At 64.4% G+C, this 55,534-nt stretch carries 54 protein-coding genes and 1 tRNA gene (2 of these 55 cut by a window edge); 27 read left to right on the plus strand and 28 right to left on the minus strand.

From position 1 onward, the window contains the following. From rfbB to CK230_RS06220, 4 genes are all read right to left on the minus strand, one after another. On the minus strand, positions 1 to 404 hold the 5' portion of the coding sequence (gene rfbB / locus CK230_RS06205; RefSeq protein WP_095816276.1) for a dTDP-glucose 4,6-dehydratase. It extends 730 nt beyond the left edge of the window; only the first 404 of its 1,134 coding nucleotides appear in the window; the start codon lies at positions 402 to 404; the stop codon falls past the left edge of the window. Continuing rightward, positions 401 to 973, minus strand: coding sequence for a dTDP-4-dehydrorhamnose 3,5-epimerase (gene rfbC / locus CK230_RS06210; protein WP_095816277.1), 573 nt, complete (start codon positions 971 to 973; stop codon positions 401 to 403). Before rfbC ends, rfbB begins: the two co-directional genes overlap by 4 nt. After that, the gene (gene rfbA, locus CK230_RS06215; protein WP_095816278.1) at positions 966 to 1,856 is read right to left on the minus strand and encodes a glucose-1-phosphate thymidylyltransferase RfbA; all 891 of its coding nucleotides are present in this window, start codon (positions 1,854 to 1,856) and stop codon (positions 966 to 968) included. The genes rfbC and rfbA overlap by 8 nt, the downstream gene beginning before the upstream one ends. Positions 1,857 to 2,078: 222 nt before the next feature. Then, on the minus strand, positions 2,079 to 2,669 hold the full coding sequence (locus CK230_RS06220) for a biotin transporter BioY (protein WP_095816461.1): 591 nt from the start codon (positions 2,667 to 2,669) through the stop codon (positions 2,079 to 2,081). 217 nt (positions 2,670 to 2,886) lie between these two features. Between CK230_RS06220 and CK230_RS06225 the strand changes: the two genes are divergently transcribed. Then, a complete protein-coding gene (locus CK230_RS06225; protein WP_095816279.1) occupies positions 2,887 to 3,795 on the plus strand; it encodes an MBL fold metallo-hydrolase in 909 nt (302 codons plus the stop codon). Here the strand turns inward: CK230_RS06225 and CK230_RS06230 are convergent, their stop codons facing one another. Next, positions 3,796 to 4,581 carry a DUF1499 domain-containing protein gene (locus CK230_RS06230; RefSeq protein WP_095816280.1) on the minus strand — a complete coding sequence of 262 codons (786 nt, stop codon included), beginning with the start codon at positions 4,579 to 4,581 and terminating at the stop codon, positions 3,796 to 3,798. A gap of 81 nt (positions 4,582 to 4,662) precedes the next feature. Continuing rightward, complete coding sequence (locus tag CK230_RS06235; RefSeq protein ID WP_095816281.1) at positions 4,663 to 6,291, minus strand: fatty-acid--CoA ligase; 1,629 nt, start codon at positions 6,289 to 6,291, stop codon at positions 4,663 to 4,665. 189 nt (positions 6,292 to 6,480) lie between these two features. Here CK230_RS06235 and CK230_RS06240 point away from each other — a divergent pair, with 189 nt between their 5' ends. Both CK230_RS06240 and CK230_RS06245 read left to right on the plus strand, forming a co-directional pair. Then, positions 6,481 to 6,837 carry a hypothetical protein gene (locus tag CK230_RS06240; RefSeq protein ID WP_095816282.1) on the plus strand — a complete coding sequence of 119 codons (357 nt, stop codon included), beginning with the start codon at positions 6,481 to 6,483 and terminating at the stop codon, positions 6,835 to 6,837. A 197-nt stretch (positions 6,838 to 7,034) separates the two neighbouring features. Next, complete coding sequence (locus CK230_RS06245) at positions 7,035 to 7,424, plus strand: DUF427 domain-containing protein (RefSeq protein WP_095816283.1); 390 nt, start codon at positions 7,035 to 7,037, stop codon at positions 7,422 to 7,424. A gap of 30 nt (positions 7,425 to 7,454) precedes the next feature. Here the strand turns inward: CK230_RS06245 and CK230_RS06250 are convergent, their stop codons facing one another. The 4 genes from CK230_RS06250 to ppdK all read right to left on the minus strand — a co-directional run bounded on the left by CK230_RS06250 (position 7,455) and on the right by ppdK (position 13,579). Then, positions 7,455 to 8,198: a polysaccharide deacetylase family protein gene (locus CK230_RS06250; protein ID WP_095816462.1), complete on the minus strand. Its 744-nt coding sequence runs from the start codon at positions 8,196 to 8,198 to the stop codon at positions 7,455 to 7,457. A 136-nt stretch (positions 8,199 to 8,334) separates the two neighbouring features. Further along, positions 8,335 to 9,438 carry a glycosyltransferase family 9 protein gene (locus CK230_RS06255; protein ID WP_095816284.1) on the minus strand — a complete coding sequence of 368 codons (1,104 nt, stop codon included), beginning with the start codon at positions 9,436 to 9,438 and terminating at the stop codon, positions 8,335 to 8,337. 214 nt (positions 9,439 to 9,652) lie between these two features. Then, positions 9,653 to 10,756: a glycosyltransferase family 9 protein gene (locus CK230_RS06260; protein ID WP_095816285.1), complete on the minus strand. Its 1,104-nt coding sequence runs from the start codon at positions 10,754 to 10,756 to the stop codon at positions 9,653 to 9,655. 138 nt (positions 10,757 to 10,894) lie between these two features. Beyond that, on the minus strand, positions 10,895 to 13,579 hold the full coding sequence (ppdK, locus tag CK230_RS06265) for a pyruvate, phosphate dikinase (protein WP_095816286.1): 2,685 nt from the start codon (positions 13,577 to 13,579) through the stop codon (positions 10,895 to 10,897). Between the two features lie 216 nt (positions 13,580 to 13,795). On the opposite strand from ppdK, the gene CK230_RS06275 reads away from it, so the two are divergent. The 8 genes from CK230_RS06275 (at position 13,796) to CK230_RS06305 (ending at position 22,234) form a co-directional block, all read left to right on the plus strand. After that, positions 13,796 to 14,140 (plus strand): VOC family protein, encoded by a 345-nt coding sequence (locus CK230_RS06275; protein ID WP_095816288.1) that lies wholly within the window; start codon positions 13,796 to 13,798, stop codon positions 14,138 to 14,140. Between the two features lie 95 nt (positions 14,141 to 14,235). After that, the gene (locus tag CK230_RS06280) at positions 14,236 to 15,660 is read left to right on the plus strand and encodes a phosphomannomutase (RefSeq protein WP_095816289.1); all 1,425 of its coding nucleotides are present in this window, start codon (positions 14,236 to 14,238) and stop codon (positions 15,658 to 15,660) included. Between the two features lie 94 nt (positions 15,661 to 15,754). Further along, positions 15,755 to 16,738, plus strand: a complete 984-nt coding sequence (gene gmd, locus CK230_RS06285; protein ID WP_095816290.1) for a GDP-mannose 4,6-dehydratase — start codon at positions 15,755 to 15,757, stop codon at positions 16,736 to 16,738. Positions 16,739 to 16,815: 77 nt separating this feature from the next. Further along, positions 16,816 to 17,790 carry a GDP-mannose 4,6-dehydratase gene (locus CK230_RS06290; protein WP_095816291.1) on the plus strand — a complete coding sequence of 325 codons (975 nt, stop codon included), beginning with the start codon at positions 16,816 to 16,818 and terminating at the stop codon, positions 17,788 to 17,790. Positions 17,791 to 18,013: 223 nt separating this feature from the next. Next, positions 18,014 to 18,088, plus strand: a tRNA-Gln gene (locus tag CK230_RS06295). Between the two features lie 195 nt (positions 18,089 to 18,283). Continuing rightward, positions 18,284 to 20,074 carry a DUF1963 domain-containing protein gene (locus tag CK230_RS06300; RefSeq protein ID WP_095816292.1) on the plus strand — a complete coding sequence of 597 codons (1,791 nt, stop codon included), beginning with the start codon at positions 18,284 to 18,286 and terminating at the stop codon, positions 20,072 to 20,074. 65 nt (positions 20,075 to 20,139) lie between these two features. Further along, positions 20,140 to 20,400, plus strand: a complete 261-nt coding sequence (locus CK230_RS32355; protein ID WP_141245999.1) for a hypothetical protein — start codon at positions 20,140 to 20,142, stop codon at positions 20,398 to 20,400. A 121-nt stretch (positions 20,401 to 20,521) separates the two neighbouring features. Then, the gene (locus tag CK230_RS06305) at positions 20,522 to 22,234 is read left to right on the plus strand and encodes an HAD family hydrolase (protein WP_095816293.1); all 1,713 of its coding nucleotides are present in this window, start codon (positions 20,522 to 20,524) and stop codon (positions 22,232 to 22,234) included. 30 nt (positions 22,235 to 22,264) lie between these two features. Here CK230_RS06305 and smc read toward each other — a convergent pair whose 3' ends face one another. From smc to CK230_RS06320, 3 genes are all read right to left on the minus strand, one after another. After that, on the minus strand, positions 22,265 to 25,726 hold the full coding sequence (gene smc, locus CK230_RS06310; RefSeq protein ID WP_095816294.1) for a chromosome segregation protein SMC: 3,462 nt from the start codon (positions 25,724 to 25,726) through the stop codon (positions 22,265 to 22,267). A 63-nt stretch (positions 25,727 to 25,789) separates the two neighbouring features. Further along, positions 25,790 to 26,536 (minus strand): DsbA family protein, encoded by a 747-nt coding sequence (locus CK230_RS06315; protein ID WP_095816295.1) that lies wholly within the window; start codon positions 26,534 to 26,536, stop codon positions 25,790 to 25,792. A gap of 154 nt (positions 26,537 to 26,690) precedes the next feature. After that, the gene (locus CK230_RS06320) at positions 26,691 to 27,200 is read right to left on the minus strand and encodes a DUF721 domain-containing protein (protein ID WP_095816296.1); all 510 of its coding nucleotides are present in this window, start codon (positions 27,198 to 27,200) and stop codon (positions 26,691 to 26,693) included. Positions 27,201 to 27,232: 32 nt separating this feature from the next. On the opposite strand from CK230_RS06320, the gene mutY reads away from it, so the two are divergent. Continuing rightward, positions 27,233 to 28,402 carry an A/G-specific adenine glycosylase gene (gene mutY, locus CK230_RS06325; RefSeq protein WP_095816297.1) on the plus strand — a complete coding sequence of 390 codons (1,170 nt, stop codon included), beginning with the start codon at positions 27,233 to 27,235 and terminating at the stop codon, positions 28,400 to 28,402. Then, the gene (locus CK230_RS06330; RefSeq protein WP_095816298.1) at positions 28,399 to 29,010 is read left to right on the plus strand and encodes an HAD family phosphatase; all 612 of its coding nucleotides are present in this window, start codon (positions 28,399 to 28,401) and stop codon (positions 29,008 to 29,010) included. Before mutY ends, CK230_RS06330 begins: the two co-directional genes overlap by 4 nt. A gap of 56 nt (positions 29,011 to 29,066) precedes the next feature. On the opposite strand, the gene CK230_RS06335 is transcribed toward CK230_RS06330, so the two are convergent. Beyond that, the gene (locus tag CK230_RS06335; RefSeq protein WP_095816299.1) at positions 29,067 to 30,200 is read right to left on the minus strand and encodes a site-specific DNA-methyltransferase; all 1,134 of its coding nucleotides are present in this window, start codon (positions 30,198 to 30,200) and stop codon (positions 29,067 to 29,069) included. A gap of 171 nt (positions 30,201 to 30,371) precedes the next feature. Between CK230_RS06335 and CK230_RS06340 the strand changes: the two genes are divergently transcribed. Further along, the gene (locus CK230_RS06340) at positions 30,372 to 31,061 is read left to right on the plus strand and encodes an HAD family phosphatase (protein WP_095816300.1); all 690 of its coding nucleotides are present in this window, start codon (positions 30,372 to 30,374) and stop codon (positions 31,059 to 31,061) included. Positions 31,062 to 31,097: 36 nt separating this feature from the next. On the opposite strand, the gene CK230_RS06345 is transcribed toward CK230_RS06340, so the two are convergent. Next, positions 31,098 to 31,844, minus strand: a complete 747-nt coding sequence (locus CK230_RS06345; protein ID WP_095816301.1) for a hypothetical protein — start codon at positions 31,842 to 31,844, stop codon at positions 31,098 to 31,100. 128 nt (positions 31,845 to 31,972) lie between these two features. On the opposite strand from CK230_RS06345, the gene thrC reads away from it, so the two are divergent. Genes thrC through CK230_RS06365 form a run of 4 tightly spaced genes read left to right on the plus strand, consistent with a single transcriptional unit; the run spans position 31,973 to position 38,181 of the window. Continuing rightward, complete coding sequence (thrC, locus tag CK230_RS06350; protein ID WP_095816463.1) at positions 31,973 to 33,370, plus strand: threonine synthase; 1,398 nt, start codon at positions 31,973 to 31,975, stop codon at positions 33,368 to 33,370. Between the two features lie 14 nt (positions 33,371 to 33,384). Further along, the gene (locus tag CK230_RS06355) at positions 33,385 to 34,677 is read left to right on the plus strand and encodes a pitrilysin family protein (protein WP_095816302.1); all 1,293 of its coding nucleotides are present in this window, start codon (positions 33,385 to 33,387) and stop codon (positions 34,675 to 34,677) included. Positions 34,678 to 34,693: 16 nt separating this feature from the next. Continuing rightward, entirely contained in the window at positions 34,694 to 35,290 is a 597-nt protein-coding gene (locus CK230_RS06360) for a GNAT family protein (RefSeq protein ID WP_095816303.1), read from the plus strand. 44 nt (positions 35,291 to 35,334) lie between these two features. Beyond that, positions 35,335 to 38,181 (plus strand): EAL domain-containing protein, encoded by a 2,847-nt coding sequence (locus tag CK230_RS06365; protein ID WP_095816304.1) that lies wholly within the window; start codon positions 35,335 to 35,337, stop codon positions 38,179 to 38,181. Positions 38,182 to 38,430: 249 nt separating this feature from the next. Here CK230_RS06365 and CK230_RS06370 read toward each other — a convergent pair whose 3' ends face one another. Further along, positions 38,431 to 39,039 (minus strand): YqgE/AlgH family protein, encoded by a 609-nt coding sequence (locus CK230_RS06370; RefSeq protein ID WP_095816305.1) that lies wholly within the window; start codon positions 39,037 to 39,039, stop codon positions 38,431 to 38,433. Positions 39,040 to 39,165: 126 nt separating this feature from the next. Here CK230_RS06370 and CK230_RS06375 point away from each other — a divergent pair, with 126 nt between their 5' ends. From CK230_RS06375 to CK230_RS06385, 3 genes are all read left to right on the plus strand, one after another. Next, positions 39,166 to 39,972: a protein-disulfide reductase DsbD domain-containing protein gene (locus CK230_RS06375; RefSeq protein ID WP_095816306.1), complete on the plus strand. Its 807-nt coding sequence runs from the start codon at positions 39,166 to 39,168 to the stop codon at positions 39,970 to 39,972. Between the two features lie 85 nt (positions 39,973 to 40,057). Further along, entirely contained in the window at positions 40,058 to 40,540 is a 483-nt protein-coding gene (locus CK230_RS06380) for a peroxiredoxin (protein WP_095816464.1), read from the plus strand. A 122-nt stretch (positions 40,541 to 40,662) separates the two neighbouring features. After that, the gene (locus tag CK230_RS06385) at positions 40,663 to 41,139 is read left to right on the plus strand and encodes a DUF2938 domain-containing protein (RefSeq protein ID WP_095816307.1); all 477 of its coding nucleotides are present in this window, start codon (positions 40,663 to 40,665) and stop codon (positions 41,137 to 41,139) included. 214 nt (positions 41,140 to 41,353) lie between these two features. On the opposite strand, the gene rnhA is transcribed toward CK230_RS06385, so the two are convergent. The 11 genes from rnhA to coxB form a co-directional block, all read right to left on the minus strand. Then, on the minus strand, positions 41,354 to 41,884 hold the full coding sequence (gene rnhA, locus CK230_RS06395) for a ribonuclease HI (RefSeq protein ID WP_095816308.1): 531 nt from the start codon (positions 41,882 to 41,884) through the stop codon (positions 41,354 to 41,356). After that, positions 41,881 to 42,843, minus strand: coding sequence for a homoserine kinase (locus tag CK230_RS06400; protein WP_095816309.1), 963 nt, complete (start codon positions 42,841 to 42,843; stop codon positions 41,881 to 41,883). Before CK230_RS06400 ends, rnhA begins: the two co-directional genes overlap by 4 nt. A gap of 6 nt (positions 42,844 to 42,849) precedes the next feature. After that, entirely contained in the window at positions 42,850 to 43,854 is a 1,005-nt protein-coding gene (ispH, locus tag CK230_RS06405) for a 4-hydroxy-3-methylbut-2-enyl diphosphate reductase (RefSeq protein ID WP_095816310.1), read from the minus strand. A gap of 76 nt (positions 43,855 to 43,930) precedes the next feature. Next, complete coding sequence (locus tag CK230_RS06410) at positions 43,931 to 44,686, minus strand: SURF1 family protein (protein ID WP_176480025.1); 756 nt, start codon at positions 44,684 to 44,686, stop codon at positions 43,931 to 43,933. After that, positions 44,683 to 45,069, minus strand: a complete 387-nt coding sequence (locus CK230_RS06415) for a DUF983 domain-containing protein (RefSeq protein WP_095816311.1) — start codon at positions 45,067 to 45,069, stop codon at positions 44,683 to 44,685. The genes CK230_RS06410 and CK230_RS06415 overlap by 4 nt, the downstream gene beginning before the upstream one ends. An 84-nt stretch (positions 45,070 to 45,153) precedes the next feature. Then, on the minus strand, positions 45,154 to 46,035 hold the full coding sequence (locus CK230_RS06420) for a cytochrome c oxidase subunit 3 (RefSeq protein ID WP_095816312.1): 882 nt from the start codon (positions 46,033 to 46,035) through the stop codon (positions 45,154 to 45,156). Between the two features lies 1 nt (position 46,036). Continuing rightward, positions 46,037 to 46,666: a cytochrome c oxidase assembly protein gene (locus CK230_RS06425; RefSeq protein ID WP_095816313.1), complete on the minus strand. Its 630-nt coding sequence runs from the start codon at positions 46,664 to 46,666 to the stop codon at positions 46,037 to 46,039. Beyond that, positions 46,666 to 46,857 (minus strand): hypothetical protein, encoded by a 192-nt coding sequence (locus CK230_RS06430; RefSeq protein ID WP_095816314.1) that lies wholly within the window; start codon positions 46,855 to 46,857, stop codon positions 46,666 to 46,668. Before CK230_RS06430 ends, CK230_RS06425 begins: the two co-directional genes overlap by 1 nt. Next, positions 46,854 to 47,798 carry a heme o synthase gene (locus tag CK230_RS06435; protein WP_095816315.1) on the minus strand — a complete coding sequence of 315 codons (945 nt, stop codon included), beginning with the start codon at positions 47,796 to 47,798 and terminating at the stop codon, positions 46,854 to 46,856. The genes CK230_RS06430 and CK230_RS06435 overlap by 4 nt, the downstream gene beginning before the upstream one ends. Positions 47,799 to 47,868: 70 nt before the next feature. After that, positions 47,869 to 49,518: a cytochrome c oxidase subunit I gene (ctaD, locus tag CK230_RS06440; protein WP_095816316.1), complete on the minus strand. Its 1,650-nt coding sequence runs from the start codon at positions 49,516 to 49,518 to the stop codon at positions 47,869 to 47,871. Positions 49,519 to 49,556: 38 nt separating this feature from the next. Beyond that, positions 49,557 to 50,441 carry a cytochrome c oxidase subunit II gene (gene coxB, locus CK230_RS06445; protein WP_095816317.1) on the minus strand — a complete coding sequence of 295 codons (885 nt, stop codon included), beginning with the start codon at positions 50,439 to 50,441 and terminating at the stop codon, positions 49,557 to 49,559. A gap of 327 nt (positions 50,442 to 50,768) precedes the next feature. On the opposite strand from coxB, the gene CK230_RS06450 reads away from it, so the two are divergent. From CK230_RS06450 to CK230_RS06475, 6 genes are all read left to right on the plus strand, one after another. Beyond that, positions 50,769 to 51,308, plus strand: a complete 540-nt coding sequence (locus CK230_RS06450; RefSeq protein WP_095816318.1) for an invasion associated locus B family protein — start codon at positions 50,769 to 50,771, stop codon at positions 51,306 to 51,308. A 72-nt stretch (positions 51,309 to 51,380) separates the two neighbouring features. Beyond that, entirely contained in the window at positions 51,381 to 51,848 is a 468-nt protein-coding gene (locus tag CK230_RS06455; protein ID WP_095816319.1) for a YbjN domain-containing protein, read from the plus strand. 99 nt (positions 51,849 to 51,947) lie between these two features. Continuing rightward, positions 51,948 to 53,360 (plus strand): metalloprotease TldD, encoded by a 1,413-nt coding sequence (gene tldD / locus CK230_RS06460; RefSeq protein ID WP_095816320.1) that lies wholly within the window; start codon positions 51,948 to 51,950, stop codon positions 53,358 to 53,360. Positions 53,361 to 53,433: 73 nt separating this feature from the next. After that, on the plus strand, positions 53,434 to 53,709 hold the full coding sequence (locus CK230_RS06465; protein WP_095816321.1) for an AbrB/MazE/SpoVT family DNA-binding domain-containing protein: 276 nt from the start codon (positions 53,434 to 53,436) through the stop codon (positions 53,707 to 53,709). After that, positions 53,696 to 54,085 carry a type II toxin-antitoxin system VapC family toxin gene (locus tag CK230_RS06470; RefSeq protein ID WP_095816322.1) on the plus strand — a complete coding sequence of 130 codons (390 nt, stop codon included), beginning with the start codon at positions 53,696 to 53,698 and terminating at the stop codon, positions 54,083 to 54,085. The genes CK230_RS06465 and CK230_RS06470 overlap by 14 nt, the downstream gene beginning before the upstream one ends. A gap of 347 nt (positions 54,086 to 54,432) precedes the next feature. Then, entirely contained in the window at positions 54,433 to 54,990 is a 558-nt protein-coding gene (locus tag CK230_RS06475) for a transglutaminase-like cysteine peptidase (protein WP_348629135.1), read from the plus strand. A 131-nt stretch (positions 54,991 to 55,121) separates the two neighbouring features. On the opposite strand, the gene CK230_RS06480 is transcribed toward CK230_RS06475, so the two are convergent. Then, on the minus strand, positions 55,122 to 55,534 hold the final stretch of the coding sequence (locus CK230_RS06480) for a caspase domain-containing protein (RefSeq protein WP_095816324.1). It continues 1,903 nt past the right edge of the window; the window shows 413 of its 2,316 coding nt (coding positions 1,904-2,316); the start codon falls outside the window, past its right edge; it ends in the stop codon at positions 55,122 to 55,124.

Raw genomic sequence — 55,534 nt, forward strand, 5'->3', positions numbered from 1 at the left:
TCGTCGGTCGAGATATGGTGGAAGCGGAAGGCGGACTTGCGCTCCTCGGACAGGCCGCGCCAGTATTCCAGCGCCGCATTGAGGATGCGGTAGGTGCCGACGATGTTGGTCTCGATGAAGGCGCCGGGGCCGTCGATCGAGCGGTCGACATGGCTTTCGGCGGCGAGGTTCATGACGATGTCGATATCGTCGCGGCGCAATATCTCCAGAACCGCGCGCTCATCGCAGATGTCGGCCTGTTCGAAACGGTAATTGTGCGCGTTCTCGATCGGCCGCAGCGACGCGAGGTTGCCGGCATAGGTGAGCTTGTCGAGATTGGTGACGCGGTAGGCCGGATTGGCGCACAGATGCCGGCATACGGCCGAGCCGATGAAGCCGGCGCCTCCGGTGACCAGGAAATTCATGCCAACCTCTCCGCGGACTCAAACACCTCCGCCATGGCCAGCGTTGGCGCCTTTTTATCCTTGTCCGAAAGCTGGAATCCGCCGGCAAGCGCCGGCCACTCGATGCCTATCGCAGGGTCGTCGAAACGGATCGACCGGTCATGCTCGGGCGAATAGGTGTCGGTCACCTTGTAGATCACCTCCGTATCCGGCACGAGCGTGACGAAGCCGTGCGCGAACCCTTTCGGCACGAGGATCTGGTTGCCCATCTGCGCCGACACCTCCAGCCCCTCCCATTTGCCGAAAGTCGGCGAGGCGCGGCGGATGTCGACCACGACATCGAACACGCTGCCCCTGACGACGCGCAGCAGCTTGGCTTGCGCGCGCGGCGGCAGCTGGTAATGCAGCCCGCGCAACACGCCAGCCGCGGCGGAATAGGAATGGTTGTCCTGCACGAAGGCGAGATGGATGCCGGCCTCGGCGAAGCGCTGGGCATTCCAGGTCTCGCTGAAGAAGCCGCGCGCGTCGCCATGCCGCTTCGGCACGATCTCCAGCACGCCGTCGAGGCCGAGCGGCCTGACCTCAAGCACCCCGCTCCTCCATCAGATCGGCCACCCGCCGGCGCAGATAGGCGGCATATTCGTTCTTGCCGAGCCGCGCGGCGCGATCCAGAACCTTGTCGGCGCTGATCCAGTGCTGCTCCAGCGCTATCTCCTCGGGGCACGCGATCTTGATGCCCTGGCGGTGCTCGATCGTGCGCACGAAGGACGATGCCTCGAGCAGGCTGTCATGCGTGCCGGTATCCAGCCAGGCATAGCCGCGGCCGAGGCGGTGGACATGCAGCTCGCCACGCTCGAGATAGACATTGTTGACCGCCGTGATCTCGAGTTCGCCGCGCGCCGAAGGGCGGATGGTCGAAGCAATGTCGACCACTTTGTTGTCATAGAAATAAAGACCGGTCACGGCCCAGTTGGACTTCGGCTTTTGCGGCTTCTCCTCTATCGTCAAAGCCCTGCCGGTGACCTTGTCGAAGGAGACCACGCCATAACGCTCGGGATCGTCGACATAGTAGGCGAAGACGGAGGCTCCGCCGTCGCGCGTCGCCGCCTCGCGGCAAAGCTGCGACAGGCCGCCGCCGAAATAGATGTTGTCGCCGAGAATCATCGACACGCTGTCCTTGCCGATGAAGTCGCGGCCGATGATAAAGGCTTCGGCGAGACCGTTGGGCTGCGGCTGCTCGGCATAGGAGAGCTCCAGGCCGAATTCGGAACCGTCGCCAAGCAAAGACTGGAAGACCGGCAAGTCGCGTGGAGTTGAAATGACCAGGATCTGGCGGATTCCCGCGAGCATCAGCACGCTCAACGGGTAATATATCATCGGCTTGTCATAGATCGGCAATATTTGCTTAGATACAGCTAATGTAAGCGGATAAAGACGTGTTCCGCTGCCGCCCGCAAGGATAATTCCTTTCAACAAGCTCTCCTTGAACTACCGCGGCCCCCGCCTCGATGCCAAGTTGCCCGTGCTTAGGTTTCGGGCACTGGCTTGTCAATCTCGGCTTTGACTGCTTGCCGACCTTACTTCACCGATTTCTATCATCGGACATGCGGTGGTTTCGAGCGAAATCCGACCGCGCCATGAAAAAGGGCCGGCGGGCGCCTGTCGCCCGCCGGCCCCTTCTTTCGTTGATCGCGATCAGCCGCGCTTGAGCAATGCCCACACGGCCGGCACGAGGCTTGCCGCCAAAGCCACCTTGATCAGGTCGCCGGCAATGAACGGCAGGACGCCGAACTGCCAGGACTTTTCCGGCCCGATGAGCATCGCCAGCCAGGCAAAGCCCACGGCCATCATGACGACCTCGGCGGTCAGCATGGCGCCGAACAGCTTGAACGGACTGCGGTCCCAGCCGCGATCCGCGGCCCAACCGGCGATCGCCGCCATGACCACGAAGCCGGCGAGATAGCCGCCCGTCGAGCCCAGCATATAGGCGATGCCGATGCCCTTTTCCGGCGTGCCCTGAAAGACCGGCAAGCCGGACGCGCCTTCGGCGAGGTAGAGAAGCAGCGTCGCGACGGCGAGGCGCAGGCCGAAGGCCGAGGCGATCAGCAGGACGGCGAGCGTCTGCAGCGAAATGTCGACCGGGCCGAGCACCACTTTGGTCTTGGCCGAAAGCGTGAGCAGCAGGGTTCCGGCAAGCGCCAGGAAGAGCTGGGTCGCGAGCCGCGCGGCGCCCCGCTCCGGCAGAGTGAGAGAAACGAGCGGACGCATCGTGGTTGCAATTGCCATGGTCTTCCTCATTCTGGCTGATTCATTGGGTGGCTGATTTGCTGGCTTTAAAGCGCGTCGCGCAGAACGGATTCAGGCGACGCGCTTTAAAAATTTGTCTTGATGCATGTCGTTCTCCCAAAACCGCTACGCACTTTTGGGCGACATGCATTGATTTTCCTATATTGGCTTCCGTATCGGGCGGCAATCATTTTGCCGCATTGCAGAGGAATCCGGCATGGCGCTTGAGTTCGATACCAGCTTCGACCCGGCCCACGGGCGGGCGGTCACGGTTGCGCCGGACGTGCTGCGCGTCACCGCCGGAAATCCGAGCCCGTTCACCTTCCACGGCACCAACAGCTATGTCGTCGGCCGCGACACGCTGGCGGTGATCGATCCGGGACCGGAAGACGACGCGCATCTCGAAACGCTGCTTACGGCGATCGCTGGCCGGCCGGTTAGCCACATCTTCGTCAGCCATACCCATCGCGACCATTCGCCCCTCGCTGCGCGCCTGAGGGAGCGCACCGGCGCGCCGACGCTTGCCGAAGGCCCGCACCGGCCGGCGCGACCCTTGCGCATCGGCGAGGTCAATCCGCTCGACGCCAGCGCCGACCTGGCCTTCGTTCCCGATGTCGCGCTGGCCGACAATGCCCTGACCGAGGGCGACGGCTGGGCAATCCGCACCGTGCTGACGCCCGGCCATACCGCCAATCATGCCGTGTTTGCCCTCGAGGGCACAGGAACCCTGTTTTCGGCCGACCATGTCATGGCCTGGTCGACTTCGATCGTCGCGCCGCCGGACGGCGCCATGGCCGACTATATGAGCTCCCTCGACAAGCTTCTGGCGCGCGACGATCGCTTGCTGCTGCCGGGCCATGGCGGGCCCGTGACCGCGCCGCAAAGGTTCATGCGCGGCCTGAAGACGCACCGCAAGATGCGTGAAAGGGCGATCCTGGAACGCATCCGCGCCGGCGACCGGACGATCAGGGAGATGGTCGCGGCGATCTATCGCGACACCGACCCCCGGCTGCACGGCGCCGCGGGCCTGTCGGTGCTCGCTCATCTCGAGGATCTGGTCGCGCGCGGCCTGATCGCCACCGAAGGCGACCCGGCGATCGACGGCTTATTCAGGCTCGCCGGCTGATCACTCGGCCGGCGCCGCGCCGACCTGGCCGGCGACTTCCTGATCGAGCTCGCCAAGGAAATCGGTGATGCGGGCAGCGTTGTCGCCGAGGTCGTAGCGGCCGTAGCGCGAGGCCGAGCGCATGTCGACGATGACCTGCTCGCCATCGTCGGTGACGCGGATGGCGACGTCGGCCGGCAGTCCCACCACGAAGCCCTTCGCCAGCGCATTGATCGTCGCCTCGCTCTGCCCATTGATGTCGGGATAAGGCGCCGTCAGCTGCCAGTCGCGGCGGTCGAGCACGGTTTCGACAGCGTCGACGACGGTTTCGAAAGGCAGATTGTAGCTGTGGCCGGTTACAAGCGGATAGGCCTCGGCCTGCAGGCTCTGTTCGCCCGGGGTCGGCGGCGACAGTTCGTTCATGTCGCTCGTCCGGTCGCTGGTGTCCAGGACCGGCGGATCGTCGAGATCGGTCGAGATGTCGCGCAGCGGCGGGTAGATCGTGGCCCAGTAGACGGCGACGCCGTAGGGCGCCAGAACCAGCAGCGCCAGCAGCGCGCCGACGCTGAGATCGCGGCCGCCGCGATCGCCGAAACTCCAGACCCTCGACAGCCCAAGACCAGCCAGGAACAGGGCGAGCGCCGCCAGCAGCGCGACGACCGCAAGCACCCACAGGAATGGCGGCGTCTCGACAAATCCGAGCCGGTAACCGGCAACGGCGGTGAGCAAAAGGACAAGGGAAAATGCCCCGATCCGCCGCGACCAGCCGGCCGCCCTCGACGTCTGCCGTTCAGGAATAGATGCCATTCTTTGCCGTATCGTCCCAACCCGGGCCGAGAGTTACCGGTTTTTGGCGTCGGCTTGAAGCCGAAAGATCGAACATTTTCGTCAATCCGTCGGCAGGCGATAATCCTTGAACTGGTCGCGCAGGCTGGTCTTCTGAATCTTGCCCGTGGCGGTGTGCGGAATTTCGCCGACGAAGGCGACGTCGTCGGGCATCCACCATTTCGCCACCTTGCCGCTCATGAAGGTAAGGATGTCGCCCTTGCTCGGCTCCCGGCCGGGCTTGCGAACGACAACGAGCAAGGGCCGCTCGCCCCATTTGGAATGCGGGATGCCGATCGCCGCCGCCTCCGCCACGTCCGGGTGGCTGACGGCGAGATTCTCCAGGTCGATGGTCGATATCCATTCGCCGCCGGACTTGATGACATCCTTGGCCCGGTCGGTGATCTGCATATAGCCGCTGGCGTCGATATGGGCGACATCGCCGGTGTCGAACCAGCCATCGGCATCGAACTGCTCGCCGCCGACGCCGCCATAATAGGCGCGAGCCACCGCCGGGCCACGCACTTTGAGATGTCCGAAGGTCTTGCCGTCCCAAGGCAGCGCGTTGTCGTCGTCGTCGGTCACTTTCATCTCGACGCCGAAGGGCGGAAAACCCTGCTTGCCCTGGACATCGAGCCGAGCCTCGCCGGTCAGCGTCTCATATTGCGGCTTCAGCGTGCAGAGCGTGCCGAGCGGCGACATCTCAGTCATGCCCCAGGCATGCACCACCTGCAAATCGTAATTGTCCTGGAACTTGGCGGTGATGGCGCGCGGACAGGACGAACCGCCGATGACCACCTTCTTCAGATGAGGCAGCTTCTTGCCGGTCTCCTCCAGATATTGCATCAACATCATCCAGACGGTCGGCACGGCGGCGCTGAACGTCACCTTTTCCGTGTCGAGCAGTTCGTAGATCGAAGCGCCATCCATCTTGCAGCCGGGCATCACCAGCTTGGCGCCGATCATCGGTCCGCTCTGGCCGAGCCCCCAGGCATTGGCGTGAAACATCGGCACGACAGGCAGGATCACATCCCGGCTGGATAGGCCCATGGCGTCGGGCATGGCGGCGATCATGGCGTGAAGGACGTTGGAGCGGTGGCTGTAAAGCACGCCTTTCGGGTCGCCCGTCGTGCCCGAAGTGTAGCACATGCCGGCGGCGGTATTCTCGTCGAAGGTTTTCCAGGCGAAGTCGCCATCGGCCTCGGCCAGCCATTCCTCATAGGCGACGGCATTCGCCAGCGAGGTTTGCGGCATATGCGCCCGGTCGGTCAGCACGATCACCCGCCGCAGCGACCGGACCGCGCCGGCGATCTTTTCCAGGAGCGGCACGAAGGTCAGATCGACGAAGATCGCCTTATCCTCGGCATTGTTCATGATCCAGGCGATCTGCTCTGGAAACAGCCTCGGGTTCAGCGTGTGGTAGATCGCGCCGATGCCCATGATGCCGTACCAGGCCTCGATATGGCGGGCGGTGTTCCAGGCAAGGGTCGCGATGCGATCGCCGAGCCTGAAGCCGTCACGCTCCAGCCGCTGCGCCACCTTGAGCGACCGGTGATGGATTTCGGCGAAGGTCGTGCGCACGATCGGGCCTTCGATCGAACGCGACACGACCTCGCGGCTGCCGTGCTGGCGTTCGGCATGGTCGATCAGCTTATGGCAAAGCAGCGGCCATTCCTGCATCAATCCGAGCATCTATTCCTCCCCTTTGCGCATTCGCGTCGTTTGTTCCGCACATTGTGGAAGGAACCGGCGGATTGTCCAGCCGCCATAAGTCGAAGCCGGTGGATGGATCGAAGAACCAGGAAAACCGCCATAATCCGGCCATCCTCGGCGTTAAGTTCGTTAACGGGCTGGGTGAGATTGGCGAATGGAGTGGTTCGCATGGACGCGCAGCTCGACGAAAAAACCCTCGAAAGCACGCTTGCCGAAAGTCTGGACGATCTGACGCCGGACATCAAAACCGTTTCGGAAGATGAATTTGCCGAAGTCGTCGGCGGCGCGCTTGAAGCCGTCGGCGGAACGCTGCTGTTCAAGATGCGCGTTGAAAACGGCGAGAACGGCGAGCATGTCGCCGCCGCCTGCATCGGCGATGCGGGTAACCGCCAGTTCCTGCTGCTGACGCTGCCGACCAGCGGCGGCGCGCTCAAGGTCGAAACCGCGGCAAGAAGCACCAATCCGGTGGCCGGCATTGCCGCCGCCTATGCCGGCCTCATGGACGCCTTCAAGACAGCCGCCTGACGGCTGGAAAAGGGAAGTTCAATGAATGGTGATGACGCAGCGCGTGGCGAGCGCTTGCGCGACGCGCTTGGCCGACACATCTAAGTCTTCCCGAGAACGTTTCGCGGAAACGACGAAACGCTCTCTCTTTGTTTTGACGCAATTCCGGACGGAAAACCGCTTCGCACTTTTCCTGCAATTGCTCCAGGAGACCATTCATGGACAAGCTCGCCAACCCGGCCCCCGGCTTCCAGCGCAATCCCGACAAGGTGATCACGGTCGAGCCCTATCGCGGCAGCGTCACCGTGCGCGCCGGCGATACCGTCATCGCCAGATCCACCCGGGCCAAGGTGCTTTCGGAGCCGCCTTATCCGGCCGCCTTCTACATCCCATTCGACGACATCGATTTCAGCAAGCTCTCCGGCACTGAGCACTCAACGCATTGCCCGTACAAGGGCGATGCCAGCTACTGGAGCGTCCAGGCGGCCGGCGAAGCCGGCACGAACGCCATGTGGGCTTACGAGCAGCCGTTCGACGAGATGACCGAGATCCGCAATCACGCCGCGTTCTACACGAGCAAAGTGACGGTCGAAGCCGAACCAGGCTGAGTTTTATTGGCCGCTGGAGGTGGCCACCGATCACTCGGTGGTGCCGTCGTTGCCTATATCGTCGGCATCGTCGAGGCGCACGAAGGTCATGCCTTTCTGCTTCAAGGCCAACAGCCCCTGAACCACGCCCTCGCCGGCCGCATGGCTCGGCTGGTTGATGTGGGCGATGATGACGTCGCCGTCCTTGGCGGCGCCGATGCGGCGTGCCGTTTCCTTGGCGCCGAGCAGCGAGCCGCCGTCGCCATTGACCGAGAAGCCGGCGATCTTGAAGCCCAGCTTGCGGATCATGGCGATCGCCGATGGGCTGTATTCCGCGGTGGCGCCGCGAAACCATTTGGGCGCCGGCCCGCCCGCGCTGGCGAGCGCTGCGGCGCCGGATTCAACCTCGGCCTGCACGGCGTCCGGGCTGCCGGCGCTGCTTATGCCGTAAATCTTCCGCGGCGTATCGACCGCCGGAATGTGGCGGCCGCCATGGTTTTCCAATTCGAACAGATCAGGATGGGCCCGCATGATCTCGACGGCCGCGGCATTGTGCTTGAGCCAGATGCCGGTAACGAAGATGGTCGCCGGTATCCTGTTGTCGACAAGCGCCGAAAGAATTCGGGTGTCGGTCTTCCCCCCGCAAGCATCGAGCGTCAGGGCGACTCGCCCGCCCCCTTCCGCGGCTTGCGGCTTCAGATGCAGCGTCGGCTCGACCAGGGTGGCTGAATTGCCGGGCGACGTCGCGAACAGCGACAACGCCATCGCACAAAGAGAGTTTCGAAGCAGACCCATCATCCATTCCAAGCCGGCGCTTTCGGCAGTCGCCGTGCCGCGCAAACAAAAACTCGCCTCAACAAGACCGGCATCTAGGCGAAAATCGGGACGGCAAACAGCGCAAACAGCGGCAGTCGCGAAAAGTTGCTTGGCCTTACATCGCGGTTTCGGGGGCCGTCTCCGTCCGCGCCAGAAGCTCGCGCACGGCATCGGCGACCGCATCCACTTCCAGGCGCCAGACGCAAAATGCCTTGCCTGGATTGGTCCGGTGGCACAAGTCGGCGGCCACGCACTGGCAAGGCATGGATGGCCGCAGTGCGATATTGGGTACACCGACCGGCCCCCATGCGATCGGGTTGGTCAGGCCATATAGGCCGACGACCGGCGTGCCGGCTGCTGCGGCCATATGCATCGGGCCGCTTTCATTGCCGAGGAAGAGCCGCGCCTCCTTGAGCAGCGCCAGCAGCGTTTCGAGCGATAGCGCTCCTACCAGGTTGACGACCGGCGTCTTGACCGTGGCCATGATCTGGTCGTTGGCCTCGGTTTCGTCGGGACCGCCGACCAGGACGACGGAGAGACCGGTTTCGCTGACAATCGTGTCGATGACCGCGGCGAAGCGTTCGGGCTGCCATCGGCGTCCCGGGAAGCTTGCTCCGGCATGCACAACCAGAAAGGCTTTGCGCCGTAGACCGAAGCTATCCAGCAACGTCAGGACCCGCGCGGTTTCCGACGGCAGCGGCTCGATCGAGGGAAATCGCACGCGCAGATCCACCCCGAGCGCCTCGAGCGGGGAAAGATAACGATAGAGAAAATGTCTCTCGCCATAGCCGAAGGGCTTGGCCCGGACATTGGCGGATTGGCGCTCGAATCGGCGCAATCGCCGCTCGGTCGGAAAATAGCCCACCCGGATCCTGGCGTTGAGAGCCATGGCGACGAAGTGCGTCGTCTTTGAATCGGTCAGGTCGATGGTCATATCGAAGGCAAGCCGGCGCAGCTTTCGCAGCACTTGGTAAAGTTCAAGGCCGCGCTGCAATACCGTGCCACGCGCGCTCGAGCGCTTGAAAGCGACGGTCTCATCGGCGATCCCGTGCGCCGTCAGGAAGCCTGCGAAACGAGCCTCGCACAGGAAGACTATTCTGGCCTCCGGATAGGCGATCCGCAGATTCTTCGCCAGCGTCGAGGCAAGAACCAGATCGCCGATGTATTTCGTTTGCAGAATCAGGATCGAGCGGACGCCTGCGAAGGGGCCCTGCAACATCCGTGTCCGGGCACCAGAACTGGGTTGAGACGTCGACATCTGGGGCCGCCACGCGCATGTTTCACGTGGCCCTCATATACAAGACGATAAGGTCGTGGACCAGAGTTGACTCGCACGTGTCGGCTGAGAGCTTCACCACTTCATGGAGGTGGTGAGCCTGCATTTTGTTGCTTTGCAATGTAGCCGACGGACGGTGCGAAATCTCCCGCCGATATCAGACCGCGGCTTCGAGCACCATTTCGGTGCGCGCCAGGAGCTCCAGCACCGCGTCAACCACCGGATCGACCTTCATGCGCCAGACGCAGCAGGCCTTGCTCGGATCCGTCCGGCGGCACAGGTCGCCGCCGACGCAGTCGCAGGGCATGGATGGCCGCAACGAGATGCTGGGCACGCCGACCGGCGCCCAGCGGACCGGATTGGTCAGGCCGAACAGGCCGACAACCGGCGTACCGGCTGCGGCCGCCATATGCATCGGCCCGCTTTCGTTGCCGAGAAACAGCCGCGCCTCCTTGAGCAGCGCAAGCAGGGTTTCCAGCCGCAGCGCGCCCGCCAGATTGACGACAGGCGTCTTCGCCGCGGCCAGGATCCTGTCGGTCGCTTCGCTTTCGTCCGGGCCGCCGACCAGGACCACACGCAAGCCTGTCTCGCCGGCAATCCTGTCGATTGCCTCGGCAAAGCGCTCCGGCTGCCAGCGGCGGCCAGCGAAACTTGCTCCGGCATGGACCGCGACAAAGGCGTTTGGGAGGATGCGATGCCGGGCCAGCAAAGCCAGGGCGCGCGTCGTCTCGAAGGGCAGCGGTCGAATGGCCGGGGCCTTGACGCGCAGGTCGACGCCGAGCGCCTCCAGCGGAGACAGATAGCGGTAGAGAAAGTGTTTTTTGCCAAATCCGAAGGGCTTCATCCTGATATTGGCGGGCTGGCGTTCGTGCCAGCGCAGAGGCCGCTGCGTCGGAGAATAGCCGATCCGGACCGGAGCATTGACCAGTCCGGAAATGAAGCGCGAGGTTTTCGAGTCGGTGATGTCGATGGTCATGTCGAAGCGACGCCGCCGCAATTCCCGCACCACGCGGAAGAGCTCGCGTCCGCGCTCGAACGGAGTGCCACGCATCCTGGAACGGCTGAGGGGGATGGCCTCGGCGGCAATGCCGTGAGCCGTCAGGAAGCCGGCCAAATGCGTTTCACAAAGAAACACGATCCCGACGCCCGGATATGCGAGCTGCAGGTTGTTCGCCAGCGCCGAGGCAAGCACGATGTCGCCGATGAATTTGGTCTGCAGAATAAGGATCGACCGGAAAGCAGTAGGGGCAATCTGCAACATGGGTTTCTGACACCAAAAAGTTTGGTGTCGGAAACTCCCTCGAAACGGTGTCGAGATTCAGGGCCGTCACGCGCACGTTCGCGTGACATTCCATACAAAACCGTAAGGCCCCCTGGGCTGCGGCTCCCGGAATGGCCCTCAGGCGCGTTTGGCGGCGCTTTTCGCCGCGGCCACGGCCGCCTGCGCGGCCGCCAGCCTGGCGATCGGCACACGGTAGGGCGAGCACGATACATAATCGAGCCCGACTTCCTCGCAGAAGCGGATCGAAGCCGGATCGCCGCCGTGCTCGCCGCAGATGCCGAGCTTGATGCCGGGCCGCGTCGTCTTGCCCTTTTCAGCCGCGATCCGCACCAGTTCGCCGACGCCATCGACATCGAGCGACACGAACGGATCCTGCTCGATGATGCCCTTTTGCCGGTAGGTTTCGAGGAAGGACGCCGCGTCGTCGCGCGAGATGCCGAAGGTCGTCTGGGTGAGGTCGTTGGTGCCGAAGGAGAAGAATTCGGCGGCTTCGGCAATGACATGGGCGCGGATCGCCGCGCGCGGCAATTCGATCATCGTGCCGGTGAGGTAGTCGATCTTAGTGCCGGTCTCCTGCATGACGCTTTGCGCCACCGCGTCGATGCGCGCCTTGACGTATTCCAGCTCCTTCACCAGTCCCACCAGCGGCACCATGATTTCCGGCACCACCAACGCGCCGGCCTTGCGTCCGGCCTCGACGGCCGCCTCGAAGATGGCGCGCGCCTGCATCTCGGCGATCTCCGGATAGGAGACGGCGAGCCGGCAGCCGCGATGGCCGAGCATCGGGTTGAACTCGTGCAGCGCCTCGGTGCGCTGCCTCAGCTTGTCGGCCGAGACGTTCATCGCCGAAGCGACCTCGGCGAGTTCGTCCTCTGTCTTGGGCAGGAATTCGTGCAGCGGCGGGTCGAGCAGGCGGATCGTCACCGGCAGGCCGGCCATGATCTCGAACAGCTCGAGGAAGTCCGAGCGCTGCATCGGCAAGAGCTTATCGAGCGCGGCGCGCCTGTCCTTTTCGGTGTCGGCCAGGATCATCTCGCGCATGGCGACGATGCGGGCGCCGTCGAAGAACATGTGCTCGGTGCGGCAAAGCCCGATGCCCTCGGCGCCGAAGGAGCGCGCCATGCGCGCGTCGAGCGGCGTCTCGGCGTTGGTGCGCACCTTCATGCGGCGCGCGGCGTCCGCCCATTCCATGATGGCGGCGAAATCGCCGGAAAGTTCCGGCTGCAACATGGCGACGGCGCCCTTCAGCACTTGGCCGTTGCCGCCATCGATGGTGATGATGTCGCCCTTGCGGAAGGTCTGGCCCATCGAGACCAGCGTGCCGGCCTTGTAGTCGACACGCAGCGAGCCGGCGCCCGACACGCAGGGCTTGCCCATGCCGCGCGCCACCACCGCGGCGTGGCTGGTCATGCCGCCACGCGTGGTGAGGATGCCTTCGGCGGCGTGCATACCGTGTATGTCCTCCGGGCTGGTCTCGATGCGCACCAGGATCACCTTGCGTCCCTGAGCCCTGGCGTCCTCCGCGTCGGCGGACGCGAAGACGATCTCGCCCGTGGCGGCGCCGGGCGAGGCCGGCAGGCCCATGCCGATGACATCGCGCGCCGCCTTCGGATCGATGGTCGGGTGCAGCAGCTGGTCGAGCGAGGCCGGATCGATGCGGGCGACAGCCTCCTCCTTGGTGATCAGGCCGTCCCTCGCCATGTCGACGGCGATCTTCAGCGCCGCCTTGGCGGTGCGCTTGCCGGAGCGGGTCTGCAGCATCCACAATTTGCCGCGCTCGATGGTGAATTCGAGGTCCTGCATGTCGCGGTAGTGCTTTTCCAGCCGGTCGGAGATGTCGACGAAGGCCTGGAACGCGTCAGGCATCAGCTTCTGAAGCGACGGCTTGTCGGAGCCGGCGGCAATGCGCGCCGCCTCGGTAATGTTCTGCGGCGTGCGGATGCCGGCCACCACGTCCTCGCCCTGCGCGTTGACCAGGAATTCGCCATAGAGCTGCCTGTCGCCCGTCGAGGGATTGCGGGTGAAGGCGACGCCGGTCGCGGAGGTGTCGCCCATATTGCCGAACACCATGGCCTGGACGTTGACCGCCGTGCCCCAGCTTTCCGGGATGTCGTGCAGGCGGCGATAGGTGATGGCGCGGCTGTTCATCCAGCTCGAGAACACGGCGCCGATCGCCCCCCAGAGCTGCTCGTGGGGGTCCTGCGGGAACGGCTTGCCGAGCTCTTCCTCGACCTTGGCCTTGTAGAGCGAAATGACGCCCTGCCATTCCGCGGCCGTCAGCTCGGTGTCGAGCTCGTGGCCGAGGCTGGCCTTCTGGTCCTCGAGGATTTCCTCGAACACTTCGTGATCGAGGCCCATGACCACGTCCGAATACATCTGGATGAAGCGGCGATAGCTGTCATAGGCGAAGCGGGCATCACCGGAATCGGCGGCCAGGGCCTCGACCGTCTCGTCGTTGAGGCCGAGATTGAGCACCGTGTCCATCATGCCGGGCATCGACGCCCGGGCGCCGGAGCGCACGGAGACCAGAAGCAGCTTCGACGGATCGCCGAAGCGGCGGCCGGTGAGCGCGCCGATGTGGTCGAGCGCCGACAGCACGCTCTCCTCGAGCGCGGCCGGATAGGTGCGGCCATTGGCATAATAGGCGTTGCAGACTTCCGTGGTGATGGTGAAACCGGGCGGCACCGGCAGGCCGAGGCTGCACATCTCGGCCAGATTGGCACCCTTGCCGCCGAGAAGATTGCGGTCGCCGGCACGGCCTTCGGCGGCGCCGTCGCCGAAGGTGTAAACCCACTTGGTCATGCTTGCCCTCCAGTTCGTGGAAGATAGAAACCTCCGGACCGTGGCCCGGTTCCCCGCCTTCCCCTGCCCGAGCGATAGGATGCTGCAATGCGAAAGGCAAGGCACCGGCCGGCGCTTGCAGGCACTACAATCGATTAAGCAAAAGCTGCGTCAAAAAGACTTGCCGGAGAGTATAGCGCGCTATAGAACATAACCGGAACATAGTGGAGTAGCGTGATGAAACTCAACGGAAAACTCGACTATCTGGAGCTGCCGGCGACAGGCGGCACGCTGGACAGCGTCAAATCCTTCTACAGCGCCGCCTTTTCATGGTCGTTCACCGACTACGGCCCGACCTATTCCGCTTTCGCCGAAGGGCTCGACGGCGGTTTCCAGGCCGATGCCGGGGAAGCGCCGGCCAAACCGCTGCCCGTGCTCTACTCCGAAAACCTCGAGGAAACACTGGACGCGGTCGAGAGCGCCGGAGGGACCGTCGTCAAGCCGATCTTTTCCTTCCCCGGCGGTCGACGGTTTCATTTCACCGATCCGGCCGGCAACGAACTGGCGGTGTGGGGATATTAGAAAAGACGCGGATTTCGAGGTTTTTTTGCTGTTGACAGCCAGGCTCGGCTCGCTCCAACAAACAGCGGCGATCTTCCAAAAGCAAAAGCAGGCTGATGAAATTCGGGTCAAGCGGCGTTCGAGGTCTGGCTTCCGAATTGGTCGGAAGGGCAAGCGGACTTTACACTGAGGGCTTCGCCCGGCGCTTGCGGGCGACCGGATTTGAGCAAGGCAAGGTCTTCGTGGGGCGGGACTTGCGCGACAGCAGCCCGGCAATCGCGCAGGACTGCATGGCGGCGCTGGCCGCATCCGGCTTCCAGCCGGTCGATTGCGGTCCGATCCCCACACCGGCGCTTGCCTTTTATGCCCGCCGGCACGACGCCGCGGCGCTGATGGTGACCGGCTCCCATATCCCTGCCGACCGCAACGGCATCAAGTTCTATGGATCGAAGGGCGAGATCGACAAGGCGGACGAGGCCGCGATCACCCTTTCTGTCGCTGAGCTGTCGGATCAATATCCATGGCCGCCGGCGCGTGGAGACTGGCAGGCCGGCCACGAACAGGCGCTCGCGGCCTTCCGAGACCGTGTCGGGGCAATTCTGCCTCCTGGCACCCTTTCCGGAATGAGGCTCGGCGTCTACCAGCACAGCACCGTCGCGGCCGAATTGCTGGTCGAGGTCCTGCGATCCTGCGGCGCCGAAGTTACCCCCGTCGGCAAGACAGACACTTTCGTACCTGTCGATACCGAGGCCGTCGGCCAGGAAACCCTGGCGAAGGTGCAGGACTGGGTGCGCGAGTTCAAATTCGACGCGGTGGTCTCGGCCGATGCCGATGCCGACCGCCCGCTTGTCATTGATGAGAATGGCGAGTTGTTCCGCGGTGACCTGATCGGGCTGGCCACGGCGCTCTTCCTCAAGGCCGATGTCGTGGTGACGCCGGTCACCTCCAATTCGGGCATATCCGAGGCTTTCGGGTTCAGCGTCAGGAGAACGAAGGTCGGGTCCCCTTTCGTCATAGAGGGAATGAACGCCGCGCGGCAGGCAGGCGGCATCGTCGTCGGCTTCGAAGCCAATGGCGGGGTTCTGCTGGGATCCGACTGCCTGGTGAACGGCGGAATATTGTCGGCGTTGCCGACGCGGGATTCATTCTTGCCGATCCTGGCCGTGCTGGGCACGATGGCATCGGCCGGCAAAACGCTCTCCAGCCTGCGTGAAACCTGGAATCTTCCGGTCTGCGCCAGCGAGCGGCTCGAGAACTTCCCGGTCGAGACATCGCGCGGCCTGATGCGCAAGCTTGCCGATCGCGACGCGTTGCAGCGGTTCCTGGCGCCCTTCGGCATGGTGGCGGACATAGACGAGACCGACGGTCTCAGGGCGCGAATGACCAGCGGCGAGATCATCCATATGCGGCCTTCCGGCAACGCTCCCGAATTTCGCTGCTACGCCGAGGCCGCCAGCCATGACAGGGCGACCGAAATCGTGGCAATGACGCTGGAACGGGCGCGCGACACCGCACTGGCGGATGGGGCCGAGGCCGTATAATGACAGCGGTGCCGGCGGTTGCCGCAGGCTTGGAGCCCAGCAACGATGGGGACTAGCGCCCCGCATCTCGCTCGATCACCGAGACCATTGATTGATGACAAAGACAGCATTGATAACCGGCATTACCGGGCAGGATGGCGCCTATCTGGCCGAGCTCCTGCTTTCGAAGGGTTATGAGGTCCACGGCCTGGCGAGACGGTCGAGCACAGCCGACGTCAACACGATGCGGCTGAAATGGCTGGGCATCGAGAACGACGTGCGGATCGTGGATGGCGACATCACGGACCTGTCGGGCCTGACCCGAACAATGCGCGACGTAAGGCCGGACGAGGTCTACAATCTTGCCGCGCAGTCTTTCGTCAAATCGTCATGGCAGCAGCCGATACTAACGGGCAGCGTCACCGGCATCGGCGTCACCAATGTGCTGGAGGCGCTGCGTATCGAAAGCGCCGAGGCGCGTTTCTACCAGGCTTCGTCATCGGAGATGTACGGCCTTATCCAGGAGCCGACGCAGTCGGAGACCACGCCTTTCCATCCCCGCTCGCCCTATGCGGTGGCCAAGGCCTACGGCCACTGGATTACCGTCAATTATCGCGAGAGCTTCGGCCTGCACGCTTCGAGCGGCATCCTGTTCAATCACGAATCGCCGCTTCGCGGCATCGAATTCGTGACACGCAAAGTCACCGACGCCGTCGCGCGAATCAAGATGGGGTCGGCGAGGGAATTGCGCCTGGGCAACATCGACGCCAGGCGCGACTGGGGCCACTCCAGGGATTATGTCCGTGCCATGTGGCTGATGTTGCAGCAGGACCAGCCCGACGATTATGTGGTCGCCACCGGCCGGACGACGACGGTGCGCGACATGTGCAGGATCGCCTTCGAGCATGTCGGGTTGCAGATGGACGACCATCTTGTCATCGACCCCGACCTGTTCAGGCCGGCGGAAGTCGAAATCCTGCTCGGTAATCCGGCCAAGGCAAAGGCGAAGCTCGGATGGGAAGCGACGATCTCCCTGGAAGAGATGATCCGCGAAATGGTGGACGCGGATCTTGCGCGCCACGCGGCCGCAAAGCGTTGAAAGGAAACTCTTGCTTGTACGGGCCGATGACTTGATGCACCGCGTTCCGACACGCATCCGCATGCGGATGGTCCGTCATGGCTCGTGAGGCGCCCGTGCGCGTTTTCCTGACCGGCGCCAACGGTTTCGTCGGCCCTTATGTCTACGACGCGTTGCGCAGCGTTTGCGGCGACGACATTGCCATTGCCGCCACCTCCAAATATGGCGGTCCGCATCCCGTATTCGGCGAGGTCGACGAACTGGACGTGACAGACCCGGCCGCCGTCAAGGACGCCATTGCCCGCCACCGGCCGACGCATGTCGTCCATCTGGCGGCGCTCGCTGCCCTCGACGCCGCTCAGGCGGATCCCCGGAACACCTGGCGCATCCACGTGGACGGCGCGCTCAACGTGGCCAATGCCGTCCTCGACAAGGCGCCGGAGGCCTGGCTGATCCATGTCGGATCGGGTCTGGTCTATGGCGAAAGCGCAAAGACCGGGCGACCGCTCGACGAAAGCACGCTGCTTGCCCCTATCGACGACTACGCCGCGACCAAGGCCGCGGCCGACCTCGCGCTCGGCGCGCTGTCATACCGGGGGTTGAAATGCGTTCGGATGCGTCCTTTCAACCATACGGGGCCAGGCCAGACCGGGGCATTCGCGGTGCCGGCCTTCGCCATGCAGATCGCGCGGATTGAAGCAGGACTGGCTGCGCCGGTCATCCGCGTCGGCAATCTCGACGCAAGGCGCGATTTCCTGGACGCGCGCGATATCGCCGATGCCTATGCGCGCGCGGTCCTGCGCAGCCGCGATCTTGCGCCGAACACAATCTTCAATGTTGCATCCGGCGTTTCCTGGCGGATGGGCGACATTCTCGACCTGCTGCTGGCCCGCAGCAGCGTCAAGATCGTCGTGGAGCAAGATCCCTTGCGGATGCGGCCAAGTGACCTGCCCTGCATCGTCGGCGATGCGAGCCGCGCCCGGACCCTGCTTGGCTGGGCCCCACAATATTCTTTCGAAGAGACGCTCGCTGCCGTTCTGGAAGATTGCCGCGCGCGCGTGGCCCAAGCGTAGGTGGGGATGCATCGCCTGCTTCCCGAGAGCCTGAGCTTGAACCGCTGCCGTGCCGGCACTGCAGCGAAGCCGCCGCGCGGCGTGCGGCTGCGCTCTACTGCCGGCGATAGAACTGGCCGGAATCGCGGCCCGCGTCGCTGCCGATTTTAGTTGATCTTCCGGCATTGAGCTTTGCTCCGACCCGTCCTATAAGGCCGCGCGCAGCGCGGCATACCCCGCCTGCTGGGGCGTCGCCAAGTGGTAAGGCATCGGTTTTTGGTACCGACATTCCCAGGTTCGAATCCTGGCGCCCCAGCCAATTAGCTTTTCATTAACAAAACAACATCTTCAAGAGCAGACATCAGGTTGGGCGGAGGCATGGTCGTAACATGACCACCCCCGGTTTGGGCGGTAACGAATCCGGTCGAGTGCGACAGGCTGGACTTGCCGTCGCAGCCATACGATCTTCGGTGCGGGGTCACTTTCGACGCGACAGCTCGTGGCGGGGACACAAATGCTCGATACCATCCTTACCTTCGTCGCCACGTTGTTAGTCGCGGTATTCGCGATGATAATGCTGCTGGCCGGCGTCGAGACATGGAACGGCGCGATGATCGAGCCGCTTCTCCTGCGCCGAACGCTCCTGCTTCTCATCCCGATAGCAGGGATCGGCCTGGCGTTTCTTCGGGCTCGCCGCAGCCTGCGTAAGGCTCGAGCGAAACGCGAGCCGGCGGATTCCTGCGAGAATGCCCGCTCGGCCGGGCAGGCTCGCCCTGCCGCGGACCTCGCTCGCCGGCGCACCAAGGCTGCCGGCCGCGACGTCGCCGCACAGATGGTGGCGGAGTCCCAGGCGCGGGCCAAACGCTCCGACGATGCCCACAGGGCGAAAATCCGCGCGCATGTCGAGCGCAAGGCACCGCCCACCAGCGATGCCGGCCGTGCGGCGATCGCGCTCGCCGCGCGCGCCTGCCTTGCCATCCGCCACGTCTTCCCGCCGCGCCACCCGCAGCGCTCGATGAGCTTTTTCGGCAGCGTGCCGCTGGCGCCCGACGATCTGGACTGGCCGATGATCCACAACCGCAAGGGGCTGCTGGAGCCGCTCACCTTCATGGGCCAAGTCGACCTCGGCGCGCTGCCCGACGGGCCGGCACGCTCGCTGCTCCCCGCGCACGGCTATCTTTATTTCTTCGCGCCGATGTCGGGCAATTTCGACGGCGATGCGAGCCATTTCGTCGTCCGCTACGTCGAGGGAAAGGCCCGAAAGGACTGGGGTCCTCAGCACAATCCCGGATTTCTGGAGCCGATCGACGGCGCCGAGAACGCCCGCTACCGATATCCCTGGCTGACCTGGCACGACAAGCCGGAGAAGGTCTATCCACGCTTCTATCCGCGCATCGAGATCGAGCTCGGCTGGTTGGAGGACGTCGCCGAGGTGGAGGAAGGCGATCCGGATGCCGGCGACGGCTTCCCATGGGAGGTCGCCAAGCAGCGCCGCCGCCAGCAGCTCGTCGCGTTTCACGGCGCGCCAGTCTCCTGGAACGACGCACTCTCCGCGCACGCCAAGCCAACGGACCGGCTCTGGATCCCGTTCGAGGGTTTTCCGACCAACCGCCGGACGGCGGATGTCCTGCTCGGTTACCTGAAGTCATACATCAAGGAGGAGACCATCGGGATCAAGGCTCGGCTCGACACCCTGCCGGCGAGGTTCGAGGACCCGGAGGGGTCGCGACTCTCCGCCCTGCTCGAACGCTACGCGCAATTCGAAAAGGACCACTGGCGGATTTTTCAGCTGGCAACGACCGGAGAGGCTCAGCGTGGCAATGCGCTCGACGAGAACCAGCGGACCGAACTCCTTGCGCTACTCGAGGAGTTGCGCGCCGGCGCGCTGCCGGAAGGTGTGCTCGAGCGCCACTATATGCACAAGCGCCTGCCTATGGTGCTGAACGAGTGGATCGCGAGGGCGGCGGTTGAAGGCGCCGAAAGCGCGCTCACCGATCCGGACGGGATCGCGCAGCTGCCCGACGCTGTCGTCGAGGCGCTCCGCTACCGGCACAGCGTGCTGCGCGACCCAGACTTCAGCAAGAACGGCTCATACGCACAGCACCAGATGCTGGGCCGCGGCGTCGCCATCCAAGACGCGGCCGAGTTGATGGCGCCCGAGCACATCCTTCTGCTCCAGCTTCGCTGGGACAATGCGCTCGACTGGCACATGGGCGACGCCGGCGCGGCGCAATACTGGATCCGTCCGGCCGACCTAGCGGCGCGGCGTTTCGAGAACACCGTGCTCACCTTCGAGAGCCACTGAAGCGAGGGTGTCTCCCGAGGGCGCTGGTCGGCCCGCTGGACAGCCGGCGATAACAGGTGGGTTAGATGGCGGTCAGCGTAGAATGGGTCAGCGAGGGCCTGCGCTTCAGTTCACCGAAGGAAGAGCCGGGTTGGATCGTCGTACAGACCGGTGAATTCATCTACGCTGCCGCCCTGATCGGCGGTCCGGCTGAAGCCAATCGCGCGTGTTCGCGCACCAATGGAGGCGAGCAACGAACGCTGGGGTGCTGTTCGATCTTTCGCGGCAGCACATCATCGCAAAGCACGAGTTCCCAAGACGCGGGCGAGGCATGCCGCTTTCGATGAGGGACGGCGACGGCGGCTGAAATCGGATGTGCGCCAAACCTTTTCCGCCGACAGGCGTTGTTGTTCGCCAGGCCGGTTCCGCCGGCAGGATGGCGCGACAGCCAGCGGAGAGGCTCAACCGATGTATTTCATGGCATTGGCCACCGACTATGACGGCACGCTGGCGCATGATGGGCTGGTCACTGCGAGCACGATCTCGGCGCTGGAGAAGCTGAAGAAATCCGGGCGCAAGCTGATCCTGGTGACGGGGCGCGAACTGCCCGATCTGAAGGAGGTGTTTCCGGAAATCTCCCTGTTCGACAAGGTCGTGGCGGAGAACGGCGCGCTGATCTACACGCCGGCCAGCGAGGAAGAGCGCACGATCTCGCCCTCGCCTTCCACGGATCTCGTCGACAGGCTGAAGAAGCGCGGCGTGAAGCCGCTCTCGGTCGGGCGCTCGATCGTCGCCACCTGGGAGCCGCACCAGGCTACCGTGCTCGACGTCATCAAGAAGCTCGGGCTGGAACTTGAGATCATCTTCAACAAGGGCGCGGTGATGATCCTGCCTTCCGGCATCAACAAGGCGACCGGGCTAGTGGCCGCGCTCGAAGACCTGAAGCTGTCGCCGCACAATGTCGTGGGCGTCGGCGACGCCGAAAACGACCATGCCTTCCTCAGGGCTTCCGGCTGCAGCGTCGCGGTGGCCAACGCATTGCCCGCTGTCAAGGAAACCGCCGACCTCCTCACCAAGGAGGTGCGCGGCAAGGGCGTCGAGGAACTGATCCGCAAACTGATCAAGCACGACCACCTGATTGCCAGGAGGCGCTCGCGCGGTGTGCTGCTCGGGACTTCGCGCGGCAAGGAGATTTACCTGTCGCCGACAGAGACGGTGCTGATTGCCGGCAGTTCGGGCATCGGCAAATCGACCCTGGCCACGGCACTCACCGAGCGGTTGGTCGAGAAGGGGCTGCAGTTCTGCATATTCGATCCCGAAGGCGACTATGACGGGCTGAAGGGCGCGGTTCCGCTCGGCAATGGCTCGACCGCGCCGAACAAGGAGCAACTGCTGGAACTGCTCGAAAAGCCGCAAAACAATGTCGTGGTCAACGGGCTGGCGCTGAAGGTCGATGAGCGTCCCGGTTTCTTCGCCGAACTGCTGCCCGGCCTCGGCAATGTCCGTTACCGGACGGCAAGGCCGCACTGGCTGGTCATCGACGAGGCGCATCATTTGATGCCCAAGCGCCGCGGAGATACGCGATCCGTACTTTCGATCGAGCTGCCCGGCACGGTGCTGATCACCGTCCATCCCGAAGCGATTTCCACCGATGCCTTGCGCCTGGTGACGGCGGTGATCGCGCTCGGGCCCAAGGCCAAGGGCGTCATCAAGACCTTCTGCAAGGAAACCGGGCTCCAGGCGCCCAAGAACATTCCATCGCCCAAGGGCGACCGCGTGCTGTTCTGGCGGCCGCATGACGGCAAGAAGCCGTCTACGGTCAAGGCCATCGAGCCCGCCCAGTCGCTGAAGAGGCACAGTCGCAAATATGCCGAGGGCGAACTCGACGAGGCGGGTAGCTTCTATTTTACCGGGCCAAGGAAGGCGATGAACCTCAGAGCCCATAACCTCATCATCTTCGCGCAGATGGCGGAAGGCATCGACGACAAGACCTGGGAATATCACCTGCGCGCCGGCGATTACTCCAAATGGTTCCGCCAGCAGATCAGGGACAAGGAGCTTGCCCGCGAGACGGCACAGGCGGAGAAGGACAAGGCGTTGTCTGCCGAGGAGAGCCGCAAGCTGGTCATCGACGCCGTGCGGAGGCGCTACACGGCGCCGGCGACTGCGCCGGAGAAGTAGGGTTGGTCGTCGAACCTGAGAAAGGCGAGCTCAGCTCGCCTCGCGCATCGCTTCAGCGGCCTGCAGGTCGACCGAGACCAGTTGGCTCACCCCCTGCTCGGCCATGGTGACGCCGAACAGGCGGTCCATGCGCGCCATGGTGATCGGGTTGTGGGTGATGATGACGAAGCGCGTCTCGGTGGTCTTCGACATCTCGTCCATCAGATTGCAGAAGCGCTCGACATTGTGGTCGTCGAGCGGCGCGTCGACCTCGTCGAGCACGCAGATCGGCGCCGGGTTGGTGAGGAAGACGGCGAAGATCAGCGACATCGCTGTCAGGGCCTGCTCGCCGCCGGAGAGCAGCGTCATGGTCTGCGGCTTCTTGCCGGGCGGGCGAGCGAGGATTTCCAGCCCCGCTTCCAGCGGATCTTCCGACTCGATCAGCTGCAGCTCGGCCGTGCCGCCGCCGAAGAGGTGCGAGAACAACCGCTGGAAATGGCCGTTGACGACCTCGAAGGCCGAGAGAAGCCGCTCGCGGCCCTCGCGGTTGAGGCTCTGGATCGCCTGGCGCAGTTTCCTGATCGCCTCGATGATGTCCTCGCGCTCGGAAACGATGGTCTCCAGCCGTTCGGACAATTCCCGCTGCTCTTCCTCGGCGCGCAGATTGACGGCGCCGAGCCGCTCGCGCTCGATCTTCAGTCGGTCGAGCTGGCGCTCGATCTCGGCCATGTCGGGCATCGGATCGTCGGCTTTGAGCCCGGTATGCTGGATGACCAGATGCGGCGGCGTGTTGAGCGCCTCCTGGATGCGCGCCTCGACCTCGGCGCGGCGCTCGTCCGCCGCGGTGAGCCGCTCCTCGGCGCGCACGCGGGTCTCGCGCGCCTCGGCGAGCGACTGGATCGCGGCGGTGGCCGCCTTGTCCAGCTCCGCCTGCTTGTTTTCCGCCTCCTGCAGCCGGTCGCTCGCCGTCTGGCGCAGCGTCTCCGCCTCTGAAAGCTGCGTCAGCAAAGCGCGGCGCTTGGCGTCGATCTCGTCCGGCGCATCCGCCAGCCGCTCGCGCTCGGCTTCGGCCTCGGCCTTGCGCTCGCCGAGCGCGGCGATCTGCGTCGAGGCGTTTTCGGCGCGCTCCACCCAGTTCCTGCGCTCGGCGCCGATGGCGTCGAGCCGGCGCATGCGCGCCTCGGCCTCGCGGCGAAGCCCCTCATGCACGGCGCGCGCGTCGGCAAGCGTGGCGCGGTCGCGCGAGACATTGGCCGAAGCCTGTTCGAGCTGCAGCTGAAGATCGCCGAGATCGGGCGCGTCCTTCAGCATCTCCTCGGCTTCGAGGAAGGTAGCCTGCGTCTCCTCATGGCTTTCGACGATGCGCGCGCGGGTGTCTTCCAAGGCAACGCGGCGGCTCACCAGCTCGCCGCCGGCCTTCTCGGCCTCGGCCAGCGCGTTGCGGGCAGCGTCCAGCGCATGCTGGGCGTCGCGGGCGGCCTGGCGCGCACTGCGCTCGGCCTCGCTTGCCTGGCGCATCGCCTGCTCCGCATGCGCCAGCGCCTCCTCGGCCTCGCGCACGACGCTCGTCGCCTGCACGGCCTCGGCATCGAGCTCGGCCAGGCGGTTCTTCTGCGCCAGCCGCAGCGCGGCGGCGGTCGGGGCGTCGGCGCTCGCCGTCAGGCCGTCCCAACGCCAGAGCGCGCCATCGCGGCTGACCAGCCGCTGGCCGGGAGCCAGAAGCGCTTGGAGCCGGCGGCCGTCGGCGGCGTCGACAATGCCGATCTGCGCCAGGCGGCGGGCGAGCTGCGCCGGCGCGCGGACGACACTGGCCAGGCTCTTCACGCCTTCGGGCAATGACGCGTCGCCGGGCTGCACCGCGCTTTCGCCCCAATGCACCGGGGCACTGCGGTCGAGCGGGACGTCAAGGTCCTCGCCAAGGGCTGCGCCAAGCGCCGTCTCGTAGCCGCGCTCGACGCTGATCTGCTCAAGCACCGAAGGGAAAAGATCACCGCCGCTGGTGGCGTTGAGGATCTTGGCCAGCGTGCGCGCTTCGGTCTCGATGCGCGCCAGTTCCGCCCTGGCATCCTGCAGCGGCGGCCTTGCGGCGCTCTCGGTGGCGCGGGCCTCGGCGACCGCCTGCTCGGCGGCGATCGCGCCGGCCTCGCTCTCTTCCAGCCTGGCCAGCGCATCCTCGACCAGCAGCCGCTTCTCGGCGGGGTCCGGCAGGCCGGAAATGCGCGCGACGATGTCGGAAAGCTCGCGGTCGACCTCGGCGAGCTGGCGGGCGAAGCGGTCGCGGCGCTCGGCGATCTCGCGCAGGCTGCGCTCGATCTGGTGGCGCGAGGCGGCGGCCTCGGCGCGCTCAGCGGTCAGCGCGGCAAGCCTTGCTTCGCTCTGCGACAACGTCGCGCCGGCCTGCTCGAAAGCGGCGCGTGTGGTCGCCTCGCGTTCGGCGGCGCCTGCGTTATCGGAGTTGAGCTCGGCCTCCTCGGCGCGCAGGCGCTCCAGGATATCGGCATTGTCGCGCACCATCCGCTCCTCGCGGGCGATGTCGGCGTCGAGCTGCTGCAGGCGGCGTTCAAGCTCGGTCTGGCGGGCGCGGATGCGGCCGGCTTCTTCCTCAATCTGGGTCTTGGCGATCGACAGGCGCTGGAAGGCGGCGGCAGCGGCGGCTTCGGCGTCGCGCAAATCGGGCAGCCGGTGCGCGGCGATGGCCTGCTCCCTGGCGGCGGCCATCTGGGCGGCGGCGCGGTCGCCGACCAGGGTGGTGGCGACGGCAAGCGCGGAACGCGCCTCGCCTTCCTGGGTCTTTGCCAGTGTCCAGCGCAGATGCAGCAGCGTCGCTTCGGCCTTGCGGATATCGGCCGACAGGTTCTTGAAGCGCGAGGCCTGGCGCGCCTGGCGCTTCAGGCTCTCGATCTGGCCTTCCAGCTCGCCGACGACGTCGTCGAGCCGTTCGAGGTTCTGCTCGGCCGCCTTCAGCCTCAGTTCGGCTTCATGACGGCGCGTGTGCAGGCCGGAAATGCCGGCGGCCTCTTCGAGCAGCGCGCGGCGGGCCTGCGGCTTTGCCTGGATCAACTCGCCGATGCGGCCCTGGCCGACCATGGAAGGCGAACGGGCGCCGGTCGACTGGTCGGCGAACAGAAGCTGCACGTCCTTGGCGCGGGCTTCCTTGCCGTTGATGCGGTAGAGCGAGCCGGCCTCGCGCTCGATGCGGCGCGACACCTGCAGTTCGTCGGCGTCGTTGAAGGCGGCGGGCGCGGTGCGGTCGCTGTTGTCAAGGAAAAGCGTGACTTCGGCGGTGTTGCGGGCCGGACGCGCGCCGGAGCCGGAGAAGATCACGTCGTCCATGCCGGACGCGCGCATGTTCTTGTAGGAGCTTTCGCCCATCACCCAGCGCAAGGCTTCGACGAGGTTCGACTTGCCGCAGCCGTTCGGCCCGACAATGCCGGTCAGCCCGCGTTCGATGACGAACTCGCCGGGCTCGACGAAGGATTTGAAACCGAGAAGGCGAAGGCGCGAAAATTTCATTCGCGCCGCCCTACACTACAGATGCGCGCGCCAAAACCTGACCGCTTCGGCGCGGCCTGGATGTCAGAGCAGAGGGTCGATGATGGCCGACATTTCCTCAATCGACATCGCCCCTTTGTAGGTCTTTCCGTTGATGAAGAAGGTCGGCGTCGAGTCGACCTTGAACTCGTCCGCTCCGCGTTTCTGGACTGCTCTCACATCGTCCAGAAGTTTCTGGTCCGTCAAGCAGGACTCAAAGGACTCCTGTGTAAAACCGGCGAGCTTGGAGATCTGCAGCAGCGCTTCCTTGGTGTTGTTGACGCCAACCCAGCTCGGCTGCTGCTTGAACAGCACGTCGACCATGGCGAAGTAGTTGTCCTTGGAGCAGCGCGCCAGCATGAAGCCGGCCTCGGCGCTCGGATCGAAGGGGAACTCGCGCAGGATGTAGCGGACCTTGCCGGTGTCGATATATTTGGTCTTCAACTCCGGGAAGGTGGTCATCGCGAAATGCGCGCAATGCGGGCAGGTCATCGACGCGTATTCGACGACGGTGACCTTGGCGTCGTCCTTGCCAAGCTGCTTTTCGGGCAGCGCGCCGGGCTTGAGCAGTTCCGCCATGTCGACCGTGCCCTGTGCCTCCGGCACTTGGACGGCCGCCGGCGTCGCGGCCGGCTTGGCAGGCGTCGACGGGTTGGCAGGCTTCACATCGGCGGCCTTGGCCTCCTCGCCGGAGTCGCTGCACGCTGCGAGCAGCGCCACCGCAGGAACAGCGGCCAGCGCGGTCAGAACGTTTCTGCGGGACAAGCTATTGCCAAACGGGGCACGGTTCATGCGAATCACCTGATATCGGTTGGATTTTGCAATGCAAGGGCTAGAAAAGGCGAGAGTTGGCGCGAATTAAGGCATCGCGATCCCCAATCCAACCGCGAAACTTGATCTTGAGCATCACGAATGCGCGAGATTGGTGACGCATTCATGACGCTTCTTACGACCCTTTGGGCTTCCTTTCACCCATAATTGTAGCGCCGAGCCGCTCCAGCGAAGCGCGCAGGCCGTCATCCTCGATCTTGCCGACCAGATGCGAAAGTTTCGCCTTCTCGGCCTCGGTCAAGGGGCGCGGCGCTGGCTTCGGCCGCGCCTTTTGCGAAAACACCGGTTTCTGCAGGATCTTGATGCGGCCGATGGCGTTGAAGCCCAGGAAGGCGTTGACGCGATTGATGACCTCGCCGGCCTCGTGCTGCAGATGCAGCGCCGCCATGCCTTCGCAGGCGATGATCAGCGTCGCCGGCTCGAACGGGTCGTCCTCGTGCAGGCGGCGCGGCCACTGGATCTTTTCCGGCCGGGAATGAATGGCAAGGCGCGGCCCGGCGATCTCCTCCCAGGACTGGACCAGCCCTATCGAGATGCCGGCGCGCTTCTTCAGCACCGGGTCGAGGATCTCGGTCGCGAGATCGCTCACCGGAACGGGATTGCCGAAGGCCCTTTTCCCTGCCATGTGCGTTCTCCAGTCCCCAATTCATCCGATCAATGGCACCGCTCGACCAGACCCGCAAGGCATCACGACAGACCGCGTCCGGCGATATCGGATCCGCAGATACCAGCAAAGCTGGATCCCGGGATATCGCCGCGCGCCTGCTTGCCTGGTATGACGCGCATCATCGCGACCTGCCCTGGCGCGTGACGCCGGTCGCGTTCGCGCGCGGCGTGAGGGCCGACCCTTATCGCGTCTGGATGTCCGAGGTGATGCTGCAGCAGACCACGGTCGAGGCGGTGAAGGCTTATTTCCGCAACTTCGTCGAGAAATGGCCTACGGTCGAGGCGCTGGCGGCGGCACCCGCCGAGGATGTGATGAAGGCCTGGGCGGGGCTCGGCTACTATTCCAGGGCACGCAACCTGAAGGCCTGCGCCGATCTCGTCGCGTTGCGAGGCGGCCGCTTCCCCGGCACCGAGGCCGGCCTGCGCGAATTGCCGGGGATCGGCGTCTACACCGCGGCGGCGATCGCGGCGATCGCCTTCGACCGGCCGGCGACGGTCGTCGACGGCAATGTCGAGCGGGTGATGACCCGGCTCTATTCGATCGAAACCCCGCTCAGCGAAGCGAAACCCGAAATCCGGGCGCTGGTCGAAAAGCTGGTGCCGCAGACACGGCCCGGCGATTTCGCCCAGGCGATGATGGATCTCGGCGCGACGATCTGCACGCCGAAGCGGCCGCGCTGCATGCTCTGCCCGGTGCGCGAGGACTGCGGCGCTATCCTCTCGGGCGACCCGGAACGCTTCCCGGTCCGTCTGCCGAAGGACGACAAGCCGCTGCGCAAGGGCGCCGCCTTCGTCGCCGAGCGCGATGACGGCGCCATCCTTTTGCGCAAACGGCCGGAGAAGGGCCTGCTCGGCGGCATGACCGAGGTGCCGACCACTGGCTGGACTGCCCGGATCGACGGCGCCACGACGGCAGACGCCGCGCCCTTTCCAGCCGATTGGCGGCGCGCCGGGCAGATCGGCCATGTCTTCACCCATTTCACGCTGGAGCTCGATGTCTTCCATGCCCGAGTCACAGGCGATGCGCCGTCGGGGCATTTCTGGTCGCTGGCCCATGAGATTTCCGGGGAAGCGCTGCCGACTGTCATGAAAAAGGCAATCGAAGCGGCGATACCGGGCGCGACGAAAAAACCGTCGCACAGTGCAAAGAGGCCCGCATGACCGAAATCCGCCACATCGTGTTCGACATCGGCAAGGTGCTGGTCCACTACGATCCCGACATCCCGTTCAGCCGCCTGATCCCTGATGCCGGGGAGCGGAAATGGTTCTTCGACAATGTCTGCACCAGCGCCTGGAATCTGGAGCAGGACCGCGGCCGTACGTGGGAAGAAGCCGAGGCGCTGCTGATCGCCGAGCATCCCGGCCATGCCGAGAACATCCGTAACTTCCGCCGCTACTGGCACGAGATGGCGCCGCACGCCTATGAAGACAGTGTCGCTCTGCTGGAAGGCCTGATCGAGGACGGCCGCGACGTCACGCTGCTCACCAACTGGGCCTCGGACACGTTCCGCGAGGCCCGCGCCCGTTTTCCGTTCCTGGAAAAGCCGCGCGGCGTCACCGTCTCCGGCGACATCGGCCTGATCAAGCCGGACCGCGCCATCTACGACCACCACGTCGCGTCGTTCGGACTCGATCCGGCGGCCTCGCTGTTCATCGACGACAGCCAGAAGAATGTCGACGGCGCCAAGACCGCCGGCTGGCAGGCGGTGCTGTTCACCGACGCCGGCACGCTTAAAGCTGACCTTGAGCGGCTGGGAATTACGGCCTGATCTGAATCGCTTGCAGCGATCCGCTTAAGCGTTGAATCAAGAGCGGGCCTGGCGGCTCAGCCCCCTGCCCGCTCCATGCCGAGGCGAGCGATGCGGCGCAACTCGTCGATCGGGGTGAGGCCGCCTGAGCGCTCATAGTGCCAGAAGGTCCAGCCGTTGCAGGCATCGAGCCCCTGCACTTCGGCGCCGATCTTGTGGATCGAGCCGGCGCTGTCGCCGATCGCCAGAGTGCCGTCGGCGCGCACTTTCGCCGCCCAGCGCTTCTTGGCGTCGTAGAGCGTGGCGCCGGGCGCCACCAGGCCATTGTCGATCAGGCTGATGAAGGCGACGCGCGGCTCGGCGCGCTTGCCCGAAAGCACGGTGAGGTCGGCGTCTTCCAGCGGGCGCACGGCGGCGATACGCTCATTGGCGGCGTCGATATAGGCCTGCTCGCGCTCGATGCCGACGAAGTGGCGGCCGAGGCGCTTGGCGACGGCGCCGGTGGTGCCGGAACCGAAAAAGGGATCGAGCACGACATCGCCCGGCTTGGTCGAGGCCATCATGATGCGGGCCAGCAGCGCCTCCGGCTTCTGCGTCGGATGCAGCTTGTTGCCGTTCTCATCCTTCAGGCGCTCGCCGCCGGTGCAGATCGGGAACAGCCAGTCGGAACGCATCTGCAGATCGTCGTTCGAGGCCTTCAGCGCTTCGTAGTTGAAGGTGTAGCCCTTGGCCTTCTGGTCGCGTGAGGCCCAGATCATCGTCTCATGCGCGTTCTGGAAGCGGCGGCCGCGGAAATTCGGCATCGGGTTGGTCTTGCGCCAGACGATGTCGTTGAGGATCCAGAAGCCGAGATCCTGCATGCGGGCGCCGACGCGAAAAATGTTGTGGTAGGAGCCGATGACCCAGATGGTGCCGCTGGGCTTCAGCACGTGGCGCGCCGCGAGCAGCCAGGCGCGGGTGAAGGCGTCATAGGCCTCGAAACTCTCGAACTGGTCCCAGTCGTCATCCACGGCGTCGACCTTGGACTGGTCGGGACGGTGCAGGTCGCCATCGAGCTGCAGATTGTAGGGCGGGTCGGCGAAGATGATGTCGACCGACTTTTCCGGCAGCCGGTCCAGCGCGGCGACGCAATCGCCCTTCAGGATCGTGTCCAGCCATTCGGACTTAAGAGGGGCGTGGGAAAGCTCGTCGAGAAGACGCACGGCAGACATCAAAACACCCAAACAAACGCGTTACGGTTTACTGGCTGTTATGGTTACCGATCAGCGTAAACATTCGGTGAAGGCCCGCCGCAGGCTCACGCGGTTTGCGCAGGCCGGCCCGTTGGTGTATGCCGCGCCGCTTAAGCCAGTCAGGCTCCTCCCCCAACGACCCGGATTGCCATGCCCCAGCCAGATCTTGTCATTTTCGATTGCGACGGCGTGCTCGTCGATTCCGAAATCGTCGCCGCGCGCGTCGAGGCCGAGCTTCTGACATCGGCCGGCTTCGAGATTTCGGCGGAGGAAATTTTCGAGACCTATGCCGGGCTGACCTTCAAGGACATCATGCTGCGGCTCGAGGAGAAGTCGCACATTCCGTTCCAAGTCTCGCTGATCGACCGCGCCGAGGAACTGGTCGACCGCAAGCTGCGCAGCGACGTGCGCATCATCGACGGCGCGCGCGAGGCGGTTGCGGCCGTCACCGTGCCACGCGCCGTCTGCTCCAACTCAAGCACCGAGCGGGTCCAATTCATGCTGGAGAAGGTGCGGCTGCTGCCGTTCTTCGCCGGCCGTATCTTTTCGGGGCTGGACATTCCCAGCAAGAAGACCAAGCCCGCGCCGGACGTGTTCCTCTACGCCGCAGAGAAGCTTGGCGCCAACCCGAAGAACACTTTCGTCATCGAGGATTCCGTGCACGGCATCGCCGGCGCCAGGGCGGCCGGCATGCGCGTGATCGGCTTCACCGGCGCCGGGCACAGCTATCCCGGCCATGCTGACGCGCTGACCGAGGCGGGCGCCGAAACGGTCATCCGGCGCTGGGCGGAGCTCAACGCCACGATCGCGGCGCTCTCGGAGTGGTCGGAAGACGCATAAGCGCCTTCCCAGATCCGTTACGCGTTTGCGGACCGATCAGTTCGTCGCCGGAGCGCGCTTTTTCCTCTTGCCTTTCGCCTTGTCCGCCGGTGCGGCCGGCGTGTTCTCGTCATAGCCGGCATAGGCCTGGTAGTCGGTCGCGCTCGGCTCCGGCACCACGACATTGGTGTCGGTGAAGACGAACTGGGTTGCGGCAGTCGGATCGGTGACCTGCACCTGGTACTGATGAAGCTGCGAATAGAGCACCTCGTTGCCGTGCTGAACCGCGATGCGGATCGGCATGGTGACGGTGCCGGGCGCGAACAGCGGACCCGGCACGACTTTGCCGGCAACGGCAATCTTCATCGACAGCTGACCGTTGGCGTGAGTGCAGTCGCGCGTCACATCGGAGATCGAGGCCTGGTAGATGATCTTGGCCGGATCGTGGTCGGGATCGACGGGCTGACCGCTGGGTCCGGTCTGCGCGGCCGCGGCGGCTGCCGCGGCTTCGGCATCGGCCGCGGCGTCAGCCTTCTTTTTCTTGGGCTTCGCCGCCGTGCCCTTGGCATAGGTGTTGAAGAAGGCGGTGCCGTCGCGCAGCGTAACCTTGGGGCAATAGGCGCGTAGCTGGCTGGCGAGTATCTTGGGATCCTGCGGCGGTATCGGAGCTGTCGGATCGGGTTTCTTGCCGATGCCGAGGTTCAATATGCCATTGTCGCTCGATTGGCAGCCGGCGGCGGCAAGCATAAAGCCGGTGAGCGCCAGACCCGCGACAAAGCGACGGTTGACCGAAAAAAACGCCATGAAACTGCACTTCCCTCTCACAAAGCCGGTGACGTATAGCAACGGCGCGGCAAAAATGCGACTGAGCCGGCTCGGAAAATTAACCAATTGCCGTGGATGACGCGACCGGCAGCAATGGGCCTTTGACGATGCAATATGTGAGTACCCGCGGCGATGCGCCCGCGCTTGGATTTTCAGACGCGGTGCTGGCTGGCCTGGCGCGCGACGGCGGGCTTTACGTGCCCAGCGAATGGCCGCGGTTTTCGGCCGCCGATATCCGCGCCATGCGCGGGCTTGCCTATCCCGATCTTGCCATCCGCGTGCTGACGCCCTTCCTCGGCGGCGATATCCCGGCGCCCGTCTTCGAGCGGCTGGTGCGCGAGGCCTACGCGACTTTCCGGCATGAGGCTGTCTGCCCGCTGGTGCAGACCGGAAAAAACACCTTCATCCTCGAGCTGTTCCACGGCCCCACGCTCGCCTTCAAGGACGTGGCGATGCAGTTGCTGGCGCGGCTGATGGATTACGTGCTTTCCGAGCGCGGCCAGCGCGCCACCATCGTCGGCGCGACCTCGGGCGACACCGGGGGCGCTGCGATCGACGCCTTCGCCGGCCGCGACCGTACCGACATCTTCATCCTTTTCCCGCATGGCAAGGTCTCACCGGTGCAGCAGCGCCAGATGACGACGTCAAGCGCGGCAAACGTCCACGCGCTGTCGGTCGAAGGCAATTTCGACGACTGCCAGGGCCTGGTGAAGGACATGTTCAACGACCACGCCTTCCGCGACAGGGTGTCGCTGTCGGGCGTGAATTCGATCAACTGGGCCCGCATCATGGCCCAGATCGTCTATTATTTCTCGTCCGCCGTGTCGCTCGGCGCGCCGGACCGGCCGGTGTCCTTCACGGTGCCAACCGGCAATTTCGGCGACATTTTCGCCGGTTACGCCGCCAAGCGCATGGGCCTGCCGATCGAGCGGCTGATCATCGCCACCAACGATAACGACATCCTGGCGCGCACGCTGGCGAGCGGCGAATACCGCACCAAGGGCGTGTTCGCCACGACGTCGCCGTCAATGGACATCCAGGTGTCGTCGAATTTCGAGCGCCTGCTGTTCGAGGCGGCCGGCCGCGATGCCGGGACGGTCAGGCGCTACATGAACGGGCTGAAGCAGTCCGGCGCCTTCACCATCGAGGAAGGCGAGCTCCAGCTTATCCGCGCGGAGTTCGACGCCGGCCGCGCCACGGTGGACGAGATCGCAGCCACCATCCGCGCGACGCTCGAGAAAAGCAACTACCTGCTCGACCCGCACACGGCCGCCGCCGTTCATGTCGCAGCCGCCCACGCCTCCGGTCCGGTGCCCATGGTGGTGCTCGGCACCGCGCATCCGGCGAAATTCCCGGCAGCGGTCGAGGCCGCGAGCGGCGTCACCCCTGCCCTGCCCGCATGGCTAGGCGGCTTGATGACAGCCGACGAAAAATACACGATACTTCCCTCCGACTTGAAAATGGTGGAAGATTACGTGAACCGCCACTCGCGGGCGGCGCGTTAGGGAGTACTTGCCATATGGGTGTTGAGGTAAGCCGTCTGTCGAACGGCCTGACAGTCGCCACCGAAACCCTTCCAAGCATCGAATCGGTTGCCCTAGGGGCCTGGGTGAAGTCCGGCGCCCGCAACGAGCGTGACGAAGAGCATGGCATGGCCCATCTGCTCGAGCACATGGCGTTCAAGGGCACGAAGCGCCGCAGCGCCTTCGAGATCGCCTCGGAAATCGAGAATGTCGGCGGCGAGATCAACGCCGCCACCAGCGTCGAGACGACATCCTACTATGCCAGGGTGCTTTCAGACGACGTGCCGCTGGCGGTCGATATCCTGGCCGACATCCTGCAGGAATCCGAATTCGATCCCGACGAACTCGAGCGCGAGCAGCATGTGATCCTGCAGGAGATCGGCGCCGCCCACGACACGCCCGACGACATCGTCTTCGACCGCTTCACCGAAACCGCCTTCCGGCATCAGACCATCGGCCGTTCGATCCTGGGCACGCCGGAGACGGTCAAATCCTTCACCTCCAGCCAGTTGCACGAGTTCATCGGGCGGCAATATGACGCCGAGCGCATGGTCCTCGTGGCGGCCGGCGACATCAAGCACGACAATTTCGTGCGCGAGGTCGAGAAGCGGCTCGGCGGCTTCCGCGCCAAGGCGGCGGGCAATATCCCGCAATACGCGCAATATGTCGGCGGCGACTTCCGCGAGGACCGCGACCTGATGGATGCGCAGATCGTGCTCGGCTTCGAGGGCCGCGCCTATCATGTGCGCGACTTCTACGCCTCGCAGGTGCTGTCGATGATCCTGGGCGGCGGCATGTCGTCGAGGCTGTTCCAGGAAGTGCGCGAGAAGCGCGGCCTCTGTTACTCGGTCTATGCCTTCCACTGGGGTTTTTCCGACACCGGCATCTTCGGCGTGCATGCCGCGACCGGGCAGAGCGACATCGCCAAGCTGGTGCCGGTAATCATCGACGAATTGCAGAAGGCCGGCCAGAGCATCCATCAGGAAGAGCTCGACCGGGCGCGCGCGCAATATCGCGCCGGCCTCATCATGTCGGCCGAAAGCCCGGCCAGCCGCGCCTCCCAGATCGCCAGGCAGATGCTGTTGTTCGGACGGCCGATCGCCAAGGAGGAATTGATGGAGCGGCTGTCGGCGCTGACCGTCGAGCGGCTGACCGACCTTTCCTCGCGGCTGTTCTCGACCAAGCCGACGCTTACCGCGGTCGGCCCCGTGGGCACGCTTGCACCCTACGAGGCGATCCTGGAATCGCTTGCGGGTCCGCAGACGACAGCCCGCCGGCTCGCCGTCTAGCCTCCGTTCCAGAGCCGTGTTCGCGCTCCCTTTCTTTCGCCGCGACCTGCCGGCACTGAAGGGCGAAAAGGTCACGCTGCGCGTGCCTCTGACCAACGACTACCGCGAATGGTCGACCTTGCGCGGCGAAAGCCGCGCCTTCCTCGAGCCTTGGGAGCCGCGCTGGCAGCCGGACGAGCTCGACCGCACCGCCTGGCGGTTGCGCATCAGCCGCTACCGCGAGGACTACGCGCAGGGCACGGCCATCGCCTTCTTCATCTTCGAAAAATCGAGCGGCAAGCTTGCCGGCGGCATCACGCTCGGCAACATCCGCCACGGCGTCGCGCAGAGCGGCCATATCGGCTACTGGATCGGCGAACGTTTCGGCAGCCGGGGCCTGATGACCGAGGCGGTCAAGCTGGTGTCGCGCTTTGCCTTCGATACGCTGAGGTTGCACCGGATCGAGGCTGCCTGTATTCCCGAAAACGCCCGGTCGATCCGCGTGCTTGAAAAAGCCGGATTCCGGCGCGAAGGACTTTTGCGATCCTATCTCAGGATCAACGGCGTCTGGCAGGATCACTACCTCTACGCCCGGATCGCGGACGATCCGCCGGGTGAGGGAACGAAGGGCTGAATGTGACGAATTTTTCGCGATTAGCGTCGCTGTTCGCCCTCATCATGACGGTCGTGGTCACGCTTTTCTCGGCGATGCCGGCTTTCGCCGTCGAGCCCATCAAGATCGCGCGCGACGACAAGGCGCTGGACCTTTCCGGCGCCGTGGAAATATACCGGAACCAGGGCGAGAACTTCCAGGTCTCGACCGCGCCGGGCCCTGACGGCATCGTGCGGCGCATCGAGGTGGAGGCCAATGACGCGCGCTCCAGCGGCGACTGGGCCGTCTTCGCGCTGGCAAACACCACCGACCAGCAGCTCGACCGGCTGATCGTCGCACCGCATTTCCGCCTGGTGAACTCCGGCATCTTCTGGCCCGACCTCGGCTCGACGCGCATCGCCGCGATCACGCCCAGCGAGGGCTTCGCGCTCGACCGCCAGACAAGCCCGGACGCCGACGTGTTCCGCGTGACGCTGAACCCAGGAACGGTGGTGACGTTCATCGCCGAGCTCGCCTCGCCGAAGCTGCCGCAGGTCTATTTGTGGGATCCGGATTCCTACAAGGACTCGGTCAATTCCTACACGCTGTTCCGCGGCATCGTCATAGGCATCTCGGGCCTTCTGGCGCTGTTCCTGACGATCCTGTTCGTGGTCAAGGGGACCTCGATGTTTCCGGCGACGGCGGCGCTCGCCTGGGCGGTGCTGGCTTATATCTGCGTCGATTTCGGCTTCCTCAACAAGATCATAGAGATATCGCCCGGCAACGAGCAGATCTGGCGGGCCGGAACGGAGGTGGCGCTTGCCGGAACCTTCGTGGTGTTCCTGTTCGCCTATCTCAACCTCAACCGGTGGCATGGCCATTTCAGCTATGGCGCCCTGGTCTGGATCCTCGGACTGCTTCTGATCGCGGGCGTCGCCATCGTCGATCCTGCGGTCGCCGCCGGCATCGCCCGCATCTCTTTCGCCGCCACCGCGCTCACCGGCCTCGGCCTCATCATCTTCCTCGGCATCCGCGGCTATGACCGGGCCATCATGCTGGTGCCGAGCTGGGTGATGGTGCTGCTCTGGCTATGCGGCTCGTGGATGGCGATCACCGGCATGCTCGACAACGACATCGCCCAGCCGGCGCTGGGCGGTGGGCTGATCCTGATCATCCTGCTCATCGGCTTCACGGTCATGCAGCATGCCTTTGCCGGCGGCGGGGCGCATCAGGGCCTGTTCTCCGATCTCGAGCGCCAGGCGCTGGCGGTGGCCGGCTCGGGCGACATCGTCTGGGACTGGGACGTGCTGCGCGATCGCGTGGTGACCAAGCCGGACATCAGCCTGCAGCTCGGCCTGGCGCCCAACAGCCTTGGGGGCGCCGCCCGCAACTGGCTGCCGGTGCTGCATGCCGACGATCGCGACACATTCCGCACCACGCTCGACGTGGTGCTGGAGCACCGCCGCGGCAAGGTGGCGCAGAATTTCCGGCTGCGCGGCGCCGACGGCCATTATCACTGGTTCTCGCTGCGCGCCCGCCCGGTGATCGGCTCCGACGGCGAGGTGATCCGCTGCGTCGGCACCATGGTCGACGTCACCGAGCAGAAGAAATCCGAGGAGAGGCTGCTGCACGACGCCGTGCACGACAACCTGACCGGCCTGCCGAACCGCGAATTGTTCATGAACCGGCTGGAGGTGATCATCTCGATCGCCCGCACCGAGGACAAGGTGCGCCCGACGGTCTTCATCATCGATATCGACCGCTTCAAGCAGGTCAATGACGGTCTGGGCATTTCCGCCGGCGACACGATTCTGCTCACCGTCGCGCGCCGGCTGCACCGGCTGTTGAAGCCGAAGGATTCGCTGTCGCGCTTTGCCGGCGACCAGTTCGCGCTGATGCTGCTTTCGGAGCAGGACCCTGCCCGCATCGCGGCAATTGCCGACGCCATCAAGCACGCGATCAACAACCCGATCACCTTCGCCAAGCGCGAGATCGTGCTCACCGCCTCGATCGGCCTGATCACCTGGACGACGGCGCAGACTTCCGCCGAGGATATGGTCAAGGACGCCGAGCTTGCCATGCACCAGGCCAAGCGTTTCGGCGGCGACAGGATCGAGCCGTTCCGGCCTGCCTTCCGCACCGTCGGCACCGACCGGCTGCAATTCGAATCCGACCTTCGCCGCGCCATCGAGCGGCGCGAGTTCACGCTTGCCTACCAGCCGATCGTGCGGCTGGAGGACGGCAGCGTCGCCGGCTTCGAGGCGCTGCTGAGATGGGACCATCCGCGCCGCGGCATGATCCCGCCGGGAGACTTCATCCCGGTGGCCGAGAATTGCGGGCTGATCGTCCAGCTCGGCCTGTTCGCCATGCAGCAGGCGGCCGAGGACCTTGCCTCCTGGCAGAAGCAGATCGGCGACGCGCCGCTGTCGGTTTCGGTCAACCTCTCCAGCCGCCAGCTGATCCGCCGCGATCTGGTCAGCGACGTCCGCTCCGTCATCGCGCGCGCCAACCTCAAGCCGCGTTGCTTCCGGCTCGAGCTCACCGAATCGCTGGTGATGGACAATCCCGAGCAGACCGCGCATGTGCTGACCAAGCTGAAGCAGCTCGGCATCGGGCTGTCGCTCGACGATTTCGGCACCGGCTATTCCTCGCTCTCCTATCTGACGCGCTTTCCCTTCGACACGATCAAGATCGACAAAAGCTTTGTCGACGACGCGACGCCGAAACGGGCCGTGCTGCTCAAATCCATGGTCAACATGGCGCATGAGCTCGGCCTATCGGTGGTCGCCGAAGGCATCTCGGATGAGAGCGATGCGCTGGAGCTGCGCCAGATGGGCTGCGAATATGTTCAGAGCTTCATGTTCGGCGCGCCGATGCCCGGCGACCAGGTGCTGAAGACGCTGAGGGAGCAGTATCCGCTGACCCAGGCTTAGAGGCCGTTTCGCTTCGGCGATTGGCGCGCCTCTCGATTCGTCATCCTAGGGCGGAGCAAGGAGCGAAGCGACGCGCGCAGACCCTAGGATCCATGCCGTGACGCTAAGGCGTTGAAAACGTGCAGAATTCTGCGCCGTTGCACCTACGGTCGATGTAACGGAATGGATCCTAGGGTCTTCGCGACGGAGCTACGCTCCTGCTTCGCCCTAGGATGACGAAGTCGCGGGCGTTCGCGCTAATCGCGAGCGTCAAGCGTGGCCGGCAGCCGCGCTCAAATGCGCCAAGTCGATGCCAATCGAGGCCAGGATACGGTCGTATTTGCGCTCGATGTCGGCGTCGAACAGAAGCTCCTGCGTCGCCGGACAGGTGAGCCAGCCATTCTCGGCGATCTCGGTCTCGAGCTGGCCGGCGCCCCAGCCGGAATAGCCGAGCGCCATCAGCGCATGGCGCGGGCCGCGGCCGGTGGAGATGGCGCGCAGGATGTCGACCGTCGCGGTCAGGCAGATGTCGTCGGAAACGTCGAGCGAGGATTCCACGCGATAGTCGCCGGAATGCAGCACGAAGCCGCGGCTGCGGTCGACCGGCCCGCCATTGCGCACGACGAAATCGCGCGTATGCGCCGGCAGCCGGATCGCTTCCTGCTCGTTCATGATTCCGAGCTGCACGAGCAGGTCCGGAAACAGCATCTGCTGCGTCTGGTTGATGATCAGCCCCATCGCGCCCTCGTCGCTGTGGGCGCAGATGTAGATCACGGAGCGCGCGAAGCGGTCGTCCTTCATGCCAGGCATGGCAATCAGGAACTGGTCGTCGAGGAAGCCGCGTCCGGCGGCCGCCTTCTTGTGGCGCAGCAAGTCCATGGGTTGAGCGTAACGCGTTTCGGCAGCGCCGAAAAGATGGTGTCAGTCCCCGATGTAACGCAAATATGATACCGGGAGAACGATGAGGCCATTGCGCGGCCAAGAACGGACGGTCAAATCACCGCCATGCGATACATGAAGATACTGGTTCTCGGCGTCGTTTTGGGGTGGGCTGCAAGCCTCCCGGCCGAGGCCTCTTCCTCGATCTGGTACAACTCGGAGGGCGGCAAGGTCCGGCTGGTGACCACCGGCAAGCCCGACGAGGCCGGAAAGATCCACGGCGTGCTCGACATAGCGCTGAAGCCCGGCTGGAAGACCTATTGGCGCGATCCGGGCGATGCCGGCGTGCCGCCGCAGCTCGACATATCCGGCAGCACCAACATCGCCGACGCCCAATTGTCTTTCCCGCCGCCGCAGCGTCATGACGACGGCTACGGCAAATGGTCCGGCTATGATCGTCCGGTGTCGCTGCCGGTGACCTTTACGGTGTCTTCACCCGGCCAACCAGCGACCATCGACGCCCATGTCTTCCTCGGCATTTGCGAGACGATCTGCATTCCGGTGCAGACCCGGCTCAGCGTCGATCCCGCGTCCGATCCGGACAACGCGACCGACGCGGCATTGGTCAAAACCGCGCTTGCGACGCTGCCCTCCCCGGCCCGGCCCGATTTCGGCATCAACGTGCTGCCCGGCGATCACGAAACCCTTGTCGTCCAAGCGCAGTCGCCCGGCGATCCGGAATCCGTCGACTTCTTCATCGCCGGCGAGCGCGACTACATGTTCGGCGCGCCGGTGCGCAGCGAGAAGGACGGCAAGCTCGTCTTCACCGTGCCGATCCTCGACCGGCCATCGGCCACGCCGACCGATGGCGGGCTCTATTACACGCTGACCAGCGCCGAGGGCTCGGTGGACGGGTTGCTGCCTTTCCCTTGATCCAGGCTTAGCGCAATGGTTGCGGGAAGCCATCCGGTCCGATATCCAAGGCATCGATCTTCCCCATCTCGCAAGCGAGGACCCCATGACCATTTCGGTTGGCGAAAAACTGCCCGCATCGAGCTTCAAGGTGATGACTGCCGACGGCGCCAAGCCGATCACCGGCGATGAGATCTTCGCCGGCAAGAAGGTGGTGCTGTTCGGCGTCCCCGGCGCCTTCACGCCGACCTGCAGCAGCAACCACCTGCCTGGTTATCTCGAGAACCATGACGCCATCCTGGCGCGCGGCGTCGACACGATCGCGGTCGTTTCGGTCAACGACGTCCACGTCATGGGCGCCTGGGCGCACTTCACCGGCGGCGAAGGCAAGATCCTCTACCTCGCCGACGGCAGCGGCGATTTCGCCAAGTCGGTCGGCCTCGACAACGATCTTTCCGCGGCTGGCATGGGCCTGCGTTCGAAGCGTTTTTCGATGATCGTCGACGACGGCAAGGTCACCGCGATCAACGTCGAAACCAAGCCGGGCGTCGACGAGAGCGGCGCGGCGAAAATCCTCGAGCAGCTCTAGATCAGGATGACGTTTTCGTTGACCCGCCATCCTGATCTCACTCTTTGTTGGAGCATGATCTTGTCCGCAAACCGGTTCCCACTTTTTGCGTGCGCTGACCTCCGGTTCGGGATCATGCTCTGATGCTCGACACCATCTGGCGCGCGGTGGCGATCGGCATCGGCGCCACGGTGTTCATGGATATCTGGGCGATCATTCTCAACAAGGCGATCGGCCAGCCCTTGCCCAACTGGGGCATGGTCGGACGCTGGGTTCGGCATCTGCCCGAAAAAGTGTTCCACGACGATATCGGCAAGGCCGCGCCCTATGCGCATGAAAAAGCGCTCGGCTGGGCGTTCCACTACCTCGTCGGCATCGTTTACGGCGTGGTCCTGGTCGTGCTCGCCGGCGCAGGCTGGCTGGCGGCTCCGACCTTCCTGCCGGCCTTCATCCTCGGCATCGTCACCGTCGGAGCCGGCTGGTTCCTGCTGGCGCCAGGCATGGGCGCCGGCTGGGCGGCGTCGAAACTGCCCAATCCGATGAAGGTGCGCGCGCTGAACCTCGTGGCGCACACGGTGTTCGCGCTCGGGATGTTCTCGACGGCGCTGCTGATTCGGTGAAGCGGAAAAGAGGGGCAGCTCCCAGTCACGAGCTAACAGGCGTTCGGCGTCGCTGCCGCCAACTTCCTCTGAGTCTCTTTTCGGAGGGCGTGGAAATCCAAAGGTTCTGGTTTCCCGCTCGCCTTGCCCTCATCCCAGAGCCGCTGCAGCCGGCGCACGTCTTCTTGATTCAGTTCGCGCCTACCTGCCCAACCTGCCAACGGTGCGCGCATCCTCAGTAGCTCTGTGTAGAGCGCCGGGGCGCGCGTTTGCCGGTTGGAGCGGCTTCCTCCCGCGTTGCCGCAACCGGCGCAGGCCTTGCCAGCTTCGGCTTGAACGGCGCCATGCCTTGCCGGGCCAGTTCGTCGGCGCGTTCGTTTTCCGGATGGCCGGCGTGGCCCTTCACCCAGTACCAGGTCACCTTGTGGCGCCGGTTGGCCTCGTCGAGCGCCTGCCAGAGCTCGCCATTCTTGACCGGCTTCCTGTCGCCGGTCTTCCAGCCGTTCTTCTTCCAGCCATGGATCCATTTGGAGATGCCGTCCATGACGTATTTGCTGTCGGTGTAGAGATCGACGGCGCAAGGCTCCTTCAGCGCGTTGAGCGCGGTGATGGCGGCAAGCAGTTCCATGCGGTTGTTGGTGGTCTCGGCCTCGCCGCCGGACAGTTCCTTGGTGACGCCGTTGTAGCGCAGCACGGCGCCCCAGCCGCCCGGCCCGGGATTGCCCGAGCAGGCGCCGTCGGTGAAGATCTCGATCTTTTTGTTCATGTCAGCCCGTATTCGGATGGCGACTTGATCGCGCGGTGGAAGCGCATGCGGCGGATATATTCGGTCGGGTCGCGCTTCATCACTAGCCCGCCATCCGGAATGGTCAGCCAGTCATAGAGGCGGGTCAGCATGAAGCGCAGCGCCGAGCCGCGCGCCAGCATCGGCATAGCCGCCTTCTCGTCGCTGCCAAGCGGCCGCACCGACTGATAGCCGGAGAGCAGCGCCGTCCCCTTGGTCAGGTTGAAGGAAAAATCCTTCTCGAAGCACCAGGCGTTGAGGCAGGTGGCGACGTCGTAGGCGTATAAGTCATCGCAGGCGAAATAGAAGTCGATCAGCCCGGACAGCTTCTCGCCGAGGAAGAAGACATTGTCGGGGAACAGGTCGGCGTGAATGATGCCCTGCGGCAGGCTGGTCGGCCAGTGGCGCTCGAAATCGGCGAAGTCGGCATCGACCTCGGCCGCCAGGCCCGGCTCGACTTCGTCGGCGCGGTCGCGCGATGCCGCCCAGAGCTTGCGCCAGCCATCGATCGCCAGCGCATTCGGCCTTCTCAACTGAAAATCCTGGCCGGCGATATGGAGGCTGGCGAGCGCCTTGCCGACTTCCGCGCAATGGGCGGCGGCCGGCCGCCTGAGCGACAGGCCTTCGAGGAAGGTGATGATGACGGCCGGACGGCCGGCGAGCGCGCCGATGACGGTGCCGTCATGCGCCGTGACCGGCAGCGGGCAGGAAATGCCCTTCCTGGCGAGATGGCCCATGAGGCCGAGAAAGAATGGCAGGTCGGCCTTGTCGACGCGCTTCTCGTAAAGCGTCAGGATGTAGGAGCCGGTCGAGGCGTGGACCAGGAAGTTGGAATTCTCGGTGCCCTCGGCGATGCCCTTGTAGGAGAGCAGTTCTCCCACCGGATAGGCTTTGAGGAACGCGGTCAGCTCGCCTTCGTTGACGTCGGTGTAGACGGCCATGCTGTTTCACGCCGCTCCGTTGACGAAGGCCATGTCGGCCGCCGTCAGTTCGACATCGCGCAGCACCCGCATCACCGGAAAATCCTCCGTTTCCGTGGCCGTGATGGCCAGGTCGATGGTGACGTCGAAGCGCTGCCGGAACGCGTCGATGATCTCGTCGACGATGATCTCCGGCGCCGAGGCGCCGGCCGACAGGCCGAGCGTCCTGATCCCGGCGATCTCATCCCACGGAATCTCGGCGGCGCGCTGCACGAGAAGCGACATTGTTGCACCCGCCCGCTCCGCCACTTCGACAAGGCGGCGCGAGTTGGACGAATTGGGCGCGCCGACGATGAGGAAAAGATCAGCGCCGGCGGCCGTCTCCTTGACCGCTTCCTGGCGGTTGGTGGTGGCATAGCAGATCGATTCGGCCGCGGCCGCGTGCAGCTCGGGAAACCGCTCCTGGAGGGCCCGGATGATGCCGGCGGTGTCCTCGACCGACAAGGTCGTCTGGGTGACGAAGCCCAGCGCCGAAGCGTCGACCGGCACGAAGCGCGCCGCATCGGCCTCGGTCTCGATCAGCGTCACGGCGCCTTCCGGCAATTGGCCCATCGTGCCGATCACCTCCGGATGCCCGGCATGGCCGATCAGAAGCACATGGCGGCCGAGCCGCTGGTGGCGCATCGCCTGCTTGTGCACTTTGGAGACGAGCGGGCAGGTGGCGTCGAGGTAGAAGAGATTGCGCGCCTCGGCATCCGCAGGCACCGATTTCGGCACGCCATGCGCGGAAAAGACCACCGGCGACTGGCGATGCTGCGGCGGGATCTCGGACAATTCCTCGATGAAGACGGCGCCGAGGCTCTGCAGCCCTTCGACGACGTAGCGATTGTGCACGATCTCGTGGCGGACATAGACCGGCGCGCCGTATTTCTTCAGCGCCAGCACGACGATCTGGATGGCGCGGTCGACGCCGGCGCAGAAGCCGCGCGGCTGGCAGAGCCTGATCGTCAGCGGTGGCTTTTTCTCAATCATGAATTCTGGCCGGTTAAGTCGTAGTGCTGGACGCGAAATGAGGTGCGCACCCCTGCCCTGTCAAGAGCGATGGCGCTCACCCTTCCTTAGTCGGTCGGCGAAGCCTGAGGATCAGCACGGCGGCGAGAGCCGCAGCCAAGCCATACCAGGTGACCGCATATTGCAGGTGATTGTTGGGCAGGTCGATGATGGTGACGCCGCCGACCGGCAGGCCGCCGGGATTCGGCGTCTTGTCGGCATCGATGAAGAACGGCACGAGCACGAAGCCTGCCGGCAACCCGGCTGTGGCGGCCATCACGTCGCGGTCCTTCCAGTAGAAGATGTTCTTGGCGACATCATTGTCGGGAAGCATCATCGACGGTTTTCCCGGCAGCGGATTGCGCGCAAGCCCGGTCACCGTCACCTTGCCGGCGACCTCGCCCTGTTGGCGCCTGGCCGGATCCTTGAGGTCATACGGGACGAAGCCGCGGTTGACGAGCACGAAGCGGCCGTCGTCGAGCTGCAGGGGCGTGTAGACGTTGAAGCCGCTGTCGCCTTCCCAGGTCGAAAAGAAATGCCGCTCGCCCTGGTGCAGGAAGGTGCCGGTCACCGTCACCGGGGTGTAATCGACATCGTGGGAAGCGGCGAATTCTCTCTCGACGTCGGCCAGCGGCAACGGTGCGGAATGCGTCCGCTTGTCGATGGTCGCGAGCAGGTCTTCCTTCCAGTGCAGGCGCTGGACCTGCCAGGTGCCGAGCCCGATCAGGATGGCGAACAGGACAAGGCCGAGGCCGAGGAGCAACGCCGAACGCGGCCGCGAACGGCCGGCCGCCGAACCGGTCGCCTCGGTCATTCGTGGGATTCCAGCCTGCCCTCGGAGGCCTTTTTCGAGTACTGCAAAGTGATCAGCACGCCCTTGATCAGGCGCAGCGCCGTCAGGCAGAGCACCAGCGCCAGCGGTATCCACAGGATGAAGTGCAGCCAGAGCGGTGGGCTGAGCGTCACCTCCATCCAGAGCGCGAGGCCGACGACGACGAAGCCGATGATCAGGATGACGAACACCGCCGGCCCATCGCCGGCATCGGCGAAGGAATAGTCGAGCCCGCAATTGTAGCAGCGCTTGCCGACGGTGAGGAAACCGGAGAACAGCTTGCCTTCGCCGCAACGCGGGCAGCGGCCATGCAGGCCCGCCGAGATCGGGTCGATGGGCGGCCAGATCGCCTTATCTTCGCTCATACCGGCACCGTAGACCCTTTCGCCCCAAAAAATAAGGCGGCCACGTCGCCGCAGCCGCCCTTTGGGAATTGCAAAGCCGTCAGCTCAGTGGCCTTCGATCAGCGCGCCGTTCGACGCCCAGACATAGACCGCGCTGAACAGGAACAGCCAGACCACATCGACGAAGTGCCAGTACCAGGCGGCCGCCTCGAAGCCGAAATGCTGCTTCGGCGTGAAGTCGCCCCGTATCGCGCGCACCAGGCAGACCAGCAGGAAGATGGTGCCGATGATGACGTGGAAGCCGTGGAAGCCGGTCGCCATGAAGAAGGTGGCGCCGTAGATCGATTCCTTGAACGCGAATGGCGCGTGCATGTACTCGTAAGCCTGCACCATGGTGAACAGCATGCCGAGGCCGACGGTCAGCACCAGGCCGTTGATCAGGCCCTTGCGATCGCCATGCAGCAGCGCGTGATGCGCCCAGGTCACCGTCGTGCCCGACAGCAGAAGGATGATGGTGTTGTAGAGCGGCAGGTGGAAGGGGTCGAGGACCTCCATGCCCTTCGGCGGCCATACGCCGCCGGTGAAGGCGGTGCGGGCATACTGGTTTGCCTCGCCGGGGAACAGGCTGGCGTCAAAGAAGGCCCAGAACCAGGCGACGAAGAACATCACCTCGGAGGCGATGAACATGATCATGCCGTAGCGCAGATGCAGCGACACCACGCGCGTGTGGTAGCCCTCATGCGCTTCCTTGATGGTGTCCGACCACCAGGCGAACATCGTGTAGAGCACGATGATCATGCCGATGAAGAACAGCCACGGATTGGCGATGTTGTGACCGAAGACCGGGAAGTTGCCGCCCTTCAGATATTGCATCAGGCAGACGCCGCCGATGGCGGAGACCAGTGCGCCGACCGAACCCAGGAATGGCCAGGGGCTCGGGTTGACGAGATGGTAGTCGTGGTGTGGTTTTGCGTGCGCGTCTGCCATATCAACCCCCGAGGCTTGCTTCGGTATCGGAAACTTTGTTGGTGCTGTTGCCGGCGGCCGGCGTGGACGAGGCGACCGGCTGTTTCTTTTCGACCGGGAACATCGTGTAGGACAGGGTGATGGTCTTCAAGTCCTTGAGTTCCGGCACGTTGACGATGTCCGGATCGACATAGAACACGACCGGCATGTCCAGCGTCTCGCCGGGCTTCAGCGTCGTGTCGGTGAAGCAGAAGCACTCCACCTTGTTGAAATAGGCGCCGGCCATTTCCGGCTGCACGTTGAACGAAGCGCGGCCGGTGATGGGGCGGTCGAACTTGTTGGTGGCGCTGTAATGCGCCTGCGTCGTCTCGCCTATCTTGATCGTCACCGAGCGGGCTACCGGCTCGAACTGCCACGGAATGCCGTTGGTATTGGCATCGAAACGGATGGTGATGTCACGGTCGAGCACGCGGCCGGCATATTGCTTCTCGGCGCGCTGCGTGGTGCCGCCATAGCCGGTGACCTGGCAGAACATCTTGTAGAGCGGCACGGCAGCGTAGGCCATGCCGACCATGCCGGTGAAAAAGGCAAGGCAGACGGCGGCGACGATGCCGTTGTTCAGCTTGCGGGACTTGCTCAGCTCGCCCCCCATCAGCCGCCTCCCAACAGGCCCGAGCCGGTCAGGCTGGCGCCATGGTGGCCGAAGCGCACGATGGTGGCGGCATAGAAGATGACGACCAATGCCGCCAGCGCGACAGCGATGGCGATGGACCGGTTGCGGCGCGCCTTCTGCTGGCGTTCGGTCAACGTGACCAGTTCGAGTTTCTTGTCGGCCACGGTCATGCTCCCCCCATCATGAGGGCGCGCCCGACCACACAGTCGACGAGATAGGCGGCGAAGATGGCGAAGAGATAAAGCAGCGAGTAGCCGAACAGCGCCTTGGCCGGCTTCATCGCGCGATCGTCGTCGGCCATGCCAAGCACTTTCCAGGCATACCAGACGAAGCCCGCGCCAAGGGCGGCCGAGACGACGCCATAGCCGGCCGTGGTGTAACCGAGCGCCCAGGGCAGCACGCCGACCGGCGCCAGGATCAGCGCATAGGCGAAGATTTGCCGGCGGGTCGAGGCATGGCCGGCGACATTCGGCATCATCGGGATGCCGGCGCGGGCGTAGTCGTCGGACTTGAACAGCGCCAGCGCCCAGAAATGCGGCGGCGTCCACAGGAAGATGATCAGGAACAGGATCACGCTTTCGAGGCTGACCGAGCCGGTCACGGCGGCCCAGCCGATCACCGGCGGAATGGCGCCTGCAGCGCCGCCGATGACGATGTTCTGCGGCGTCCAGCGCTTCAGCCACATGGTGTAGACGACGGCGTAGAAGAAGATGGTGAAGGCAAGAAGCGATGCCGACAGCCAGTTGACCAGCACGCCGAGCGTCATAACCGACAGCACCGACAGCACCAGGCCGAAGGTCAGCGCCTCGCCCGGCGTGACGCGGCCGGCCGGCACCGGGCGGCCGGCGGTCCTGGTCATCACGGCGTCGATGTCGGCGTCGTACCACATGTTGAGCGCTCCGGAAGCGCCCGCGCCGATGGCGATAGCCAGGATGGCGATCATCGCCAGCAGCGGATTGATGGCGACCGGGGCCGCGACAAGGCCGACAAAGGCCGTGAAGACCACCAGCGACATGACGCGCGGCTTCAGCAGGGCGAAGTAATCGCCTGCTGTCGCTTCCGATATGCGAAAGCCCGCGTCCTTCATCACTCTGTGGTCGGCAAGGGCCATGCGTACTTAAAGTCCATCATTCCGTTGGCCAAGACCGCCGGCTGTCCGGCGGTCTCGTAATAGGGTTGCCTTACTTGATCTTCGGCAGCTGTTCCCACTGGTGGAACGGCGGCGGCGAAGGCAGCTGCCATTCGAGCGTGGTGGCACCCTCGCCCCACGGGTTGGCGCCCGCGACGCGCTTCTTCTGGAAGGCCTCGAACACGCCGTAGAGGAAGATCGCGACACCGACGGCCGCGATGTAGGAGCCGTAGGACGACACCATGTTCCAGCCCGCGAACGCGTCCGGATAGTCGACGGTTCGGCGCGGCATGCCGGCGAGGCCGAGGAAGTGCTGCGGGAAGAAGATCAGGTTGACGCCGACGAAGGTGACCCAGAAATGGGTGTTGGCGATCACCGGCGAGTACATGTAGCCGGTCATCTTCGGGAACCAGTAGTACCAGCCAGCGAAGATGGCGAACACCGCGCCCAGCGACAGCACGTAGTGGAAGTGGGCGATCACGAAATAGGTGTCATGCAGCGAGCGGTCGAGGCCGGCATTGGCCAGCTGAACGCCGGTGACGCCACCGATGGTGAACAGGAAGATGAAGCCCAGGGCCCACAGCATCGGCGGCTTGAAGGAGATCGAGCCGCCCCACATGGTGGCGATCCAGGAGAAGATCTTCACGCCGGTCGGCACCGCGATGACCATGGTGGCGAACACGAAGTAACGCTGCGTGTCGAGCGACAGGCCGGTCGTGTACATGTGGTGCGCCCAGACGATGAAGCCGACGGCGCCGATCGCGACCATGGCGTAGGCCATGCCGAGATAACCGAAAACAGGCTTCTTCGAGAAGGTCGAGACGATGTGGCTGACGATGCCGAAGCCCGGCAGGATCAGGATGTACACTTCGGGATGGCCGAAGAACCAGAACAGGTGCTGAAAGAGCAGCGGGTCACCGCCCTGATCCGGCACGAAGAAGGCGGTGCCGAAATTGCGGTCGGTGAGCAGCATGGTGATGCCGCCAGCCAGGACCGGCAGCGAGAGCAGGAGCAGGAAGGCGGTGATCAGCACCGCCCAGGCAAACAGCGGCATCTTGTGCAGCGTCATGCCGGGAGCGCGCATGTTGAAGATGGTGGTGATGAAGTTGATGGCGCCGAGGATCGACGACGCGCCGGCGATGTGAATCGACAGGATCGCCAGATCCATCGCGGGCCCGGGCTGACCGGAGGTCGAGAGCGGCGGGTAGATCGTCCAGCCGCCGCCGACGCCAAAAGCGCCTGGCGCGCTCGGCACGAACATCGAGGAGAGCAGCAGGATGAAGGCCGGCGGCAGCAGCCAGAATGAGATGTTGTTCATGCGCGGGAACGCCATGTCCGGCGCGCCGATCATGATCGGCACCATCCAGTTGGCGAAGCCGCCGATCAGGGCCGGCATGACCATGAAGAAGATCATGATCAGGCCGTGCGCGGCGCCGAAGGCATTGTACATGCTCTTGCCGCCGTCGATGGCGGCGTCGCCCTGCATGCCGTAGACCATCTGCGCCAGACCGCTGAAGATCTGGATGCCCGGCTCCTGCAGCTCCATGCGGATGGCGACCGAGAGCGCGCCGCCGATAATGCCGGCCATGATCGCGAAGATCAGGTAGAGCGTGCCGATGTCCTTGTGGTTGGTCGAGTAGACCCAGCGGACCCAGCCATGCGGCCTATGGTCGCCGTGATCGTGAGCTGCAGCCTCTGCCATGTTCCGCTCCGTTCCCTAAATCTTGCTAACCCGCGGCATCAGTTGCCGGCGGCCGCTATCTTGTTGGTACCATCGATCTCGGCCATCAGCGCCTTGTTGGCGGCGGGCACGTCGGTCTTGGCCGTCTCCAGCCAGGTCTTGAACTGCGCATCGGAGACGACGCGAACCGCGATCGGCATGAAGGCGTGGTCCTTGCCGCACAGCTGCGAGCACTGGCCATAGTAGAGGCCTTCCTTGTCCGCCTTGAACCAGGTCTCGTTGGTGCGGCCGGGAACGGCGTCCATCTTGATGCCAAAGGACGGCACGGCGAAGGAGTGGATGACGTCGGTCGCGGTGATCAGCACGCGGGTCGTGGTGTTGACCGGGACGACCAGCTCGTTGTCGACAGCGAGCAGGCGCGGATAGAGGGCGCGATCTTCCTTGCCGGCCTTGGCGCGGTCGGCATCCTGGAGAACCGCCGAATTGAAGGAGAAGCTCTTGTCGACCTGGTACTCGTAGTCCCAGTTCCACTGGTTGCCGGTCGCCTTGACGGTGAGCTTGGCTTCTTCCGGCGGCGTGTACTGCGCGGTGAGCAGCTGGAAGGAGGGAATGGCGATGAGCAAGAGCACGATTACCGGCCCGACCGTCCAGATCACCTCGATCAGCGTGTTGTGGCTGGTCTTGGACGGGACCGGATTGGCGCTGGCGCGGAAGCGCAGGATGCAAACCAGCAGCAGCACCAGCACGAGAACGGTGATCGGCACGATGAACCACATCGTGTAGTTCCCGAACCGTTCGATCTGCCGCATCATGTCGGTCGCCGGCGCCTGGAAGGTCATTTCCCATTCCCGCGGCTGGTCGGCATGGGCCGTCGCACTGGAGAAGAGCACGGCCGAAGCTGCCGCACCTGCCAAGAATTTAGCGCTTGCCAGGAATTTCCTCATCGCCCTCTCGTCTCCCACTTCCCGCGATCTTGTCGCACCAATAACGGACGATGCCGGGATTGGGAATCCCGGTCTGTCCCTGGGTGGTTCAAACCATACTCTTTTTCCCTCCGCAAGAAAGGAGCGGAGGAAACCGTGCGGCATTTTTGCGCGCAACCCGAAGGCCGTGTTCGGCGCTCGCCACGCTATATGCGCAACGGCCCCAATTCGGGCGAATTTGCTTTGGAAAAGCACGCAATTGCCGGTATCGGGGCGCACCGGCAACGGTCTCGTCCTTTACTTGGCCCGGGCGCAGCTTAAAGTGCCGTGATTCGCAATGGAGCCGTCATGACTTCCTGGCTTTCGAGAACCTTGGCGAAGGTCGTTCTTGCCGTCGCCTTGCTCGGCGTCGGCATAGCCGTTGGCGCCGCCGCCGCGCCGAACAACGCCACGCCGCCCAGCGGCACGGTGAAGTCGACGCATGGCGCATGGTCGATCATCTGCGATACGCCGGCGGGCGCGACCTCCGAGCAATGCGTGATGATGCAGAACGTCGTCGCCGAGGATCGTCCTGAAATGGGGCTTTCGGTCGTGGTGCTGCGCACCGCCGACAACAAGGCCGAGATCCTGCGCGTGCTGGCGCCGCTCGGCGTCCTGCTGCCCAACGGCCTCGGTCTCAATGTCGACGGCAAGGATATCGGCCGCGCCTATTTCGTGCGCTGCTTCCAGGACGGCTGCTATGCCGAGGTGATCCTCGAAAAGCCGCTGCTCGACACGTTGAAGAGCGGCACCTCGGCCACCTTCATCGTCTTCCAGACGCCGGAAGAAGGCATCGGCATCCCCGTCGACCTCAAGGGCTTTGCGGAAGGCTTCGCCGCCCTACCTTGATCTTCTTGCCCATGCGCCGCTGCCGACGCTGAGGTCCGGCGGCGAACGCGCGTCTGGCGGCCAGGAGGTTCAATGCGCGCTCCGTTATCCATTCACGTTACCGGTCTGGCGTTGGCCGGCGCGGTTTCGGCTGCTTCGGCCGAGGATGCCGAAATCCTGCAGACGTCGGACCCTGCGACGGTCCTCGATATAGCCAAGGGCTTCGGCTCGGCCAGGATGGACAAGGACGACAATGGCGACCCCATGATTTCCGGCCGCGTCGAAGGCGTCAAATACGTGATCTACTTCTACGGCTGCGAAGACCACGAGAACTGCAAGTCGCTGCAGTTCTCAGCCGGCTACACCGATCCGCTGACCGCCGACCAGGCCAATGCCTGGAACGCAAAATACCGCTGGGTGAAGGCCTATTCGGGCGACGGCTCGAATTTCAAGATGGATGTCAGCTTCGCCGGCGGCATCACCAGGGCCAATCTGGAGGAGCAGTTCTCGAACTGGAACGCGATGGCCGGCAACATCAAGGACTTCGTCAACGGCAAGTGACGGTGTCACAATCGCCGGCTTCATCTCGTTGGCGATTGTGCGACGGCAGCTTCGCGCCTACATCCGTTGCACGATTTTGTTTCCACGAATGGATTTGCCATGAACAGCCTGATCGGCCAATTCGATATTTCCGACGATCGCGTCAAGGAGATCGTCACCGAGACCATCAAGGGCGCCGACGACGGCGAGCTGTTCCTCGAATATAGCGAGAGCGAGGCGCTGATGTTCGACAATGGCCGGCTGAAGACGGCCAATTTCAACACCGACCAGGGGTTCGGCCTGCGCGCCGTGGCCGGCGAGGCCACCGGCTATGCGCATTCCAGCGACCTTTCCGAAGCCTCGCTGCTGCGCGCGGCCGATGCCGTCTCGGCGGTCAAGGGTGGCTATTCCGGCACGCTCGCCGGCGCGCCCGCCCGCACCAACCGCCATCTCTATGGCGACGAGAACCCAATCCCCTCGCCTTCCTTCGAGGCCAAAGCCAAGCTCTTGCAGGAGATCGACGGCTGGCTGCGGGCGAAGGATCCGCGCGTGCGCCAGGTGACGGCCTCGCTCGCGGCCTCATGGCAGCATGTCGAGATCGTGCGCGGCGATGGCCAGATCGTACGCGACATCCGTCCGCTGGTCCGCATCAACGTATCAGTCGTGGTCGGCAGCGGCGACCGGCAGGAGAGCGGCTCCTACGGCATGGGTGGTCGCAAGAGCTTCGGCGAGTTCGTCAGCGAGGAAAGCTGGAAGCATGCGGCAAGCGAGGCGCTCCGGCAGGCGCTGGTCAATCTCGAGGCGGTAACAGCTCCCGCCGGCACGTTCGACATCGTGCTGTCCAGCGGCTGGCCGGGCGTGATGCTGCATGAAGCGGTCGGCCACGGCCTGGAGGGCGATTTCAACCGCAAGAAGACATCGGCCTTCGCCGGCCTCATGGGCCAACAGGTGGCGGCGAAGGGCGTCACCGTGGTCGACGACGGGACCATCCCCGAGCGGCGCGGCTCGCTCACGGTCGACGACGAAGGAACGCCTTCGGCGCGCAACGTCTTGATTGAGGACGGCAAGCTGGTCGGCTACATGCAGGACCGCCAGAATGCCCGGCTGATGGGCATGGACGCGACCGGCAACGGTCGCCGCGAGGGCTATGCGCACCAGCCGATGCCGCGCATGACCAACACCTACATGACCTCCGGCGACATGGAGCCGGAAGAGATCATCGCCTCCGTCAAGAACGGCATCTACGCCGTTTCTTTCGGCGGCGGCCAGGTCGACATCACATCGGGCAAATTCGTGTTCGGCTGCACCGAGGCCTACATGATCGAGAACGGCAAGGTGACGCAGCCGATCAAGGGCGCGATGCTGATCGGCAACGGTCCGGATGCCATGCACCGCGTCAGCATGATCGGCAACGACATGAAGCTCGACAACGGCATCGGCATGTGCGGCAAGGCCGGACAGGGCGTGCCGGTCGGCGTCGGCCAGCCGCATCTCAGGATGAACCAGATGACGGTGGGCGGCACCAGGGTTTGAGGCCTGAGCCGATGTGGCTTGAATTCGGCTCTCACGCCATCTATCTTACCTTTGTCTTACATAGGTAAGTGGCATGTCCGCTTCTGAAAAGCTCATGATCACCGTCTCGACCAAGGGGCAGGTGATTCTGCCCAGTGCCATCCGGAAACGGAGAGAGTGGAGCGCTGGAACGCGGCTTGAAGTTCAGGAAACGCCGGAAGGCGTGCTTTTGAAGCTGGCGCCCGCATTCGCGGCGACGCAGCCGAAAGAGGTGTTCGGCTCCCTGCCGTCCCGCGGCGCGCCGAAGACACTGGAAGAAATGGACGCGGGCGTGCTCGCCGAAGCACGGCGGCGCCATGCTCGCGATTGATACGAATGTTATCGTTCGCTACCTGACGAACGACCACCCCGAACAATCGGAGCGCGCCCGGCGGTTGATCGACGGTCAACAGGTCTTTGCCCCCGTCACGGTGATCCTGCAAACCGAGTGGGTGCTGCGCAGCGCCTATGGCTATGGCCAGGCTGATATCGTCCGGGCGCTACGGAAGTTCGGCGGGCTTCCTACGGTCGAGATCGAAGACGCCCCTGTTGTCGCTTCAGCGCTCGATCTGGTCGAGGCGGGCGTTGATTTCGCGGATGCGCTGCATCTGGGGAAATCAGCCGATTGCACAGGCTTCGTAACCTTTGACCGCAATTTCGTAAAAGCTGCAAGGGCGGCTGGGTTCGAGAATGTGCGAGAGGCATGAGCTTGGATTGTCAGGGTTTGGCCGCGATGGGCTTCCATTAGCATTCGCGGTGCCCGCCTTCGTCCAGCGCATCCTTTCGGGCACGGGCTGACGGATGATTTTTTTCACCTGCCCCATCTGCACCTTGAACTGAACACAATCGTGTTAGGACATTATTAATTGTTTAATTGGCCGGGCTGACGCTTGCGCGTTAGCCTGCCGCCAGTCTCCTCGTTGCGGTGGTGTTGGCAGTGAAGCGATCCCCTTGCGTCCCGACCTCTTCCTTCCTGTTTGGCCTTGTTTCGTTGATTGGTGTTTCATCCGTCTGTGTCAGCCCGGCGGCGGCGCAGTCAACGCTGTTCAAGCTAATGTCGACGCAACCTACCGCCGGTGCGAGTTCCGCCACGGTCGGCGCAAGCACCAGCGTCCCTTATGGCTGGCTCGATTTCTGTCATCGCCGGCCGAAAGAGTGCAAGGTGCACGCCTTGCCGGCCGCGAGTGTCAAGCTGACGGCGCAAAACATGCGTTCCCTCCAGCGGGTCAACCAGAAGGCCAACCGCTCCATCAAGCCCGTCAGCAATTACGACCACTGGGGCACGATGATGGACCACTGGGACTATCCGACGGACGGCAAGGGCGACTGCAAGATCTACGCGCTCTACAAGCGCAAGCTTCTCCAGGAGGCGGGATTCCCCCGGCAGGCACTGCTGATGACGGTGGTGCGCGACTTGAGCGGCGAGGGCCATACCATCCTGACGGTGAAGACCGACAAGGGCGATCTCGTGCTCGACAATCTGGTCGACGAGATCCGGCCCTGGAACGCGACCGGCTATTATTTCGTGAAGCGGCAGTCGCAGCAGAACCCGAACATCTGGGTTTCGCTCAACCGGCGCGGCGGCACGGCGAAACGACTATCGCCGAATTGATAGACCGACATTGCTTGCTCGGCCGGTCTCCGGCGGATTGACACGCTGCGGACCCGCGACCGCCCGATCCGCGGATGGGCAGGGAAGCCCGGCTCATCAATTGAAAAGCTGCCGTCCCGCCTGCGACAAGCCTATTGCTTGCAGGGCGGCTCGCCCGGAAGACCGCAGCTCGGCTTCTTGTTTCCCTGCTGCGGCTGCGGCTTGGGCTGCCGCACCAGACGCTTCTCCTGCGGCTGGACCTGGAACTTCGGCTGCGCTTGGAATTCGGGCTTTTCCTGTCTGGACAGCACCTGCGTGTTCGGCTTGTTGACCTTGAAATTGCGCTGGACATCGACCTCGCCGCCGGCCGGTTCACCGCCCAGCTTGCGGAACTTCTTGCCCTTGTCGTTGCCGAAGCCTGCGCCCTGCCCGTTTGGAACCAGGGTTTCGCCGGCAAGGTCCTTGCGCGTGAGCCGCCTCGGTTTGCCGCCATTCTGATCGGACAGGCTCGTCGGATTGTTCTTCCCAAGCTTGTCCTGCACCGCCGGCTTATTCGTGACAGGCA

The sequence above is a fragment of the Mesorhizobium sp. WSM3859 genome, assembly GCF_002295065.1.
Classification (GTDB): domain Bacteria; phylum Pseudomonadota; class Alphaproteobacteria; order Rhizobiales; family Rhizobiaceae; genus Mesorhizobium.

Excerpts from the sequence above, each read along its gene's own strand:
- CK230_RS06245 (WP_095816283.1), top strand. The coding sequence starts at position 7,035 with ATGGACAAGCTCGCCAACCCGGCCCCCGGCTTCCAGCGCAATCCCGAC.
- CK230_RS06230 (WP_095816280.1), bottom strand. The coding sequence starts at position 4,581 with ATGGCATCTATTCCTGAACGGCAGACGTCGAGGGCGGCCGGCTGGTCG.
- CK230_RS06300 (WP_095816292.1), top strand. The coding sequence starts at position 18,284 with ATGCTCGATACCATCCTTACCTTCGTCGCCACGTTGTTAGTCGCGGTA.
- CK230_RS06385 (WP_095816307.1), top strand. The coding sequence starts at position 40,663 with ATGCTCGACACCATCTGGCGCGCGGTGGCGATCGGCATCGGCGCCACG.
- CK230_RS06225 (WP_095816279.1), top strand. The coding sequence starts at position 2,887 with ATGGCGCTTGAGTTCGATACCAGCTTCGACCCGGCCCACGGGCGGGCG.
- CK230_RS06305 (WP_095816293.1), top strand. The coding sequence starts at position 20,522 with ATGTATTTCATGGCATTGGCCACCGACTATGACGGCACGCTGGCGCAT.
- CK230_RS06380 (WP_095816464.1), top strand. The coding sequence starts at position 40,058 with ATGACCATTTCGGTTGGCGAAAAACTGCCCGCATCGAGCTTCAAGGTG.
- CK230_RS06335 (WP_095816299.1), bottom strand. The coding sequence starts at position 30,200 with ATGTCTGCCGTGCGTCTTCTCGACGAGCTTTCCCACGCCCCTCTTAAG.
- CK230_RS06450 (WP_095816318.1), top strand. The coding sequence starts at position 50,769 with ATGACTTCCTGGCTTTCGAGAACCTTGGCGAAGGTCGTTCTTGCCGTC.
- CK230_RS06345 (WP_095816301.1), bottom strand. The coding sequence starts at position 31,844 with ATGGCGTTTTTTTCGGTCAACCGTCGCTTTGTCGCGGGTCTGGCGCTC.
- ppdK (WP_095816286.1), bottom strand. The coding sequence starts at position 13,579 with ATGACCAAGTGGGTTTACACCTTCGGCGACGGCGCCGCCGAAGGCCGT.
- CK230_RS06240 (WP_095816282.1), top strand. The coding sequence starts at position 6,481 with ATGGACGCGCAGCTCGACGAAAAAACCCTCGAAAGCACGCTTGCCGAA.
- CK230_RS06365 (WP_095816304.1), top strand. The coding sequence starts at position 35,335 with ATGACGGTCGTGGTCACGCTTTTCTCGGCGATGCCGGCTTTCGCCGTC.
- CK230_RS06470 (WP_095816322.1), top strand. The coding sequence starts at position 53,696 with ATGCTCGCGATTGATACGAATGTTATCGTTCGCTACCTGACGAACGAC.
- CK230_RS06375 (WP_095816306.1), top strand. The coding sequence starts at position 39,166 with ATGCGATACATGAAGATACTGGTTCTCGGCGTCGTTTTGGGGTGGGCT.
- CK230_RS06370 (WP_095816305.1), bottom strand. The coding sequence starts at position 39,039 with ATGGACTTGCTGCGCCACAAGAAGGCGGCCGCCGGACGCGGCTTCCTC.
- CK230_RS06415 (WP_095816311.1), bottom strand. The coding sequence starts at position 45,069 with ATGAGCGAAGATAAGGCGATCTGGCCGCCCATCGACCCGATCTCGGCG.
- CK230_RS06475 (WP_348629135.1), top strand. The coding sequence starts at position 54,433 with ATGTCGACGCAACCTACCGCCGGTGCGAGTTCCGCCACGGTCGGCGCA.
- CK230_RS06220 (WP_095816461.1), bottom strand. The coding sequence starts at position 2,669 with ATGGCAATTGCAACCACGATGCGTCCGCTCGTTTCTCTCACTCTGCCG.
- CK230_RS06340 (WP_095816300.1), top strand. The coding sequence starts at position 30,372 with ATGCCCCAGCCAGATCTTGTCATTTTCGATTGCGACGGCGTGCTCGTC.
- CK230_RS06320 (WP_095816296.1), bottom strand. The coding sequence starts at position 27,200 with ATGGCAGGGAAAAGGGCCTTCGGCAATCCCGTTCCGGTGAGCGATCTC.
- tldD (WP_095816320.1), top strand. The coding sequence starts at position 51,948 with ATGAACAGCCTGATCGGCCAATTCGATATTTCCGACGATCGCGTCAAG.
- CK230_RS06465 (WP_095816321.1), top strand. The coding sequence starts at position 53,434 with ATGTCCGCTTCTGAAAAGCTCATGATCACCGTCTCGACCAAGGGGCAG.
- CK230_RS32355 (WP_141245999.1), top strand. The coding sequence starts at position 20,140 with ATGGCGGTCAGCGTAGAATGGGTCAGCGAGGGCCTGCGCTTCAGTTCA.
- CK230_RS06425 (WP_095816313.1), bottom strand. The coding sequence starts at position 46,666 with ATGGGGGGCGAGCTGAGCAAGTCCCGCAAGCTGAACAACGGCATCGTC.
- smc (WP_095816294.1), bottom strand. The coding sequence starts at position 25,726 with ATGAAATTTTCGCGCCTTCGCCTTCTCGGTTTCAAATCCTTCGTCGAG.
- coxB (WP_095816317.1), bottom strand. The coding sequence starts at position 50,441 with ATGAGGAAATTCCTGGCAAGCGCTAAATTCTTGGCAGGTGCGGCAGCT.
- CK230_RS06260 (WP_095816285.1), bottom strand. The coding sequence starts at position 10,756 with ATGTTGCAGATTGCCCCTACTGCTTTCCGGTCGATCCTTATTCTGCAG.
- CK230_RS06355 (WP_095816302.1), top strand. The coding sequence starts at position 33,385 with ATGGGTGTTGAGGTAAGCCGTCTGTCGAACGGCCTGACAGTCGCCACC.
- thrC (WP_095816463.1), top strand. The coding sequence starts at position 31,973 with ATGCAATATGTGAGTACCCGCGGCGATGCGCCCGCGCTTGGATTTTCA.
- CK230_RS06280 (WP_095816289.1), top strand. The coding sequence starts at position 14,236 with ATGAAATTCGGGTCAAGCGGCGTTCGAGGTCTGGCTTCCGAATTGGTC.
- ispH (WP_095816310.1), bottom strand. The coding sequence starts at position 43,854 with ATGATTGAGAAAAAGCCACCGCTGACGATCAGGCTCTGCCAGCCGCGC.
- rnhA (WP_095816308.1), bottom strand. The coding sequence starts at position 41,884 with ATGAACAAAAAGATCGAGATCTTCACCGACGGCGCCTGCTCGGGCAAT.
- CK230_RS06400 (WP_095816309.1), bottom strand. The coding sequence starts at position 42,843 with ATGGCCGTCTACACCGACGTCAACGAAGGCGAGCTGACCGCGTTCCTC.
- CK230_RS06420 (WP_095816312.1), bottom strand. The coding sequence starts at position 46,035 with ATGGCAGACGCGCACGCAAAACCACACCACGACTACCATCTCGTCAAC.
- CK230_RS06250 (WP_095816462.1), bottom strand. The coding sequence starts at position 8,198 with ATGGGTCTGCTTCGAAACTCTCTTTGTGCGATGGCGTTGTCGCTGTTC.
- CK230_RS06275 (WP_095816288.1), top strand. The coding sequence starts at position 13,796 with ATGAAACTCAACGGAAAACTCGACTATCTGGAGCTGCCGGCGACAGGC.
- CK230_RS06435 (WP_095816315.1), bottom strand. The coding sequence starts at position 47,798 with ATGGCCCTTGCCGACCACAGAGTGATGAAGGACGCGGGCTTTCGCATA.
- CK230_RS06455 (WP_095816319.1), top strand. The coding sequence starts at position 51,381 with ATGCGCGCTCCGTTATCCATTCACGTTACCGGTCTGGCGTTGGCCGGC.
- CK230_RS06330 (WP_095816298.1), top strand. The coding sequence starts at position 28,399 with ATGACCGAAATCCGCCACATCGTGTTCGACATCGGCAAGGTGCTGGTC.
- CK230_RS06255 (WP_095816284.1), bottom strand. The coding sequence starts at position 9,438 with ATGTTGCAGGGCCCCTTCGCAGGCGTCCGCTCGATCCTGATTCTGCAA.
- ctaD (WP_095816316.1), bottom strand. The coding sequence starts at position 49,518 with ATGGCAGAGGCTGCAGCTCACGATCACGGCGACCATAGGCCGCATGGC.
- CK230_RS06410 (WP_176480025.1), bottom strand. The coding sequence starts at position 44,686 with ATGACCGAGGCGACCGGTTCGGCGGCCGGCCGTTCGCGGCCGCGTTCG.
- mutY (WP_095816297.1), top strand. The coding sequence starts at position 27,233 with ATGGCACCGCTCGACCAGACCCGCAAGGCATCACGACAGACCGCGTCC.
- CK230_RS06290 (WP_095816291.1), top strand. The coding sequence starts at position 16,816 with ATGGCTCGTGAGGCGCCCGTGCGCGTTTTCCTGACCGGCGCCAACGGT.
- CK230_RS06430 (WP_095816314.1), bottom strand. The coding sequence starts at position 46,857 with ATGACCGTGGCCGACAAGAAACTCGAACTGGTCACGTTGACCGAACGC.
- CK230_RS06315 (WP_095816295.1), bottom strand. The coding sequence starts at position 26,536 with ATGAACCGTGCCCCGTTTGGCAATAGCTTGTCCCGCAGAAACGTTCTG.
- gmd (WP_095816290.1), top strand. The coding sequence starts at position 15,755 with ATGACAAAGACAGCATTGATAACCGGCATTACCGGGCAGGATGGCGCC.
- CK230_RS06235 (WP_095816281.1), bottom strand. The coding sequence starts at position 6,291 with ATGCTCGGATTGATGCAGGAATGGCCGCTGCTTTGCCATAAGCTGATC.